The organism is Pseudomonas sp. NPDC089918, assembly GCF_050280605.1.
GTDB lineage: Bacteria > Pseudomonadota > Gammaproteobacteria > Pseudomonadales > Pseudomonadaceae > Aquipseudomonas.
Genome location: NZ_JBNNVP010000006.1, coordinates 173,015 through 218,342, shown reverse-complemented (window position 1 = coordinate 218,342; position 45,328 = coordinate 173,015). Strand labels below are relative to the sequence as shown.

Annotated in this window: 38 protein-coding genes and 1 pseudogene (1 of these 39 only partly in view); 32 read left to right on the top strand and 7 right to left on the bottom strand. The window is 58.3% G+C overall.

Annotation, left to right across the window (positions count from 1 at the left end; translation table 11 throughout):
- Positions 1 to 281: 281 nt before the first annotated feature.
- The gene (locus ACQKPC_RS07100; protein WP_427623836.1) at positions 282 to 1,355 is read right to left on the bottom strand and encodes a diguanylate cyclase; all 1,074 of its coding nucleotides are present in this window, start codon (positions 1,353 to 1,355) and stop codon (positions 282 to 284) included.
- Positions 1,356 to 1,669: 314 nt separating this feature from the next.
- Between ACQKPC_RS07100 and ACQKPC_RS07095 the strand changes: the two genes are divergently transcribed.
- From ACQKPC_RS07095 to hglS, 5 genes are all read left to right on the top strand, one after another.
- Positions 1,670 to 2,596 (top strand): alpha/beta fold hydrolase, encoded by a 927-nt coding sequence (locus ACQKPC_RS07095; RefSeq protein WP_123499695.1) that lies wholly within the window; start codon positions 1,670 to 1,672, stop codon positions 2,594 to 2,596.
- A gap of 52 nt (positions 2,597 to 2,648) precedes the next feature.
- Entirely contained in the window at positions 2,649 to 4,148 is a 1,500-nt protein-coding gene (glcD, locus tag ACQKPC_RS07090; RefSeq protein WP_218396706.1) for a glycolate oxidase subunit GlcD, read from the top strand.
- A complete protein-coding gene (glcE, locus tag ACQKPC_RS07085) occupies positions 4,148 to 5,197 on the top strand; it encodes a glycolate oxidase subunit GlcE (RefSeq protein WP_427623834.1) in 1,050 nt (349 codons plus the stop codon). The genes glcD and glcE overlap by 1 nt, the downstream gene beginning before the upstream one ends.
- Before the next feature lies 1 nt (position 5,198).
- Positions 5,199 to 6,416, top strand: a complete 1,218-nt coding sequence (gene glcF, locus ACQKPC_RS07080; protein ID WP_427623833.1) for a glycolate oxidase subunit GlcF — start codon at positions 5,199 to 5,201, stop codon at positions 6,414 to 6,416.
- A gap of 129 nt (positions 6,417 to 6,545) precedes the next feature.
- Complete coding sequence (gene hglS, locus ACQKPC_RS07075; protein WP_427623832.1) at positions 6,546 to 7,937, top strand: 2-oxoadipate dioxygenase/decarboxylase HglS; 1,392 nt, start codon at positions 6,546 to 6,548, stop codon at positions 7,935 to 7,937.
- Positions 7,938 to 8,096: 159 nt separating this feature from the next.
- On the opposite strand, the gene ACQKPC_RS07070 is transcribed toward hglS, so the two are convergent.
- Positions 8,097 to 8,774 (bottom strand): type 1 glutamine amidotransferase domain-containing protein, encoded by a 678-nt coding sequence (locus ACQKPC_RS07070; RefSeq protein WP_427623830.1) that lies wholly within the window; start codon positions 8,772 to 8,774, stop codon positions 8,097 to 8,099.
- A gap of 101 nt (positions 8,775 to 8,875) precedes the next feature.
- Between ACQKPC_RS07070 and ACQKPC_RS07065 the strand changes: the two genes are divergently transcribed.
- The 14 genes from ACQKPC_RS07065 (at position 8,876) to ACQKPC_RS07000 (ending at position 23,456) form a co-directional block, all read left to right on the top strand.
- Positions 8,876 to 9,070, top strand: a complete 195-nt coding sequence (locus tag ACQKPC_RS07065) for a hypothetical protein (protein WP_427623829.1) — start codon at positions 8,876 to 8,878, stop codon at positions 9,068 to 9,070.
- Between the two features lie 105 nt (positions 9,071 to 9,175).
- The gene (locus ACQKPC_RS07060) at positions 9,176 to 9,691 is read left to right on the top strand and encodes an Hcp family type VI secretion system effector (protein WP_007900657.1); all 516 of its coding nucleotides are present in this window, start codon (positions 9,176 to 9,178) and stop codon (positions 9,689 to 9,691) included.
- A gap of 131 nt (positions 9,692 to 9,822) precedes the next feature.
- Complete coding sequence (tssI, locus tag ACQKPC_RS07055; RefSeq protein ID WP_427623828.1) at positions 9,823 to 11,865, top strand: type VI secretion system tip protein TssI/VgrG; 2,043 nt, start codon at positions 9,823 to 9,825, stop codon at positions 11,863 to 11,865.
- A gap of 4 nt (positions 11,866 to 11,869) precedes the next feature.
- Complete coding sequence (locus ACQKPC_RS07050) at positions 11,870 to 12,598, top strand: DUF4123 domain-containing protein (protein ID WP_427623826.1); 729 nt, start codon at positions 11,870 to 11,872, stop codon at positions 12,596 to 12,598.
- Positions 12,595 to 17,370: an RHS repeat-associated core domain-containing protein gene (locus tag ACQKPC_RS07045; protein WP_427623825.1), complete on the top strand. Its 4,776-nt coding sequence runs from the start codon at positions 12,595 to 12,597 to the stop codon at positions 17,368 to 17,370. The genes ACQKPC_RS07050 and ACQKPC_RS07045 overlap by 4 nt, the downstream gene beginning before the upstream one ends.
- Positions 17,367 to 17,780 (top strand): hypothetical protein, encoded by a 414-nt coding sequence (locus tag ACQKPC_RS07040; protein ID WP_007900671.1) that lies wholly within the window; start codon positions 17,367 to 17,369, stop codon positions 17,778 to 17,780. The genes ACQKPC_RS07045 and ACQKPC_RS07040 overlap by 4 nt, the downstream gene beginning before the upstream one ends.
- A 56-nt stretch (positions 17,781 to 17,836) precedes the next feature.
- Complete coding sequence (locus ACQKPC_RS07035) at positions 17,837 to 18,415, top strand: DUF6896 domain-containing protein (protein WP_427623824.1); 579 nt, start codon at positions 17,837 to 17,839, stop codon at positions 18,413 to 18,415.
- Between the two features lie 55 nt (positions 18,416 to 18,470).
- A complete protein-coding gene (locus ACQKPC_RS07030) occupies positions 18,471 to 18,638 on the top strand; it encodes an HNH/endonuclease VII fold putative polymorphic toxin (protein ID WP_427623823.1) in 168 nt (55 codons plus the stop codon).
- On the top strand, positions 18,635 to 19,276 hold the full coding sequence (locus ACQKPC_RS07025; protein WP_427623821.1) for a hypothetical protein: 642 nt from the start codon (positions 18,635 to 18,637) through the stop codon (positions 19,274 to 19,276). The genes ACQKPC_RS07030 and ACQKPC_RS07025 overlap by 4 nt, the downstream gene beginning before the upstream one ends.
- 299 nt (positions 19,277 to 19,575) lie before the next feature.
- A complete protein-coding gene (locus tag ACQKPC_RS07020; protein WP_427623819.1) occupies positions 19,576 to 19,971 on the top strand; it encodes a hypothetical protein in 396 nt (131 codons plus the stop codon).
- Positions 19,972 to 20,086: 115 nt separating this feature from the next.
- A complete protein-coding gene (locus ACQKPC_RS07015; RefSeq protein ID WP_427623817.1) occupies positions 20,087 to 20,491 on the top strand; it encodes an Imm50 family immunity protein in 405 nt (134 codons plus the stop codon).
- 217 nt (positions 20,492 to 20,708) lie between these two features.
- Positions 20,709 to 21,056: a DUF6124 family protein gene (locus tag ACQKPC_RS07010; RefSeq protein WP_427623816.1), complete on the top strand. Its 348-nt coding sequence runs from the start codon at positions 20,709 to 20,711 to the stop codon at positions 21,054 to 21,056.
- Positions 21,053 to 21,319: a hypothetical protein gene (locus tag ACQKPC_RS07005; protein ID WP_427623814.1), complete on the top strand. Its 267-nt coding sequence runs from the start codon at positions 21,053 to 21,055 to the stop codon at positions 21,317 to 21,319. The genes ACQKPC_RS07010 and ACQKPC_RS07005 overlap by 4 nt, the downstream gene beginning before the upstream one ends.
- A gap of 268 nt (positions 21,320 to 21,587) precedes the next feature.
- Positions 21,588 to 23,456 (top strand): ATP-binding protein, encoded by a 1,869-nt coding sequence (locus ACQKPC_RS07000; protein ID WP_427623812.1) that lies wholly within the window; start codon positions 21,588 to 21,590, stop codon positions 23,454 to 23,456.
- A gap of 396 nt (positions 23,457 to 23,852) precedes the next feature.
- Here ACQKPC_RS07000 and ACQKPC_RS06995 read toward each other — a convergent pair.
- From ACQKPC_RS06995 to ACQKPC_RS06975, 5 genes and pseudogenes are all read right to left on the bottom strand, one after another.
- A pseudogene (locus tag ACQKPC_RS06995) lies at positions 23,853 to 24,038 on the bottom strand (hypothetical protein); the annotation flags it as partial.
- 199 nt (positions 24,039 to 24,237) lie between these two features.
- Positions 24,238 to 25,311, bottom strand: a complete 1,074-nt coding sequence (locus ACQKPC_RS06990) for a lipocalin-like domain-containing protein (RefSeq protein ID WP_427623811.1) — start codon at positions 25,309 to 25,311, stop codon at positions 24,238 to 24,240.
- Positions 25,301 to 27,772, bottom strand: a complete 2,472-nt coding sequence (locus tag ACQKPC_RS06985) for an ABC transporter permease (RefSeq protein WP_427623842.1) — start codon at positions 27,770 to 27,772, stop codon at positions 25,301 to 25,303. The genes ACQKPC_RS06990 and ACQKPC_RS06985 overlap by 11 nt, the downstream gene beginning before the upstream one ends.
- Before the next feature lies 1 nt (position 27,773).
- On the bottom strand, positions 27,774 to 28,442 hold the full coding sequence (locus tag ACQKPC_RS06980; protein ID WP_008013141.1) for an ABC transporter ATP-binding protein: 669 nt from the start codon (positions 28,440 to 28,442) through the stop codon (positions 27,774 to 27,776).
- A 183-nt stretch (positions 28,443 to 28,625) separates the two neighbouring features.
- Entirely contained in the window at positions 28,626 to 30,323 is a 1,698-nt protein-coding gene (locus tag ACQKPC_RS06975) for a sulfatase-like hydrolase/transferase (protein WP_427623809.1), read from the bottom strand.
- A 380-nt stretch (positions 30,324 to 30,703) separates the two neighbouring features.
- On the opposite strand from ACQKPC_RS06975, the gene ACQKPC_RS06970 reads away from it, so the two are divergent.
- The 13 genes in view from ACQKPC_RS06970 to ACQKPC_RS06910 are tightly spaced (at most 32 nt apart) and all read left to right on the top strand, a layout consistent with a single transcriptional unit that may run on beyond the window.
- Complete coding sequence (locus tag ACQKPC_RS06970) at positions 30,704 to 32,056, top strand: UDP-glucose dehydrogenase family protein (protein ID WP_427623808.1); 1,353 nt, start codon at positions 30,704 to 30,706, stop codon at positions 32,054 to 32,056.
- On the top strand, positions 32,053 to 33,111 hold the full coding sequence (locus ACQKPC_RS06965; RefSeq protein ID WP_427623807.1) for an NAD-dependent epimerase: 1,059 nt from the start codon (positions 32,053 to 32,055) through the stop codon (positions 33,109 to 33,111). The genes ACQKPC_RS06970 and ACQKPC_RS06965 overlap by 4 nt, the downstream gene beginning before the upstream one ends.
- A complete protein-coding gene (locus ACQKPC_RS06960) occupies positions 33,108 to 33,854 on the top strand; it encodes a sugar transferase (protein WP_427623806.1) in 747 nt (248 codons plus the stop codon). The genes ACQKPC_RS06965 and ACQKPC_RS06960 overlap by 4 nt, the downstream gene beginning before the upstream one ends.
- Positions 33,855 to 34,499 carry a CpsD/CapB family tyrosine-protein kinase gene (locus ACQKPC_RS06955; protein ID WP_427623805.1) on the top strand — a complete coding sequence of 215 codons (645 nt, stop codon included), beginning with the start codon at positions 33,855 to 33,857 and terminating at the stop codon, positions 34,497 to 34,499.
- Between the two features lie 24 nt (positions 34,500 to 34,523).
- Complete coding sequence (locus tag ACQKPC_RS06950; protein WP_427623804.1) at positions 34,524 to 35,546, top strand: polysaccharide biosynthesis/export family protein; 1,023 nt, start codon at positions 34,524 to 34,526, stop codon at positions 35,544 to 35,546.
- 17 nt (positions 35,547 to 35,563) lie between these two features.
- Positions 35,564 to 37,159, top strand: a complete 1,596-nt coding sequence (locus ACQKPC_RS06945; RefSeq protein ID WP_427623803.1) for a GumC family protein — start codon at positions 35,564 to 35,566, stop codon at positions 37,157 to 37,159.
- Between the two features lie 32 nt (positions 37,160 to 37,191).
- Positions 37,192 to 38,247, top strand: coding sequence for a glycosyltransferase family 4 protein (locus ACQKPC_RS06940; protein WP_404943047.1), 1,056 nt, complete (start codon positions 37,192 to 37,194; stop codon positions 38,245 to 38,247).
- The gene (locus ACQKPC_RS06935; RefSeq protein WP_427623801.1) at positions 38,244 to 39,611 is read left to right on the top strand and encodes an O-antigen ligase family protein; all 1,368 of its coding nucleotides are present in this window, start codon (positions 38,244 to 38,246) and stop codon (positions 39,609 to 39,611) included. Before ACQKPC_RS06940 ends, ACQKPC_RS06935 begins: the two co-directional genes overlap by 4 nt.
- Complete coding sequence (locus tag ACQKPC_RS06930) at positions 39,608 to 40,576, top strand: glycosyltransferase (RefSeq protein ID WP_427623799.1); 969 nt, start codon at positions 39,608 to 39,610, stop codon at positions 40,574 to 40,576. Before ACQKPC_RS06935 ends, ACQKPC_RS06930 begins: the two co-directional genes overlap by 4 nt.
- Complete coding sequence (locus tag ACQKPC_RS06925; RefSeq protein WP_427623797.1) at positions 40,569 to 41,705, top strand: glycosyltransferase; 1,137 nt, start codon at positions 40,569 to 40,571, stop codon at positions 41,703 to 41,705. The genes ACQKPC_RS06930 and ACQKPC_RS06925 overlap by 8 nt, the downstream gene beginning before the upstream one ends.
- Positions 41,706 to 41,717: 12 nt before the next feature.
- Complete coding sequence (locus ACQKPC_RS06920) at positions 41,718 to 42,719, top strand: polysaccharide deacetylase family protein (protein WP_427623795.1); 1,002 nt, start codon at positions 41,718 to 41,720, stop codon at positions 42,717 to 42,719.
- Positions 42,716 to 44,020 (top strand): lipopolysaccharide biosynthesis protein, encoded by a 1,305-nt coding sequence (locus tag ACQKPC_RS06915; RefSeq protein WP_427623793.1) that lies wholly within the window; start codon positions 42,716 to 42,718, stop codon positions 44,018 to 44,020. The genes ACQKPC_RS06920 and ACQKPC_RS06915 overlap by 4 nt, the downstream gene beginning before the upstream one ends.
- Positions 44,017 to 45,328, top strand: the 5' portion of a protein-coding gene (locus ACQKPC_RS06910) for a hypothetical protein (RefSeq protein WP_427623791.1). 608 nt of this gene lie beyond the right edge of the window; 1,312 of the gene's 1,920 nt are visible here — the first part of the coding sequence; its start codon is at positions 44,017 to 44,019; its stop codon lies off the right edge, out of view. The genes ACQKPC_RS06915 and ACQKPC_RS06910 overlap by 4 nt, the downstream gene beginning before the upstream one ends.

Here is a 45,328-nt window from a genome sequence, read left to right as displayed (position 1 = left end):
GCTTGGGTGAAAGGAGGAGGGGCGAAATCTCCCACGGATCTGTACTGCGTCAACAGTCAGAATCGGGCTTTGTCCCTCCTCCTCCCTTCAAGTCCTACCATACAAGCGGGCTTATGTGGCGAGGGGGCTTGCCCCCGTTCGACTGCGAAGCAGTCGTAAAACCAGTCACCGCTGTCTAATTCAAGATCGCGGTGACTGGTTTTAGGGGTGCTTCGCGCCCCAACGGGGGCAAGCCCCCTCGCCACATAAGCCCGCCTTCGAAGGAGATGTGCGGTGGTTTGCTAGACCGAATCGAGCAATGCCTTATGCGGTTTACCGTCACTGTGGCAAATGACGCGGTTGCGGCCGGTGGTCTTGGCTTCGTAGAGCGCCTGGTCGGCGTCGTTGAGCCATAGGGTCGCGTCGTCGTGGGCCGGGTTGAAGGCTGCCAGGCCGATACTCAAACTGACTTTCAACGCCGGGTTCTGCTCGTAACCCAACGTGGCGAAACGATCACGCAGCGCATCCATCGCCACGGCAGCGCGGTCCAGCGGCAGGTCCGGCAGCAGCACACAGAATTCGTCGCCGCCATAACGCCCGGCGACATCCGCTGCGCGCAGGTTCTGCTTGAGCATTTTGCTCAGCTGACGCAGGACGATGTCCCCTGCCACATGGCCGTAGGTATCGTTGATGGTTTTGAAATGGTCGATGTCGATCAGCGCAATCGCCCCGCCCTGCTGCTGGCGTTGGCAACGCTGAAACTCGATTTCCAGCTGATCTTTCCAGGCACCGTGATTCAGCAGGCCGGTCAGGCTGTCGGTGCGGCTCAGGGCCAGCAGTTCGCGCTTGTGCCGGCCGAGGGTGTCGGCCTGACGAAAGCAGATCCAGCCAAAGGACAGCGGATAAATCGACAGCAAAGGCAAGCAGGCGTACAGCTGAAACGGGCTGGTTTGCGGGACAAACGCCGGCATGAACACCAACAGCCCGAGGCCTATCCCAAGCACCTGCGCGACGACGCCCATCAACAGAAAACGCAAACCGCCAATGGCCACGTTGTGCATCGCCATCATCGAAAGGGTCGCCGCGCTGGGCAGCGGATTGAACTGCATGGCGGCCACCCAGAAACCGCCGAGAAACGCGTCCACCAGGATATTGCGGTGTTCGGCACGAAAAGGAATTTCCGCCCGGCGCGCCCATTGATAGGCCAAATGCGGCCAGAGCAGCCCGTTGAACAGCATTACCCCCCAGACCCATGGCGCCGGGTCGAGTGGGTACATCCCTGCGCCGACGCACAATAATCCAAGGGCCAGCCCCAGGATTCGCGACCCGTAAAGCCTCCTGGCCACTGAAAGTCCCTTTCCTCCCTTTTTTTCCATAGAGGCCTCTGTACCGCTGAACGGAGCCTGACAACACACGGGATTGAAAGTGTGTTTGAAGTCTATCAGGGCAACGGCAAATAGCCATCACCGGTTGGCGGTCTGAATAGCATCACCTCCCATGAGCTGAATACCCAATGTTTGGTCTATACATGAAGGGAGGGATCGATAACAACGATAAAGAGGACGCCTTTGTAGCAGCGGAAATGGCTTGATTGGGGTTTCTGGATTTCAGTTTCAGTTATCACCCATTGACCCGAGCGCTCAAACCCGCCGACCACACGCTGTCCTGATCACTGCAAAGGAATAGCCTGATGCTTTTGTTGGTTGTCACTATCGCCGTCTTCGTGGCCTGGAGCTGGTTGAGCTATCCGGCCATCGGTTACTGGCTCTATGACTTGAACATGGCGCTGGAGGCCCGACTGTACCGGTTACACAAGATCGTCGTGCCAATCCCCGAAATGACCGTTTCGACCTGGCAAGGCGGGCCTTACGAAGCCGCCAGCAGTGTGCTGATGCTGCACGGCTACAGCGCCGACAAGAACATCTGGCTGCGCTTCGCCCGGCATTTTGTCGACGACTACCGGGTGATTATTCCTGACCTCGCGGGGCACGGCGAAACCGGCTTCAAGGCCGGCGGTGGCTATGACATTCCGGTCCAGGCCAAACGGTTGATCCAGTTGCTCGATATCTGTGGGGTCGAAAAGGTACACGTGATCGGCAACTCCATGGGCGGCTACATCGCGGCATGGCTGGCGGCCAACTATCCGGAGCGCATTATCTCGCTGGCGCTGCTCGACCCGGCCGGCGTCACCGCCCCGGAGCCCAGCGACATGGAGCGACACCTGGCCCGCGGGCATAATCCGTTTTTGATTCATTCCCGTGAAGAGTTCCAGCATTTTTATGCCATGACCATGGTCTCACCGCCATGGGTGCCGGGGATCGTGCTGGACGCTGTCGCCCAGCGTTATGAACAGCAGCGCGACGAGCTGGAAGAAATCTTCAGGGACTTCCACGCCAGCCCGCCGATGGAGCCAAAACTGCCCGACATCAAATGTCCGGCGCTGCTTCTGTGGGGGCGCAAGGACCGCTTGATCGACGTCAGCAGCGTACCGGTCTGGAGCAAGGGCATCGCCGATCTGCAAGTGGAAATCTGGGACGGTGTCGGCCATATGCCGATGGTTGAGCAACCCGCCAAGACAGCGCGGCTGTATCGGGAGTTTTTGGGAAGGAAAACCTGATGAGATCCCTTGTGACAAAGGGGGCAAGCCCCTTTGCTCTAGGTGGTGAACGATGAACATTCTTTACGACGAACGCATCGACGGTGTTCTGCCCAATGTCGACAAGGCTGCGTTACTCAAGGCCTTGCAGCAGGAGGTGCCGGACCTGGACATTCTCTGGCGCGAAGAAGAACTCAAACCCTACGAATGCGACGGCCTCTCGGCCTATCGCACCACGCCGATGCTGGTCGCCCTGCCCCGGCAGCTGGAACAGGTGCAAGCGCTGCTCCGGCTCTGTCATGCCCGCAACGTGCCGGTGGTGGCGCGCGGAGCCGGCACCGGGTTGTCCGGCGGTGCACTGCCGTTGGACAAAGGCGTGCTGCTGGTGATGGTACGGTTCAACAACATTCTGCACATCGACCCTGCCGCCCGCACCGCACGAGTCCAGCCGGGAGTGCGTAACCTGGCGATATCCCAGGCAGCGGCGCCCTTCGGTTTGTATTACGCGCCGGACCCGTCCTCGCAAATCGCCTGCTCCATCGGCGGCAACGTCGCAGAAAACGCCGGCGGCGTGCATTGCCTCAAATACGGCCTGACCGTGCACAACCTGCTGAAACTCGAGGTGCTGACCCTTGAAGGCGAACACCTGACCCTCGGCGCCGATTCGCTGGACGCGCCGGGCTTCGACTTGCTGGCCCTGTTCACCGGCTCCGAAGGCTTGCTGGGGATCATCACCGAAGTCACGGTCAAACTGCTGCCCAAACCCCAGGTCGCCAAAGTCCTGCTGGCCAGTTTCGATTCCGTGGAAAAGGCCGGCCGCGCGGTGGCCGAGATCATCGCGGCCGGGATCATCCCGGGAGGCCTGGAGATGATGGACAACCTGGCGATCCGTGCCGCCGAGGATTTCATCCATGCCGGCTACCCGGTGGACGCCGAAGCGATCCTGCTCTGCGAACTGGACGGCGTCGAAGCGGATGTCCATGACGATTGCGAGCGGGTCCGCGAGGTGCTGCAACAGGCCGGTGCCAGCGACGTGCGCCAGGCTCGGGACGAAGCCGAACGTGTGCGGTTCTGGGCCGGACGCAAAAACGCCTTCCCGGCGATCGGCCGTCTCTCGCCGGATTACTACTGCATGGACGGCACCATCCCCCGCCGCGAACTGCCCGGTGTGCTCAAGGGCATCGCCAGCCTGGCGCAAGAGTACGGTTTGCGCGTGGCCAACGTTTTCCATGCCGGTGACGGCAATATGCACCCGCTGATCCTGTTCGACGCCAACCAGCCCGGTGAACTGGAACGGGCCGAAGCCCTCGGCGGCAAGATCCTCGAACTCTGCGTGAAAGTCGGCGGCAGCATCACCGGCGAGCATGGCGTCGGCCGGGAGAAAATCAATCAGATGTGCGCGCAGTTCAACAGTGATGAATTGACCCTGTTTCACGCCGTGAAAGCCGCGTTCGACCCAAAGGGCCTGCTCAATCCCGGCAAGAACATCCCGACCCTGCACCGCTGCGCGGAATTCGGCGCGATGCACATCCACGCCGGGCAACTGCCGTTCCCTGAGCTGGAGCGTTTCTGATGCCGGACTTCGATGCCAGTGAAGCCCTGCTGGAGCAGGTCAAACAGGCGCGGGAGAACGCCACGCCGCTGCGCATTCAGGGCGGTAACACCAAGGCGTTTCTCGGCCGTGAAGTGGCCGGAGAAATACTCGACACCCGCGCCCATTGCGGCATCGTCAGCTACGACCCGACGGAGCTGGTGATCAGCGTTCGCGCCGGCACGCCGCTGAGCGAACTGTTTGCCGCACTGGATGCAAAGGGGCAAATGCTGCCCTGCGAGCCACCATCGTTCGGCGAAGGCGCCACTGTCGGCGGGATGATCGCCGCGGGTCTGTCCGGGCCGCGGCGCCCATGGTCCGGTTCGGTGCGCGATTTTGTCCTCGGTACGCGGGTGATCAGTGGCCTCGGCACCCACCTGCGCTTCGGCGGCGAAGTGATGAAAAACGTCGCCGGCTACGACCTCTCGCGCCTGATGGTCGGCAGTTACGGCTGCCTCGGCGTGCTGACCGAAGTCTCGCTCAAAGTGCTGCCCAAACCCCGACAATGCTTGAGCATCAGCCTGGACATCGACTGCGTCCGCGCCTTGGAAAATCTGGCGCAATGGGGCCAGCAGCCACTGCCCATCAGCGCCGCCTGCCACGACGGTCAGCGTCTGTATCTGCGGCTGGAAGGCGGCGAAGGTTCGGTGATGGCCGCCCATCAACGGCTCGGCGGCGAACCGTTGGACTCCGGCTATTGGGCTGACCTGAACGAACAACGACTAGACTTTTTCAATGAGGGCCTGCCGCTGTGGCGCTTGTCATTGCCCAACAACCTCGGGCCTCTGGACTTGCCCGGTGAGCAACTGATCGACTGGGGCGGCGCGCAACGCTGGTTGAAGTCCGGCGCCGACAACATTCAGTCGCGAGCCCGTGAACTCGGCGGTCACGCCACCTGTTTCAGTCATGGCGTCAGCGAGACGCCATTCCAGCCGCTGGCCCCGGCGCTGCTGCGCTATCACCGGCAACTCAAGGCGCAACTGGACCCGCAAGGGCTGTTCAACCCTGGGCGGATGTACGCGGACCTTTAGCATGCAAACCAACCTCAGCGAACAGTCCAAACTACTGCCCCGCGCCGAAGAAGCGGACAAGATTCTGCGCACTTGCGTGCATTGCGGGTTCTGCAACGCCACGTGCCCGACGTATCAACTGCTGGGCGACGAACTGGACGGGCCGCGCGGGCGCATCTACCTGATCAAGCAAGTCCTCGAAGGCGCCCCCGCCACGGCCAAAGCCCAGTTGCACCTGGATCGCTGCCTGACCTGCCGCAACTGCGAAACCACCTGCCCGTCCGGGGTGGATTATCACAACCTGCTGGACATCGGCCGCGCCGTGATCGATCAAGCGGTGCCGCGCCCGGCCAGTCAGCGGTTGTTGCGTCAGGGGTTGCGGGCGCTGGCGCCGAACCCGAATCTGTTCAAGACTTTGCTGCAAATCGGCGCCACATTCAGGCCATTGCTGCCACGGGGCATAGAGGCAAAATTGCCCCACGACCTCCCCGCCGCAGGCGAGCGCCCTGTCCCTCGGCATGCGCGTCGGGTACTGATGCTCGAAGGCTGCGTGCAGCCCGGTCTGTCACCGAACACCAATGCCGCGACGGCGCGGGTGCTGGATCGGCTGGGGATCAGCGTGATCCCGGCGCCAGACGCCGGCTGTTGCGGCGCGCTGGACTATCACCTCGACGCCCAAGCCATGGGCCTGGACCGCGCCCGACGCAACATCGACGCTTGGTGGCCGCACCTGGAAAACGGCGCCGAAGCCATCGTGCAAACCGCCAGCGGCTGCGGCGCCTTCATCAAGGATTACGGGCATCTGCTGGAGCGCGACCCGGTCTATGCGGCCAAAGCCCAGCGGGTCAGCGAACTGGCCCTGGACCTGGTGCAAGTGTTAACCAATGAACCGTTGGAACGGGTCTGTGCTGCCACTGACCAGCGGATCGCCTTCCACTGCCCTTGTACCTTGCAGCACGCCCAAAAACTCGGCGGTGCGGTAGAAGCCGTGCTGACCCGATTGGGCTTCAATCTCACGGCGGTGCCCGACAGTCATTTATGTTGTGGCTCGGCCGGCACCTACTCGATCACCCAACCGGAACTGGCCCGACAACTGAGAGACAACAAACTCAACGCTCTGGAAAGCGGCCACCCCGAGGTCATCGCCACCGCTAACATCGGCTGTCAGAGCCACCTCAACAGCGCCGGACGAACGCCGGTCAGGCACTGGATCGAATTGGTGGACCAAGTGCTGCGATAACCGAACACTCCTGCGTTGCAAGAACAGTCCTTGGCAGAATGAAGTTCGTCAGAAACTTCGTTTGTCGGCGCCGCCGAAGGCTGCGATCTTTTCCGGCATCCGTTACGTCACTGCGCCAGGAAACTTTTCATGAGCCATCCGAACTTCGTCAGCCCTGACCTGATCCGCCAACGCTTCTCCAAAGCGATGTCCGACATGTACCGCGAAGAAGTGCCGCTGTACGGCGCGCTGATGGAACTGGTGGAACAGACCAACCGCCACGTGCTGGACAGCGACCCGCAAATCGCCCGACAGCTGCACAGCACCGGCGAAATCCAGCGCCTGGACCTGGAACGCCACGGCGCGATCCGGGTCGGCACTGCCGCTGAACTGTCGACCCTCGCCCGTCTGTTTGCGGTGATGGGCATGCAACCGGTGGGCTATTACGACCTGACCCCGGCCGGCGTGCCGGTGCATTCCACTGCGTTCCGTGCCGTGCATGAGGCGGCGTTGCAGGTCAGCCCGTTCCGGGTGTTCACCTCGCTGCTGCGCCTGGAACTGATCGAAGACACCGAACTGCGGGCCTTTGCCCAGTCGGTGCTGGACACGCGCTCGATCTTCACCCCGGCGGCATTGGCCCTCATTGAACGCGCTGAAACCCGGGGCGGCCTGACTGAATACGAGGCGCAGGACTTCGTCGCACAAGCCCTGGAAACCTTCCGCTGGCACCACAGCGCCACCGTCACGGCCGAACAATATCAACAACTCAGCGCCCAGCATCGACTGATCGCCGACGTGGTGGCGTTCAAAGGCCCACACATTAACCATCTGACGCCACGCACCCTGGACATCGACATTGTGCAGGCGCAAATGCCCGCCCATGGCATCACCCCCAAAGCAGTGATCGAAGGCCCGCCCCGCCGCCAATGCCCGATCCTGCTGCGCCAAACCAGCTTCAAGGCGCTGGACGAGCCCATCACCTTCACCGATCAAGCCCAGACCCGCGGCAGCCATAGCGCCCGTTTCGGTGAAATCGAGCAACGCGGTGCGGCGCTCACCCCCAAAGGCCGGGCGCTTTACGACCGCTTGCTCAACGCTGCCCGGGATGAACTCAAGGATTTCCCCAACGAAGCCAATGCTGCACGCTACAACGCACTAATGACGCAGCACTTCGGCGAATTCCCTGACACCGTCGAGGATATGCGCCGACAGGAACTGGCGTATTTTCGCTACTTCGTGACGGAAAAAGGCTTGGCGGCGAAGGGGCTGAATGGTTTGTCGCTGGAGGATTTGCTTCGCGACGGCTATGTACGGGTTGAACCGCTGGTGTACGAAGACTTTTTGCCGGTCAGCGCGGCGGGGATTTTTCAGTCGAACCTGGGGGATGCGGCGCAAACCCACTATGGCGTGCATTCAAACCAGCAAGCGTTCGAAAAGGCTCTGGGAAGGTCGACGATTGACGAGCTGGGGCTGTATGCCGAGACGCAGCGGCGGTCGGTTGATGAGTGCTGCAAGACATTGGGATTGCCGAATCTGACTTGACCAGTCAAACACACTTTGTGGCGAGGGAGCTTGCTCCCGCTTGAGTGCGTAGCACTCACAAAATCTCCGCTTGTACGCAGAGTTTTGGGGCCGCTGCGCAGCCCAGCGCGAGCAAGCTCGCTCGCCACATAAAAAGTGTCGACCCGCAGGCTTCATCGCTTAACCCAGCTTCGCCAACAACGCCTTGGCGGTCGCTTCCGAAGACGCCGGGTTCTGACCGGTCAGCAACAGACCATCCGCGATCACGTAACTCGCCCAGTCATCGGCCTTGGAGTAAAGGCCACCGTTGGCCTTGAGCATGTCCTCCACCAAAAACGGCACGACATCCGTCAGCTGCACAGCGGCCTCTTCGGAGTTGGTGAAGCCTGTCACCCGCTTGCCTTTAACCAAAGGCTGACCATCCTCATCCTTGACGTGGCGCAACACCCCCGGCGCATGACAGACCGCCGCCACTGGTTTGCCCGCGTTGTAGAACGCCTCGATCAGCGCAATTGAAAAGGTGTCTTCAGCCAGATCCCATAACGGGCCATGCCCGCCTGGATAGAAAACAGCGTCGTAGTCTTCGGCCCTCACGGTGCTTAGCACCCCGGTAGACGCTAATGCGGACTGGGCAGCGGAATCCTTGCTGAAGCGATCGGTGGCCGCTGTCTGCGCGTCTGGCTCATCACTTTTGGGGTCCAGCGGTGGCTGGCCGCCCTTGGGTGAGACCAGGGTCAGCTGCGCGCCAGCATCCTTGAAGGTGTAATACGGTGCGGCGAATTCTTCGAGCCAGAAGCCGGTTTTCTTACCGGTGTTACCCAATTGATCGTGGGACGTTAAAACCATCAGGATTTTCATGTCGTTCTCCAGTCGATGTCAGGGTTATTCAGTGATCTTGGCGCTGGATTTGACCTGCGGGCAGCGCTGTTCGTTGCGCCCATAGTCGGGGGGGACGGCCCATGGCCTTGATGCGCAAGAAGTTGCGCAACTGTGTCGGTGAAAAGTCCTCTAGCGAGGCTGGACATCAGGTTTATCAAGCCCTCCAGCCAAGTGCGCAAGAAGTTGCGCAGTGGTGCGCAACTTCTTGCGCACTTTTTCAGCGGATCCTTGCCAAAAACCTCTCCGGTGTTGAAAAAACCATCTCAACCAACTGATTTATATAGTATTAATCATTTCTGGCACGCTCCTTGATAACAGTCAGGCACCCACCGGGCGATACCGCCTCCCGGGCACCCTAACTTTTAGCAAGGAGCACATCCATGGCTACACCAGCGTACATGTCCGTTACCGGCGAGAAACAAGGCCTGATCACTGCCGGCGCGTTCACCGCCGACTCCGTTGGCAACACCTACCAGGAAGGTCACGAAGACCAGGTCATGGTTCAGGCTTTCAGCCACGACGTGATCATCCCGCGTGACCCGCAGTCGGGCCAACCGACCGGTCAGCGTGTACACAAGCCAGTCGTGATCACCAAGGTATACGACAAGTCCTCGCCACTGCTGCAAGCGGCGTTGACCTCCGGCGAGCGCATGAGCGAAATCGTTATCCAGTGGTACCGCACCTCGGCTCAAGGTACCCAAGAGCACTACTACACCACCAAACTGGAAGACGCGATCATCGTCGCCATCAACAACAAAATGCACAACTGCCAGGATCCGTCGAACTCGCACTTCACGCACCTGGAAGAAGTGCAATTCACCTACCGCAAAATCACCTGGACCCACGAAGTATCCGGTACTTCGGGTTCCGATGACTGGCGTGTTCCAGTCGCTTAATCGCGGCTGACGGTTCCAAACATCGGCCAGCTCTGCTGGTCGATGTCATTTGCGCCTTCCAGGAATTTTCGCGTCCGCAAGCGCCCGTTTGGGTGCCGGCGTGCGCCGCAGCACTGCACGAGGAACAAGGGATGTTCGCGCCGGCCAATCAGACTCACTTTGCCCTGACTATCGAAGGTCTGGAAAACGACCTCCAGGTCCTTGCCCTGCAAGGTCGGGAAGCCATCAGCCAGCCTTTTGTGTTTGAGGTGGAGCTGGTCAGTGAACAGCCGTCCCTGGACCTCGAGACCCTGCTGCACAAACCGGCCTTTTTGCAGCTCTCGCCTGACGGCAGCGGCATTCATGGCCAGATCTACCGCGCCGCCCAAGGCGATTCCGGCAAACGCCTGACCCGCTACGCCGTGACCCTGCGTCCGCAGCTGTCCTACCTGGCGCACCGCATCAACCAACGCATCTTCCAGAACCTCAGCGTGCCGAAAATCATCGGCATGGTCCTCGAAGAGCACGGTATCCAGAGCAACGCCTACCAATTCAAAGTCGGGGCGATTTATCCCGAGCGCATTTACTGCGTTCAGTACGATGAATCGGACCTGCAGTTCATCCAGCGTCTGTGCGAGGAAGAAGGTATTCATTACCACTTCCAGCACAGCGCCACGGCCCACAAGCTGGTGTTCGGCGATGACCAGACGGTGTTCCCGAAACTCGCGCCCGTGGCCTACCAGCAAGACTCCGGTATGGTCGCCAACGACCCGGTGATCAAGCGCTTCGACCTGCGCCTGGAAACCCGCACCAGCCGCACCACCCGCCGCGACTACGACTTCGAAAAACCGCGCCTGACCCTGGAAAGCGAACACCGTGGCGACGCCCTGCCCGACCTTGAAGACTACGACTACCCCGGTCGCTTCATCGACCGCGAACGCGGCAAGCACCTGGCCAAGCGCGCCCTCGAGCGTCACCGTAGCGACTTCCAGCTCGTCGAAGGCAAAAGCGATCAGCCGTTGCTGGTCAGCGGCCACTTCCTGGCCCTGACCGAACACCCTAAGCCTAAGTGGAACGACCTGTGGCTGCTGACCGAAATCCTCCACGAAGGCAAACAGCCGCAAGTGCTGGAAGAGTCGGTCACCAGCAGCACGACGAACCTCAAGGACGATTTCCACCAGGGCTACCGCAACCGCTTCCAGGCCACCCCTTGGGACGTGCCGAACCGCCCGCCGCTGAACCACCCCAAGCCACGGATCCTCGGCAACCAGAGCGCCGTGGTCACCGGGCCCAAAGGTGAAGAGATCCACTGTGACCAGTACGGCCGCGTCAAAGTGCAATTCCACTGGGACCGCGAAGGTCAGGCCGACGACAAAACCAGCTGTTGGCTGCGCGTCTCCTCCGCCTGGGCCGGCGCCCATTACGGTGGCATCGCCATCCCGCGGATCGGCATGGAAGTGCTGGTCAGCTTCCTCGAAGGCGACCCCGACCAACCGCTGATCAGCGGCTGCCTGTACCACAAGGAAAACGTCGTCCCGTACGCCCTGCCGGCGAACAAAACCCGCAGCACCTTCAAAACCCTGAGCTCTCCGGGTGGCGGCGGTTACAACGAACTGCGCATCGAAGACAAGAAAGGCCAGGAACAAATCTTCCTGCACGCCCAGCGCGACTGGGACGAAAACGTCGAACACGACCAGAAAATCCGCGTCGGCAACGAACGCCACGACACCGTGGAGAAGAACAGCTACAGCGAATTCAAGGCCGAAGAACACCACACCGTCTACGCCGACCGCAAAGTCGAAACCCGCGCCAACGACCACCTCACCGTGGGCGTGAACCAGCACATCAAGATCGGCACCGGCCAGTTCATCGAAGCCGGCCAGGAAATCCACCTGAGCAGCGGCATGAAAGTCGTGCTCGAAGCCGGCAGCGAACTGACCCTCAAGGGCGGCGGCAGCTTCATCAAGATCGACGCCAGCGGCGTGACGCTGAGCGGGCCGGTGATCAACATGAACTCCGGGGGTGGGCCGGGAAGTGGGACGGGGGCAGCGCCGTTGTTGCCGGGGGTGTTGAAGCAGGCGGATGCGGATAAGGCGGGTGCGGTGCTGAGCCCGGCGCAGATCAATACGCTGAAACGTAATGCGCCGTTCTGTGAAGAGTGCGAGAAGTGTAAGGCAGGTGTTTGTGCGATCTGATCCGATGACTCCACAGGCTTGGCTGGCTGAACGGCCGTTGCAGACGGGCGAACGTTTGTACCTGATCGTCAGCGCCGCCAGCGATGCCGAAGCGCTCAAGACGCTTTACCAAAATGAACCCACAACCCAGGCGATCCCGATCTGGGGCGGTACACCCTACGCGGCTTGGCAGCCAGTGATGCCCTACCTCACCGAGTTGAAACCCAACTCAAGCTTCCTGTCATGGATTGCCGAAACGGACACCCTCGATTGGGGGTGGCTGGCCATTTCCCGCAGCGAACCGAACGTGGTGTTCGAGCATCTGCGTAGCCTCACTCAGGTGAGGATGCCGGACGGGACTGAAGTGTTTTTCCGGTTCTGGGATGGGCGGCATATCTACCCGATTCTGGAAGGTCTCGGCGATGCCGCTGGGGAAGTGTTGCCGGTGTTTGATCGGTACCTGATTAATGGCAAAAGCCTGGAGGTTGGACCGAGGGTGGTGCCGCCGGCGAAGGATTGGCCTTGGTGGGAGGTTCCGAAGGCGTTGCTGGATGGCCTGACCAAGCAAAACCCATCGACCGTAGTCGGCAACATGATGCAGTGGTTGAAGGAGGATCACGCCGACCTGTACTTCTCGTTTCCCGAACCCAACCTGCGAACAAAAGTGGCGCGCTTCGTAAAACGCACGCCATTCACGGAAGAAAACTTCACCGGGCTGTTGAAGGCCCATCTGGAAAATGAGGTGGCTGTATGAGCATTTTGATGGGTTCGATCGTTGGGAACCTGACAGCGAAACAACCTGATGCTCAGGCCATCATCAGTGACTTCAAAAAGTGTCTGAAGGATTACCGTGAGCATGCCGAGGCCTGGTACGGCGGAGTCCTGGACGCGGAACAGCAATTCAGGGTCGGTGATGAGGTCCACACTCAGGACAAGGACAGCAAAAAGGAAAACACCCTTTATGCCAACTGCCCGGCAAACGGCAAACTCACGCTTGTGCATAGCTTCGAGTCTGCGCGATTTGTTCCGATCGGCAATACGCCGGTCCGTCTGGTGCCTGTGGTGGATGGCCGGTTCATTGGCAAGAACGAAGCCGGACCGGAGATCAACAAGACAATCGACTCGACCGGGATTCTGGAAGTCACCGGCCTCACGCCTAATCAGCAATACAAAATCACGTTCTTCCCGAACCCTACACGCGCGCAGATCGACAGCCTGTTCAACTCCTATCAGGGCGTGATCGGCGATTTGAGCGGCTGGTTGCAGACTGAATGGAGCACCAGTTTCCTACCGCTTTGGCAGGCACATACCGATGCCTCGATGGGTGGCCGTGCCCTGCAGGAACTGGAGGCCGCATGGGAAGGCTTTCTGAAAGCGATCATGGGTTTGTGGGGTGATATCAAAAGTCTCTACAACCTGATTGCGCATCCTCGTGAGAACTACGAGAAGCTGAAAAACTTCTTCACCGAAGAGCAAATCAAGAAGATTTATGACGCCTCCGCTGAGGCCATTCACACCGCCTTGTTGATCGCCAGCGATGAACCACTAATGTGGATCTACGTTGCCGCCATCATGGCCTGGGTGAAGATGCTGCCACCGCAGACATGCACAGAAGTGCTGGCTCAGCTGACCACAGAGTTCCTGCTGAACATTCTGGTTGGTGTGGTCCTGACCGGTGGTCTCGGCCTGGCCGTGCGTATTGGCACGAAGGTAGTTAAAGCCACGCAAAACAGCGCCAAAGTTGTGAAACTGATTGAAGATTTTACCGGCATGCTGATGAAAGTCAGCAAAACAAGCGCCACACCGCATACCGAGGCTGCTCGGCCTTTATTGCTTAATGGCAATTCGGCATTCAACCCGGCGCGTAAAGCCAACGTTGAGATCGCCCCGCCCAAACCCGCCGAAACAGCAATGGCGCCGAAGAAAAAGCCACCTGTCGCCGGTGGAAAAGTGGAAACGGATGCGCAGATCCAGGCGCGCGGCAAAACTGAAAGCGCCACACGCGTCGAGCAAAAAGAGGTGGTCGACAACGCGCCAAACCAATCGAAAAACCCGGCTGACCAACCCACCGAGTGTGCCAACAAAACCTGCCTCAAAGACGACCCGATTTCGATGGTGACCGGCGAGGAACTGCTGACCCTCTCCGACGGCGAGTTGGGTGGGTTGTTGCCTCTGGAATGGACGCGCCTTTACCGAAGCAGTGCGGTCGAAATCGACAGCCGTCTTGGCCATGGTTGGAGCCATTCCTTGTCTCATCGTTTGCAACTGGACGATGAAGGTGTGCTGTGGACGGACAACGAAAACCGCCAGATCCGCTTCCCGATACCAACCGAACAACGTCCGGCTATCACCAACAGCCTGGCGCAGGCGGCGATTTATTTGGGCGATGCACCCGGTGAGTTAATCCTTACCCAGGCGGGACCAAAAGCACGCTTCTATCACTTCCGTGCCGGGCGATTGATCACCATCAGCGATGCCTATGACAATCGGGTGCATATCAGTTATGACTTTGTCGACCGCATTCAACGCATCGACAACGGTGCAGGCCGCGCCTTGCTGTTGCGTTACGACGACCGTCATATCGCCGCAGTGGATCATCAGCAACAACGCTCCGAGTATAACGACCGCGGTGAACGCCAGGATCCATGGCTAACCATTCAGACCTTGGTCTCCTACCGCTACAACACGCGCAATCAGCTCGTATCCTCGACCAATGCAGCAGGTGAAACCGAGCATTACCACTACAACGACCAGCACGTCATTCTGGAACGGCAACTGGCCGGTGGTGCCAGTTTTTTCTGGGAATGGGAGCGTGAAGGCAAGCTTTCCCGTTGCGTCCGCCACTGGGCTAACTACTCGCAGCTGGAAGCGCGTTACGAGTGGGATGACAAAGGTTCAGTGACTGCTTACAACTCCGACGGCAGCGAGCATGTGTACGTGCATGACAAGAATGCGCGTTTGATCAGCGAGACCGCTCCCGATGGTGGGGAAACGCAGAAAGCCTATGACGATCAGGGACGTCTGGTCGCAGTAAAAGACCCGATGGGCGCCATCACCGAATATCAATACAGCGATGCCGGGCGCTTGATGGCCGTGATCCCGCCAGAAGACGAACCGACCCGTTACAACTACTTCAATGGTCAACTCATTGATGTCCAACGAGGTAAAGCGCGCTGGAAGTACGAGCGCAACCGTCAAGGCGATATCACCCAGCAAACAGACCCTCACGGCGCCGAAACCCACTACAACTACGACCGTCAAGGCCGCTTGCTGGAAATCCGCCATCCCGATGGCAGTCGTCATCAACTGGGTTGGAACAACCTCGGTCAACTGTTGGAAGAACGCCTGCCCGACGGCAGCCAACGCAAGTACCGTTATGACGCGCTAGGTCGACAAATCACACGTCAGGATGAAACCGGCGCCATCACCCATTACCAATGGGATGCCGTTGATCGCCTGACACAAATCACCTTCCAGGGCGGCGCCACCCGCGCCTTCACCTATAACCCGTATGGTCGCGTCACCGCCGAACGGGATGAACTCGGGCGCATCACCCGCTACGAATACGCAGACAACCTGCACCTCGTGAGCCGCCGCATCAATCCGGACGGCAGCCATCTGCGCTACCGTTACGACAACTCGCGCCTGCTGCTCACCGAGATCGAAAACGAACGTGGCGAGCACTACCACCTCGACTATTACCCGAACGGCCAGATCCAGCAGGAAACCGGTTTCGACGGTCGCCGTACCGCCTATGAATACGACCTTAACGGTCGGTTGCTGAAGAAAACCGAATTCGGCGACGATGGCAGCGAGCTGATAACCGAGTACCAGCGCGACGCTGCTGGCCGTCTGCTGGTGAAAACCCTGGCTGACGGTGAAGAAATTCACTACAACTATGACGCCCTCGGGCGCCTTGTCAACGTCGACGACAGCCACTGGCCCCTCGCCTACGAATACGATCTGCAAGATCGCCTGATCACCGAACACCAGGGCTGGGGCACTCTGCGCTACGAGTACGACAGCGTCGGCCAACTGAAACACTGCCGCCTGCCGGACGGCAGCAAGCTCGATTACCGCCACCAGCCTGGCGGCCAGCTGAGCAGCATCGACCTCAATGGTTCGCGCCTGACCAGCCACCAGTTCAACGCCGGCCGCGAACAGCAGCGTCAACAAGGGCTGCTGCTCAGCCAATACCAGTACGACGAACAGGGTCGGTTGCAAGCACACAGCGTCAGCCAGCGCGAAAAGAATCTGTTCCAGCGCCGCTACACCTACGACGCCAATGGCAACCTCGCCGGCATCGACGACAGCCGCAAAGGCCACCGCAGCTATCACTATGATCCGCTTGACCGCCTGATCAACGTACGCGGCGCTACGCCTGAAAGCTTCGCCCACGACCCGGCGGGCAACCTCCTCGGCCAAAACAACGAGCCGACCGCGAACCTGGCCAACGTCAAGGGCAACCGCCTGCTGATGCAGGGCGACCGTCATTACGACTACGACGCCTACGGCAACCTGATCCGCGAACGCCGAGGCGCCGGGCAGAAACTCGTTACCGAGTACCGTTACGACTGCCAACATCGCCTGATCGGCGTCAGCCTGCCGGGTGGCAGCGTCGCATCCTACAAATACGACGCCTTCGGCCGACGCATCGAAAAGACCGTCGACGGCCACACCACCGAGTTCCTGTGGCAAGGCGAACGCCTCATCGCCGAGAGCGGCGACAACCGCTATCGCAGCTACATCTACGAACCCGGCAGCTTCCGCCCGCTGGTGATGCTCGATGGCGAAGGCCCGCTAAAGGCCGCGCCGTTCTACTACCAACTCGACCACCTCGGCACCCCGCAGGAACTCACCGACTACAGCGGCGAAATCATGTGGTCGGCCAAGTACCGCGCCTATGGCAACCTCGCTGCGCTGGACGTCGCCGAAATCGACAACCCGCTGCGCTTTCAGGGCCAGTATTTCGATGCCGAGACAGGCTTACATTACAACCGGCATCGCTACTACAATCCGGGGACTGGACGGTTTCTGACGCCGGATCCGATTAAGCTGGCGGGTGGGTTGAACAACTACCAATACGTGCCTAACCCTACGGGGTGGGTGGATCCGATGGGGTTGACAAGCTGTCCTGGAGCGGGTGGTAGCAAGCCGGAAATCAGACTGGAAGATCCACCAGTTAAAGCGACCGTAAATGAAGGATCTCCTCCCCCTCCAGCCCCTCCAAAACCGGACAAGTGGAGTCGGGAACCTAAAAGCATTCAAGACCAGATGACATTACAGGCAGCTAAAGAAGGTCGAGGCGTCGTTATTATCGAAAACCTCAATGATCCTGCCTTTAAAGGAATGGATAAAATTGAGCTCAAGATAAAATCGAAGAACGGAAATGACTCCGTAGTACATTATGTACGCAATCCGCAGACCGGAGAGCTCATGGATTTCAAATTCAAAAAACACAGCACCGATGATATAAAACCTTGGGGTAATGACCCATCAGTGCCACCCGGAGCCATCGACAAATGAAAGTCGTATGCAAAATCAACAATCTGAATGACATATCAGCACCAGAAACCGTCATGCGTTTAAAGCGTTACATATTCATGCCTGACGGCGAGCTAGACTTGCAACTGGGAATGGAATACACGGTTTACGGCATCGAGTTTCGAGACAACTGCCCTTGGTTCTATATATGCGCAGAAGAAGATGATGAGTATCCAAAACCATATGCAGCTGATGTCTTTGATATTATTGATGAGCGACTTTCCTCTCATTGGAAACTTAGCTTTCGAACCCAAGAAAACAACAAATACAAAAGCTCGCTTATATTCCAAGAATGGGCCACAAACATTAGCTTTTATGAAAACTTAATTGATGGCGACGAGCAAGCTATCACTACATTTGCGAAATACAAAACACTTATGGACTCAGAGTAACTTAGCAACCAAAAAAAAATAACAAGAAAGGCGACAGATCTATTTTCTACGCACTCATGAAAATAAATCTGTTCCTTTTGGCTGCTCCCCTTTTGGCTGAGAAGATGATTAACAAAAATCTGAAATTATTAATTTTTGATTTTTTAGGCGCTGTAGAAACCTCACTACAGTTGCTTGAAGACAAATTCGGCTCGAGATCACTACACCAATTATGGCATGACAATAAAATAGCTCAAAGAGGAGAGATTTTTAAGGGTGTAAGCTATCAATTACATGGGAACGGATGCATGATCGAATACCCGGAGTACTGTGTGGATTTCGATTTCGGGCCAAATGGAAGAACCGATGGATTCGACGCATGGCGCTTGTATAACTATGCATGCGAATTCCCAGAAAAACATGCAAAATACACAAACCTCACTACAGTTGAATCAGAGTTAAACCAATACATTCAAGAAAATATGGTTAAAAAAATAGACAATTCCACCTCCAACTTATATTTTTTACGCAACCAAAAAAGACCAATTAATCTCACATTTAAATTTTCGCCCCTTAAAATTCAGAGTTTTTTAAATTTTATTGGGGCGCTGACAACCTCACTTAGAATTCACGGACTAGCACGCCGCCAACATTGAAAGAAAAGGAGACAGATTTATTTTCTATGCGAATTAAAATAAATCTGTCCCCTTTTTGGTCAAGGATGGGCGAACTGTGACAATACGCGAACACTCCCTTGGCCACGTGAAAGGTAATGAAGGCCCACACTTCAATACAGAAGTCACTGGGACCACAGGTACAAAAGCAGCCCTAAAAGAGGGAGACAACTCACACACCTACTTCAAGAAAGAAAAACCATGAGCACATTTTATACTTGTGAACCAGTAATAAAGCTATGGGAGCAACCAACCTATACTACTGCTCCCGGATTCATAACTTTTTCATTTCTTGGTCCGTCCATTTTGGAAGTATGGGGCACTTGGAGCAAAGTCACTAATTCTTTGGCACCCGAATGGTCAATCGTGATGAAATGGCGAACAGTTGGCTACTCCTTGGAGCAACATAAAATTCAAGAGGTACGTCTACGCAAAGAAATTGAAAAAACCTTAACCGACGAAGATTTAATAAAAAAAAATGAAACATCAAAAATATATTCATATATTCAATCCAGCAATAGCCTAGACAACAAGTTCGAACCAAACGAGTTAACACAGCATCGAAATACAATTCTAATCTTCAAAAAGTCCACCCCTAACCTCAACCTTATATGGGAACAGCTTAGTAAAGCAGACAAAGGCATCACCTCGCAAAACATCTTTGACCTTTTAACAAATAGTCGAGAAACCCTCGTAGGCCGCTTCATAGAAAGCGATACTCATTCAGCCGCACAACTTATCGCCCCAATAGAGTATAGCGATAAAATAAAATCCTTAATTGAAATGTTAGACACCATAAAAACAACCAAAACTGAAATACCAAACATCATTCAAAGCTTTTAAAACAAAACCCAACATAAATGGCAAGTGACCGCAAGAAAGCGGTGCAGTGATTTCATCTTATCCAACAGGGGTCACCCCATGAAAGGTTATGAAAAAAAACGAGACTTATGAAAAGCTTCACTCATGGATCGGCGATTCGGAGGAGTCAAACTGGACTGAGTACGGTACAGAGCTTGTTGCAAAGTCAGTCCTTATAAAGAAAAGGTGACAGATTTATTTTTCTAGTCACCTTTCTCTAAGCGTTCATAAAAATAAATCTGTCACTTTTTCGATTGACCAAATCAATTTCAAGGTCAAAAATGAGCAATCCAAAAATAATCCCAAGAAAAGTCTGGTGGGGTCTGGAAGCGAAATCGTATACAGAAATCGCGCAAGAACTCCCTACAAACGACGACTCCTTACGCAGATGGATTGCTATATACGCGGTATACCATTTGAATTTTACAAACAGATATCCAGGAGAGCTCTATTATAAGTTCTTGGAAGACGCAAAATATTCAAAATATGTAGCAATAGACTTCACAATACCTAAGTCAATAATTGAAACAAGAGATAGCATTGGAAGCAGAGACGCTACCATTATCAAGTGTCAAACGTTAGAAACCGAAGAAGAGATAAATGACTACCTTCAAGAGAACAACATCAATCCAGAGCTATTCACTCCACCTTGGACATGTGACTATCCGCTAGACTGAAAGGCGAATCGAAAAAAAGAAGAGAAGGAACAGGACAAGGAACAGGGGACAGATTTATTTTCTACTCGTTCATAAAAACAAATCTACCCACTAAGTTTGGCCACAAGGAGCAAAAATGAAGTTCTGGAACGATATCGATGGCAGCATTTTTTTCAATCAGATTTTCAAAAGCCCCGTACCAATCGGCTTCATTGAACTTTCCACAGTAAATATCGACAACAACAGACCAACGATAATACTGGAATTTGACATCGAAGAGCTCCCTGACGCCCCTCCCGCAAAATGGAAAAAGGCTGAATTCAATACATGTTGCATCGGTTTAAACTGCAGCGAAATCAGCAACCTGACGATCAAAAATATACCTACAAAAGAAAAACTTAGCATAAGAATCACTCAGAGCGAAAATCTCTTCACGATTCACGCTTCGAACAACAGCTCGATAATTGAATTCACAACGAAATATCCACTACTTTGTGGACCCTCAGTTTACATGAGCGATAAAAAACCCGAGTTCACTTAAAACCAAATCTGACTCAATTTTTCTGCCCCTCGGGACGGCTGACAAAAGCATCGGACATTTCCCACAAAACCCGTCGCTCCCAATGAACTTGTACACCCCTTCTTCCCCAGATAACCTCCCCCAGCCGCTGCAACCTCAGCGACCGGTTTTGACAGGCCGAACACGATCAAGGCATGCAAATGCCGCTTTGCGGCTCCATTGTTTCAGGAGCTTCACGATGAAAAAATTTCCACCCGAATCCCTCGACCCCAATCAACTCAGCCAAGCAACCCAACGCACCATCAGCGCCCGTCTCCGCGACCCACAAAATCCCGACCCCATCAGCCACGTTTTCACCCTCCTCCCCAACATTGACACCGAAACCCTGCTAAGCCACGCCTACGAAACCCTCGCCTCGCTCAACGTGCTGACCACTGACTTTGCCCGCGAACTCGAAGGCTCGCACCGCAGTCTGGCGCTATCGATTCAGCAATTGGCCGTACTGGGCGAGTTATTGGTAAACCGGGCGCTGGACAACCTCGATCCACCCGGTGGGGCGTCCGACGCTGAGGAGGTTCAACCATGACTCGATACATGCCGATTACCGGCATCGACTGCACGATCCCTTCCCTGCTGATCGACACCGAAGCGCCTGTCGACGTGTTGCACGACACGGCGGCGTATCGCATTCGCAGCGTCACTCAACTATTGGAAACGCTTTCCCTGGGCGAAGCGATTGGTGGTGATGCTGCGCTGTTGCAAGAGTTTGCGCGGGTGTTGGCACTCCCGTTGCGCGATGGTTGCGATTTGCTGGATGTGGTCGGGCGGCGGCTACAGGCGCAGCTTTAAATTTCCCAATAAAAATGGGCGACTTCAAGGTCGCCCATTTTTATGTCCGACACATTTAAACATCGCCGCCCAGACTTATACACGCTGCACTTCACAAGAGTTTGTTAAAAACTGTCTTTAAATTTCTGATCAATCCAAAAAATCGGCGAGTAAAAAAACTGGCTATTCGGTCAAGTAACGCCTCACCTGAAAATAGCAAAAAACAAAACAATGGTTTTCAGCTCGCCTTCAAATTATGCTTGGGCCTACAGTATGGAGGCTGTGATTTATGTTCAAACTCAAGCGGAAAACGTGGATTTTTCTCTTGGTCTACATAGTAGGTGTCAGTGGCTATATCTACTACCTCTACGTCGAGACTCAAGGGATCCTCACTGACAATATTAATAACAAGCTGCTGCATGCCGCGTTGGGCGCTTCGGCCATCCTTGGCGATCGCTACCATGACAATCTGATCGACAAACAGTCCAAATCCGAGGCGGAGGACTGGAATGCCATTCAACGGCTCTCCAGCTTCAACGATTCCATGGGGACTGCTTTTGTCTACAGTGTGGTCAAACGCTCGGGCGAGGCTTATCTAGTCAGCTCCAGCGCATCGAAAAAAGAGATCTTGGAGAAGAATTTCGTACGCTTTTTCGATCCCTACCCGGATGCCAGTCAGGCTTTGCTCGACAGTTTTGAGCGCACCGAACCCACCTGGATCGACTACTCGGATCACTGGGGAGATTTTCGCGCCGTCTTCGTCCCGATGAGATCGCAGGACGGTACGATTTATATTGCGGGTGCGGAGATGACGTTGGCGGATTACTACCAGCAACTTAATCAAGACTCCCTGCAGCATATCATCCTGGCCATTCTGGTATTTCTCGTCTTCAGCCTTATACGCATGCGCGCTCATCTCCAGCAATTGCAAATAAACGAAGAGGTATTGAATCAGGCAAAAAATGCCGCCGAGGACGCTGATCGTTCAAAAACCAGATTTTTGGCCACCATGAGTCATGAAATTCGCACGCCCATGTACGGTGTTATCGGCGCGACGGAGTTGCTGGCGAGGTCCGCCCTGAACCGCGAGCAAAGCAGTCTGCTACAAACGATTAATACAAGCGGGCGAGCCCTGCTGTCTCTTATCGACAACATTCTCGACCTTGCAAAAATCGAAGCGGGAAAACTTGAATTGACGCCTCGTGTCTTCGAAATCAGAGCTCTGGTTTCATCCAGTATTGAAATGATCCGGCAAAACATTCAGGACAAGCCAATTGTACTTGAGGCCCTGGTCTCACCAGACGTACCTCCCTTGGTCAAAACCGATACCAATTGCCTGCGCCAGATATTGATCAACTTGCTGGGCAATGCGGTTAAATTCACCGAAGCCGGAAAAGTATCGCTCATGGTCACGACTAGCGGTTACGGCACTCGGGCCCGACTCGAATTCTCCATACGCGATACCGGCATAGGTATCCCAATGGAACGGCAAGACAGCCTGTTCAAGCCCTTTGCTCAGTTTAAAGGACCGGCCAGTCAACGCTTTACCGGGAGTGGGCTCGGTCTTTCCATCTGCAAAAATCTGGTCGAGGCGCAGCAGGGGACTTTATCCTTTACCAGTCAGCCTGGCGTCGGATCGACGTTCTCCTTCTCACTCCCCATGGAGCTTTTTTCAGTCTCGGAACTACCCATCCGGGATGATCATGCATCGGTTGATTTCGACTCATCCTTTGCCGAGGATTACCCGCTCGATATTCTGCTGGTGGAAAACCATCCCGTGAGTCAGAAAGTTGCAATGGCGATGTTACAAGAGTTGGGCTATGCACCCGGTCTTGCGTCAAATGGCTTGGAGGCGGTCAATCAGTGCATGACTTCGACCCCAGATATCATTTTTATGGATATCAACATGCCTGTCATGGATGGGCTAACGGCCATCCGTAAAATCCGCAAACGACCACTGGGCGATACTTGCTACATCGTTGCTTTCACCGCGAGTGCTTTTTCGGGCGAGATAGAACGTTTCCGGGCCGCCGGTGCCAATGACATTTTAACCAAACCGGCGACCTTTCAGGCCTTGACCCGCGTGCTACAGCGTGCAACCAACTACCGGCAGCAGCTCCAGGCCAGCACGCCGATAATGGATACAATTTCGGGTTGAAATGGACTCAGGCTACAAACGCCATTACAGCCCCCCGGTAGGGTGTCCGGCGCCACAGCTTTAACCCAGCCAATAAAAATGGGCGACTTCAAGGTCGCCCATTTTTTATATCCGAAACTTTTAAACATTGCGTTCCAGAGGAGGTGTTCGCCCAGTGTAATGGCCTGGCAATCCATGCACCGGTAAAGAGCCCTGACACCGGGCGAACGGGAAGGATTTTAATAGAATTTGGCCGATATGTCCTCGGTATAAACATGAAATTTATGCACGTGATATTTCGTAAGCCTTTGCTAAAACTTCAGATACAAACTTCTTAAACTCACCAGTTCGACCATTAAAAATGATTGTTCTTATACAATTATTTGTACAAGAACAATCAATACGTACAAGTAATGATCAGCTTGGGTGTTGGCTGGTTACTTTCAGCACATCGGTATAGGTCACCATAACGCTCTGCCCAACTTTCAGATCTTTCAGTTTCGCCTGGACTTCAGGCCTTTCGACGTTGACGGTTTTGGATTGGCCGGCCGGGTTTTGGAAGGTCAGCTGGTTTTTCTTCAGGTCGATGTGGGTGGTGTTCAGGCTTCGGGATCGTCGACTTCGTGGGCAACGTTCACGGCGGGCTCCTGCCGGTATTATTACGGTAGAGAGATGGAGGCCTCTGGGAGTTCCTGTGGATTGGACGCATTGAGCAGGATCAAAAAATCGCAGCCTTCGGCAGCTCCTACACCGACCGAGTACACCCGCGACATTGCGGCATAGGCATAACCCTCTTTTGATCTTAATACCCGGTCATCTCCAGATACCCCTGCCCGCCATGGCTGCCGCTCAGCCGCACCGGTCCTTCCCAATAGGGAATGCGCAAGTCCATCCAGGCCTTGGGGTTGAGGGCACCGATTGTGATATCGAGGTGCTTGGCGGGTATCTTGATCGACCAGCTCACAGGCATCGAACGGCCAGCGACATTGGCCTTCTCCTGTGGGGTGAGGCTGATGTCGTCGGCATGCAATAACTGCGTTTGCCCTTGGGCATCGATCCAGGTGCCGGTGAGGTACGGCGCGCCGTCCTTTTGCCGCATGCGATAGAGCATGACCTGTTCGCCGCTGTCCAGATGCAGGGAGAACCAGTCCCAACCGGTCTGGTTGGCGGTCAGGGGTTGGCTGCTCCACTCGCGGTCGAGCCAGGCCGGGCCGCTGACCGTGTAGGTTTTGCCGTCGATTTCCAGGGTTCCGCTGGCCTGGAAAAACGGCTGGCTGTAGTAGTACGACGCCTGGCCTTGTTCGGATTTCTGGCTGAAGCCTTTGTCGCCCTGAAGCACCAGTGGACGTGTGGAGGTCAGTCGCAATTGGTAGCTGAAAGCCTTGTCGCGGGCGCTGAGTTGCAGGTCCGCCAGCGGATTTTCATTGCTGGCCTGACTACTGAAATGCCAATCGTCGATCCATGCCTTGAACGGCGCCAGGCTCACGCCGGCCTGGCCGACGCCGCCTCGGGCGTAGCGTTCGGCGGCGTGATGTACCGTGGCGGAAGTCACGGCCGCGTGGCCCAGCCAGATGGTCTGATTGCCCCAGCCGGGTTGCTCGGGGGTCGCTTTCAAGGCGCTGCGAAACAGTGTCCATTGCGCGCCGAATTCCTGGCCCTGATCGTCCTTGAGGTTGGCGGTGACGTACCACCATTCGATGCGAAAGCCATCGTGGGGGCCGTGATCCGCCGGGAAGCTGAATACCCGGCCGGGCACCACTGGGGTAAATGCGGCGGCCTGATGGCCGAGGCCGGCGAAGCCTTTTTCCGGTGCAGGGGTGTTGTCGCAGCCGTTCAGCAGCGCGGCCAGTAACAACACACCGACCTTAATCTTCATGAGCAAACGTCCTCAGCAGATCCGCCGGTTGCGTGCGATACAGCGAGTACAACGGCCACGCCGACGCGAGCAAGGTCGCGAGCAAGGCCAGGCCCATCAACTGCAACAGTTGCAACGGAAACACCCGCAACGGCAAGCGCCAACCGAAGGCCTGAACGTTGATCACCGTGTCCAGGCACCACGCCAACGCGATGCCCAAGGGCAACGCCAGCACCAGCGTCAGTACCGCCAGCAACCAGGTTTGCCCGAGGTTCAGCAGCATCAATTGGCGCCGAGTCACGCCCAGCGCCCACAGTGGCGCGAGTTGCCCAAGGCGGCTTTGGCTCTGGGTCAGCAGGCTGATGAACAGTGCCACGCCCGCGACGCACAGCGTCAGGCTGTTGAGCGCGGCGGTGGCGGCGAAGGTGCGTTCGAACACTTGCGTGGACCAGCCCTTGAGCCGGACCTGATCGACGATACGGCTGTCGTCCAGGGCGAAGCGTGCTTGCAGCGCGGTCAGGAACCCGGGGATCGATGCCGGGTCGATGCGCAGGTTGAAACGGTTGGGCGTCAACTGCGGCCAGCCGCGCAGCAGATGATTAATGTTGACCAGCAGATGCCCCTTGGGATTGCCGTAGTCGGCGTAGATCCCGACGATCCGCGGCGACCATGGGCCATTCGGCGTGGGGATCGTCAGGTGATCACCGAGCCGTACCTTCAACCGCCGGGCCAATTGTTCGCTGAGCATCAGCGCGTCGTCCTTGGCCAGTCGCTCCCAAGGGTTGTCGCCCAAGGCTTCCAGCAGCGGCCAGTGCTGACGATAAGTCGGGTGGTCGATCACGCCAAAGACGTCCGCCGGCCAGCCCTGCAACTGGATCGATACCTGCCAGTTCGGTAGCACCGCGCTGACGTGGGGTTGTTGTTTGAGCCAGGTGTGCAGTTCTCGAGCCTGGGCGGGATTTTGCGGATTGAGGTACAGCTCGGCGGTCAACCGTTGTTCGAGCCAGTTGCTGAAGGTCTGACGGAAACCGGCGGTCATGCTGCCGGCGCCGATGTTTGCCGCCAGCGCCAACAACAGCGCCATCAAGGCAAGGCTCAGGGCCGGCAGTTGCTGGCGGCAGTCGGCGAGAAACCATTGGCCGAGCACCGAACGACTGCGCCCAAGCACCCAGTTGAGCACACTGTTCAACACCACCGGCAAGGCCAGTGCGGCGCCAATCAACAACGCGCCCATCAACACGAAGCCGCTGCTCAGGCTGTCGCCGAAGATCAACGCCAATAACGCGATCATCGTCGCCATCGCCGCGACCCACCCCTGGCGCCGCAACCAGCGCGCGTGGGCCAGGTGCCAGGCTTGCGGATTGGCCAGCGCCAGCAACGGCAAACGCGCCGCCCGCAGCAAACTGTTGGCACCGGCCAGCAAGGCACCGAACAGGCTCAGGCCGATACCGCTGAACCACCACAGCGGACTGAGGTTCAACTGCCCCGGCACTTCGGCGCCGTACAAGCCGCGCAGGCTGGCGGCGACGTCCGGCAACAGCACGCCGGCCAGCAGGTAGCCGCTGACGACGCCGGCGATACCACCGATCAGCGCCAGAGCACCCAGCTCGACGGCAAGGCAGGCAATCAACATGCGGGCACTGACCCCGCAGGCGCGCAGGGTTCTGAGCAAGCTTCGGCGTTGCTCCAGCGCCAGGCCGATCGCCGCGTGAACGATGAACAGACCGACCACGAACGACAGGAAGCCCAAGGCATCGAGGTTCAGGTGGAAGCTCTCGGTCAGGCGCGCGAGGTTGTTTTCTTCGCCGCTGCTTTTGAACTGGAGTTGGCCCTTGAGCTCATCAGGCAGGGTCGCGGTGAAATCCTTGGGCAGCAGCAGGCGTGACAATTGATCGGGTAATTGCAGAATCTGTTGGGCGAAGCCGATGTCCACCAGCAACACACCGGGCGCCATGTCGGTCTGGGCACGCAGCGGCGGCAAGGTGACTCCACTCCGGGCTACCGGGGTTTCACCTTCGCGCAAGCCCAACGCCTGTAAAGTCTGCGGTGAAATCCAGGTGCTGCCAGGCGAGGTGAAAAACTCGACGATCAGCTCGATCGGCAACGACCGCCCGGCCACTGCGGAACCAGCCGGCAGCGACACCGGCTCAATCCCCATTAACTGCAAGCGCTGCTCTTCATGACCCTTGAGCGTCAACCGGCCTTGCAACACGGGCGATACCGGCCAACCCGCACGACGCAGATCGACAAACACTTGCTGGGAAAACACCCCACCGCCGAGTGCCGTGAGACTGGCTTGCGGTTCGCCGCCGATCAGCTGACTGGCTCGGGCGTAGCTTTCTCGCGCCTGGCTGTTCAGCGCTTGCACGCCGGTCAGCAGGCTGGTGGCGAGCCAGAGCCCGGTCAGCACACTGAAAAATTGCACCGGGTGCTGTCGCCAATGGCTGAGCAGCGCCCGCAGCGTCTCACGAAAAACCCGCACTTCAGCGCTCGTCCGCGCCAGCCAGACGGCCACCGTGCAGCACCACTTTGTCTGCCAGCCGCGCGGCGACCCGTGGGCTGTGAGTGACCATCAACAAAGTTGTCGGGCTGTCGTCGAGCAGTTCCAGCAACAACTTCAACACCTCATCGCTGGTGGCTTCATCGAGGCTGCCGGTGGGCTCGTCGGCCAGCAGCAGTTTGGGTTGCGATGCCAGGGCGCGACCTAAGGCGACCCGCTGCTGTTGCCCACCAGACAGTTGCTCCGGATAGCGCCGCAGCAAATCTCCCAACCCAAGACGTTGCACCAGATGCGCCTGCCAACGTGGATCGTGGCGCCCGGCCAGACGTGCCTGAAACGCCAGATTGTCTTCAACGCGCAAACTGCCAATCAGGTTGAACTGCTGGAACACCAGACCGATTTCGGTCCGCCGCCAGTTCGCCAATTGGCTTTCGTTCATCTGCTCCAGCCGATGCTCGCCGCTGCGGATGCTGCCGCGATCGACCTTGTCCAGCCCGGCGATCAGGTGCAGCAAGGTGCTCTTGCCACTGCCCGATTCACCCATCAGCGCCAGGCTGCTGCCGGGTTTCAACGTGAGGTCGACGCCTTGCAATACCGGCAGCGGGCCTTGGGGGGTGGCGTAGCTTTTGAAGACGCCCTGGACCGAAAGCATGAGGGGAGACTCGTTGAAGGCAGTGGGCCTAGGATAGCGGACGGCAGCGGGACCGCGTTATCGTTCTTCGCGAGCAAGCCCGCTCCCACAGGGATCGCCGGTGTACACAAAATCTGTGTTCACACCCATCAAATGTGGGAGCGGGCTTGCTCGCGAAGGGGCCGGCTTAGCCAACAAACAACCTCACTGCCCCACCGCCACACTCGGCACCACCCGCCCCGGCGTCACAATGCTGTTCAGGTCAATGTGCTTCCACTCTGGCTTGGCCCCCAACCGTGCATTGAAACGATAGTTAAAGGTGAAATCGTCCCCCGTCGGCACACTCAAGGGTTTGCCATACACCGCCTCAATCCCCGCTAGGTCATAACCCATCACCTGCAGCAACGTCGGGAAGATGTTGTAGTGGCTGGAGCGATCCTTGTTGGCCGGCAATTGCGCCTGCCAGTCCAGGGTCTGCAAATCGCTGCCGGAAATCACCACCAACGGCACCAACCCTTCCTCCTCCACCGGATCATCACCGCAGTGCGTATTGAGCCCCGGGTTACCGCGCTCGTGCAGATCCTGCCCGTGATCAGAGGTGTAGATCAGCAGCGCATGGCTCAGATCCGCCTGAGCAAACACCCGTGCGAAGAACTCGCCGACATTCCACAGCACGGTATTTTTATAGGCGTTGCGGTACAGCAACCAATCATCCGGCTGACCGTTGAAACCATCGCGTGTGCCCGTGTCCGCCACTTCGACGAACTGCCCGCGGGGCAATGTCGGGCGGTAAGCCATAAAGGCGTCCGGGTACTTGTCGTGTACCGGAAAATGCGCACCGACCTTGTTGATCACTACCAGCTCCGGCTTACCGTCGTTGAGCAACTCAATCAGCTTGGCCGCCGCTGCCATGTCGCGGTCACGCACGCTGGTGCGGTCGAATTGCACGAACTCGTCGATGTCCTTTTGCTCGGCAGCGTTCATCAGGTTCTGCAAGTTGCCGCCCGTGCGCTGGGAGTCGATGTAAACGGTGCGCAGCCCGGCTTTTTTTGCGTACTGCCAGATCGACGGCAATGTGCTGTTGATCCGCATGTAGTCGGCGCGGGTGCCACCGTAGCGCAGGGTGACATTGGTGTCGGCGCTGCAATTGGCGATGGACGCCGCGTAGCCATAATTGAAGATGTCCACGCCCGGGCGCGGTTCCTTGAGATTGCTGTGCACACCGAACGGCGTGTTGATGTCCAGGTAGTTGCCGGAAATGCTCTCGTCGATGATCAGCACAATGTCGTGCCCCACCGGCTGATCGACGCGCGACAGGCTCACTGGCTCACGCGGCCCGACGGTGTTGTGCAGCGCTTCATAGGTGAACAGATTCAGATAGGCCAACGGTGTGTACATGATCGGCAAGCCACGGGCGCCCTCGCCGGCCCGCACGAACAGCACGGTGCTGAGCATCAGTACCCCGAACACTGGCGCCGCCACCAACAGTGCACCCGGTAATGGCGCCCGTCGCCGCGGCTTGAGCCCGATACCGAACAGCAGCAACAAACCACTGACCATCGCGCTGATGATTGCATCGCGGTACTGGTACACGGCCTCTTGAATGAAGCCACCGGAATACACCAGCGACACAAAACTGCTGTAGGTCATGTAACCGGCAGTCACTTGCGTATAGACGTCGAAGAACACCGCCGAGCCAGACATCACCAACGCGAACAGATGACGGATCAGCGTCTGGCGGATGTACGCGGTCATGAACAACGCCACTGTCAGCACGACGAACATTGCGCCATACAGCAGCACAGGAAAACCGATGCCCAGCGCGTCAAGACGATCGAGGTAGTAGTCGTAACTCTTGAGTAAATACAGAACCAGTAACAGTTCCTTGAGGTAACGGATCATGGTGATTACAGCACCTCCGTGGCCAATGGATTGTCGGCCATTTTCTGACACTAGCACCGAGCCCTCGAAGCGCAAGAAATGCCGGTTTTTTCCCCAAAGCGTCAAAAAAACGTTGCCTCGAATCTGACACACTCAAGTGTCTGTAACCCTTGTGTTTCAAGCCCTACGACCGTTTATCGTTTTCTTAAAACCCTCACAAACCCCTCAAAATCGCGGCAAATCCAGCAGCGGCAAGCACTTGATGGCAAAAAGCCCGTCAAACCGGGGTTTTCCCGGTCGCGCTACCCGTCATTTTGCTGACTCGCTTTCCCACGGCTGGGCTATACCCCTTTTGACAGTCTCATTTCAGTTACATCCACCGTTTTACGAGGCACGCCAGTATGGACGTGAGCGTATTTGGTACGGGTTACGTCGGTCTTATACAAGCCGCGGCATTGGCCGATGTGGGACATCGCGTGCTGTGCGTCGACATTGACCTCAACAAGATCAAGCAACTGCAACAAGCCGTGCCCCCGATCAGCGAACCGGGACTGTCCAGCACCCTGGAAGACAACATCAAGGCCGGTCGCCTGCTCTTCTCCACCCAGGCCAGTGACGCGGTCGAACACGCGGAGCTGATTTTCATCGCGGTGGGCACTCCCGCCGATGAAGACGGTTCCGCCGACCTCAGCCATGTGCTGAATGTCGCTCGGCAAATCGCCAGTTTCATGGAGTCCGATCGCACCCTGATCATCAAGTCCACCGTGCCGGTGGGCACTGCGGACCAAGTGGCGATCGCTGCCAACGAAGAACTGCAACGCCGTGGCAAAAAAGCGTTGAACGTGCGGGTGGTGTCCAACCCGGAGTTTCTCAAGGAAGGCAGCGCCCTGGCCGATTGCATGCGCCCGGACCGGATCATTGTCGGCACCAATGACGATGAAGCGCGCAACCAGTTGAGCGAACTCTATGCACCGTTCTGCCGCAACCGCGAAAAGCTCATGTTCATGGACAACCGCAGCGCCGAGCTGACCAAGTACGCCGCTAACGCAATGCTCGCCACCCGCATCAGTTTCATGAACGAACTGGCCAACCTCACCGAGTTGCTGGGAGCCGACATTGAAGCGGTGCGCAAAGGCATCGGCTCGGACCCGCGCATCGGTTACCACTTCATCTACCCCGGCTGCGGTTTCGGCGGCTCGTGCTTTCCTAAAGACCTGCGGGCTCTGCTGCACACCGCCGAACATCACGGCATGTCATTGCGCCTGCTGCGTAGCGTCACCGATGTGAATGACAGCCAACGGCACATCCTCTTCAGCAAACTGCAGGCGCTGTTTCCCGATGGCCTGGTCGGCAAGTCCATCGCGATTTGGGGCCTGGCCTTCAAGCCCAATACCGATGACATGCGCGAAGCGCCCAGCCGTTATCTGATGGAGGCGCTGTGGGCCGAAGGTGCGAGCGTGCAGGCTTACGACCCGGAAGCCATGTCCGAGTGCCGGCGCATTTACGGCTACCGCAATGACCTGCACCTGTGCGCCACCCGCGACGACACCCTGGAAGATGCCGACGCGCTGGTGATCTGCACCGAGTGGAAGAACTTCCGCGTGGTCGACTTCGATCTGCTGGCGAGTAAATTGCGCGCGCGGGTGATTGTCGACGGGCGCAATCTTTACAACCCGGAGCACGTGGCGGCGGCCGGTTTGCACTACAGCGGTATCGGGCTTCGGCACATCGTTCCCGAGGCGCCACGGCCATGAAAATACTCGTCACCGGAGCGGCCGGTTTCATTGGCGCCCATTGCCTGTTGCGGCTGTTGCGCGACGGGCATGAGGTATGCGGCCTGGATAATTTCAACGACTTCTACGACCCGCAACTCAAACACGACCGCGTGGATTGGGTGCGCAAGCAAGTCGGCGATTTCCAGCTCGCGAAAGTCGATGTGGCCGACGCCACGGCCCTCGACGCACTGTTTGTCGCTGAACAACCGCAGGTGGTGATTCACCTCGCGGCCCAGGCCGGGGTGCGTTACTCCCTGGAAAATCCCCGGGCCTACGTCGACAGCAATCTGAGCGGGTTCCTGAACATTCTCGAAAGCTGCCGCCACCACCCGGTCAAGCACTTGATCTATGCCTCGTCCAGTTCAGTGTATGGCGCCAACCAGCACACGCCTTACTCGGTCAAGGACGGCGTCGATCACCCGTTGTCGCTGTACGCCGCGACCAAAAAAGCCAACGAACTGATGGCTCACAGTTACAGCCATCTGTTCGGCATTCCCTGCACCGGTTTGCGTTTTTTCACGGTGTACGGGCCTTGGGGCCGGCCAGACATGTCGCCGATCCAGTTCGCCCGGGCGATTGCCGAAGGGCAGCCGCTGAAGCTGTTCAACTACGGCCAGCACCAGCGTGATTTCACCTACATCGACGACATCATCGAGAGCATCGCCCGCCTGATCGAGCGCGCCCCCCAACCAGCACCGCAGTGGAACCGCGAACAACCTGACCCGGCCAGCAGCATGGCGCCATGGCGCATTTACAACATTGGCGGACAACAGCCAGTGGAGCTCAAGGACTACCTGGCGCTGCTGGAAAAACACCTCGGACAAAAAGCCCTCGTCGAGTTGCTGCCCCTGCAGCCGGGCGACGTGCTCAACACCTGCGCCGATGCCAGCGATCTGGCCCAGGCCACCGGTTTCCAGCCACGGATCGAGCTGGATGAAGGACTCGGACGATTCATCGCCTGGTTCCGTGACTACTACCCACTGCGCAACGCCCACTCGCCACTCGCGCAAGGGCTTCAGCGGAGGACTCTATGACTGGACATGAAAAAGGCGTGTTGCTCAATCACATGCTGCGTGACAAACGCCTGGACCCCGAACACCGAATGCGCCTGGACACGGCGATCCACATGCAGGGCCGCGGCTGGATGACCGGCCGTGACGGTGGTCGGCCCTGGACGCTGTCGCGAACCAACCGAGTGGTTGCAAGCCTTGGCGCGCTGGTGATTCTGCTGCTGCTGTCCCCTGTGCTGCTGGGCCTGGCGCTGGTGATCAAGTTCAGCAGCCCGGGGCCGGTGATGTTCGTGCAGAAGCGCACCGGTTACCGCGGCCGCCTGTTCGGCATGTACAAGTTCCGCACCATGGTGACCAACGCCGAAGAGCTCAAGGAATCCTTGCGGCATCTGAACAAGCACGGCGCCGATGCCATCGATTTCAAGATCGACAACGACCCGCGGATTACCCCTATCGGTAGCTTCCTGCGGCGCAGCAGCCTTGATGAGTTGCCCAACCTGATCAATGTGGTCAGCGGCGACATGCGTTTGGTTGGTCCCCGACCGACCTCGTTCAACGCTTATCGCTACAAGGACAGCCACCTTGCACGCCTGAGCATCTACCCCGGCATGACCGGCCTGTGGCAGATATCCGGGCGCAGCAATATCGACTTCGACCAGCGCGTTGAGTTGGACCTCAGCTATATCGCCGAGCAGAGCCTCTTGCTTGATCTGAAGATCCTGTTGAAAACCCCCTTCAAAGTATTCAGCGGCCACGGAGCGAGTTAAATGGACGGTTCATCGAACAAAAGCCTGACCATCGCCAGCCCGAGCGAGTCCAACCTGACCTCGACCGTGCTCGACCTGGATCTGCGGATCCTCTTCCTGACCGCTGCCAATCCAGGCGCCGGCACCACCACCAGCGCCCTGGCGCTGGCCAGCCAACTGGCGTCAATGAGCAGCGGCCAAGTGCTGCTGGTCGACGCCAGCCAGTCGGAGGGCAACCTCACGCAACAGCTGGGGCTGACCAAAGAGCGCGGCTTTCGAGACCTGCTGTTCAACGACTCACCGCCGCTGCTGCAGGACTGCCTGGTGAATGTTTCCAGCCTGCCCTTCCACATCCTGCCGAACGGGCGGCACATCCGCGGCGCCGAGCACCTGACGACCGAACAACTGGCCCCGTTGCTCAACCAGTTGGGCGATCGCTATCGCTTCGTGGTGATCGACGGCGACGCGGTGTATTCGGCCACCGACACGTTGGTCATCAGCACCTTGGTGGACGGCGTGATCATGGTGGTGCGCGCCGAAGACACACGCTGGGAGGTGGCCCAGGCCGCAGCCCAGCGCCTGACTCAGGCTGGCGCAAAACTGGTGGGCAGCGTCTTCAACCGGCGCAAGTACTACATGCCCAAATGGCTCTACAAAAACCTGTAAGCAACCGCAGAAAAGGATGACGCTATGAACGCCAAAATGCTTCTCCTGCTGTTGCTGCCGCTTGCAGGTTGCTCCAGCACCAGTGAAACCCAGCAGATGCCGGTGCAGATCCTCACGGCCGAGCCGGCCAATGCCCAGGCCACCGACATGCCCAAGGTCGAACAGACCCTGCGGCCCAAGGACGTGCTGGATGTGATCTTTCACGTCAGCACCAGTAGCTCGGGCGCTTACCGCATTCAGTCCGGTGACCAGGTCGCCCTGAACTTCACCGCGGCCAGCCAGCTCAACGGCACCCAACGGGTGCTGCCCGACGGCACCATCGAACTGCCGGGGGCCAATACCTCGGTGAAAATCGCCGGGCTGACAGCTGTCGAGGCACGGCAGGAGATCCAGCGTGCCTATGAGCGCAAATCTCTTTTTCAGCCTAATCGCAATCAGGTGACGGTGCTGGTGACCAGCCCGCTGAGCGACGAGCAAAACCTCAAGAGCAACCTGAACCACCCCGCTACCGGTATGAGCCGGGAGATCGTTGTGGGCAACGACGGCTATGCAAGTTTCCCGGAAATCGGCTCCGTGCCGCTGCAAGGCATGACGGTCAACCAACTGGAAACGTTCCTCAATCAACGCTACGCGCAATTGCCGGGGCGGATGAAGGTCGACGTCATGCTCAAATCCACGTCGGGTAACGAAATCTATGTGCTGGGTGAAGTCGCGCAACCGGGCTCCTATCCGATTCGCCGGCCGGTCTCGGTACTCGAAGCCTTGACCCTGGCCCGTGGCACTAACGTCAAGGCGCGGCTCGATTCGGTAGTGATCATGCGCCGCACCGGCAACCATGTGCAGGCCGTGCATTACGACGTTGAAAAAGCCTTGTCCGGTGATGCGTCGCAGATTGCTTACCTGCAACCGGACGACATGCTTTACGTGCCCAAGACCAAACTGGCCAGCGCCGGTGAGCTCGCGCGGCAACTGGCGGACGTGGTGTTGTTCCAGGGGGTGGGCTTCGGATTCGCCTACCGCGTCGACAACAAAGACAGCGACAACTAACGCTCAGGTGACCGACCATGAACCCAAAGGAAAACTACCTGCATGAGTTCTTCAGGATTTTCTTCGCCAACAAGCAGTTGGTGAAACGAGTCTTCCTGATCTTTGCAGTGATCGCCCTGATCTTGCCGCTGATGCTCAAGCAGAGCTTCGACATCACCGCGCAGGTGATCGTGCAATCCAAAAAACTCTCCCAGGGAGACGCCACCACGTCCCTGACCCAAGGTGATGCCTCGTTCATTCCGCCGTCACTGGCAGACATGGAAACCGAGAGCAATATCCTGCGTTCGCCGGCCCTGATCCGTCAGACCATCAGCGACCTGCGGGCCAAAGGCGAGTACGCGCCCAACCCCGGGATCTTCAGCAAACTGGTGACCGAACCGATCAAGCGTTTTGTGACCACCCCCTTGCGTGAATACGTGGTCAATCCGGTGCGCGATGCATTCGGGCTTGAGACCGATCCGGTTCGGGACACCGCCCTGGATACCTACACCCAAGAGGCCGTCGATAACCTGAAAATCGAAACCCTGCCGGGTTCTAACGTGATCTCCATTGTCTACAGCTTTGGCGATCCCGCCCAGGGCACCCGGTTTGTCGCGGCGCTGCTGCAAAACTACCTGGCCAGCCGTCAGGAACTGCAATCGATCGACCTGCCGCAGAGCTTCTACGAAACCAAGAAGAAGCAGTATCAGGTGCGTCTCGATGGCCTGGAAGGCACGCGGCTGGCGTTGCTCGAAGGCGTGGCTTCATCCGATCCGAAGGAAGAAATCACCTTCCGCCTCAATGCCATCAACACCGAGGAACAGGCCCTGAACCTGTATCAGGATCGCCTGTTGCAAAGCCAGCGCTGGCTCGACTACCTGAAAACCGCCCTGACGTCTGCTACCAATACGTCCCGGCTCAGCGAGTACACCTTCCCCTTCACCTTCACCACCACGGTGGACAACATTGCGTTCGAAGACCGGGAGATCAGACAGCTCGGTGAGCAACTGACCACTCTGGTCAGCCGCTACATGAACGACCTGGCGGTCTTCCAGCCGGGCAGTGAACCCATGCTGTTGACCCGCGAGCAGATTTCCCGCACCCGTCAGCAGTTCCTGAAAATCGTCAGCAACCGGATTCAGGAGCGCACCAACGACCTGGCGATTGTCACCTCGGTGATCAAGCAGAAAACCGCGCGCATCGCCGACTTCAAGGAGCGCATCCATCAGTTGCAAGTGGCTCAGAGCAAGTTGCAGCAGATGGACACCGAGATCAATGCCTTGCACGCGGCGTTCTCCACCTACGCCCAGCGCTTTGCCGAAAGCAGCTCCGCCGGTTTGCTGGACAACGATATGTCCAACGCCCGGGTACTCAGCCCGCCGTATGAACCGACCGATGCAGCGTTCCCCAAACCGCTGCTGATCATTCCGTTCGGGATGCTGACCGGTCTACTGCTGGCGATTGCCTTCGTCTACGTGCGTGAGTTCTTCGATCACCGCTTCAAACACCCAGCGCAAATCACCCATGAACTGGGCTTGCCGGTGCTGTTGGTGATTAACGAGCAAGACGTCGTGCCGAACAATCCGCACAAAAACTGGACCGTGGATAGCTTCGTGCATTGGGTGCGCCATTGAACGGGCCGCTCAGCGCCAGCGCTCTGCCGATCATGCATTTGATCAGCAGCGGCGGCTTCTATGGGGCTGAGCGGATGCTGCTGGACCATTGCCTGGCGACGCCGGGGCGGCATCAAGTGCTGTTTCTCGATGCGCCACCAGCGCTGATCGCGCGATTTCGCGGGGCTGGGGTCGACTGCCGCAGCTTCACGGGCTTGAGGGAATTGCTGCGTCATTTACGTCAGCGGCGGGCTGAACAGCCGCTGATCAACACGCACAATTTCAAGGGTCTGTTATTTGGCTGGGTGGCCGCCACGTTGTTGGACTTGCCGTTGGTGATTACCCAACACGGTTTCACCCCGCGCAGTCGCAAACAACGCGTTTATGGCTGGCTGAGTTTGCAATTGTGCCGCACGGCGTCGGTGCACCGCGTGGTTTGCGTGGCCGAAAGCATCGCCGTGCTGCACCGCAAGGCCTGTGTCCGGACGGAGAAACTGCAAGTGATTCCCAATGGTCTGCCAAAGGCCAGCGGCCTGCTACCTCACACTGCCACACACCCGCGCTGGCTCGCGGGCTACGTCGGTCGGCTGAGCAATGAAAAAGGCCCGGACCTGTTTCTCGATGCCCTGATCCCGCTCTGTCAGCAACACCCGCAACTGGACGCCGTGATGCTCGGCGACGGCCCGGAACAGAAAACCTTGCTGGCGCGGATTGCCGCTGCCGGTTTGCACAAACGCATCACCTTGCCGGGTTATCAAACCGACATGAACCGGTGGTGGCAGCAACTCGATGCGCTGGTGATCAGTTCGCGTACCGAGGGCACGCCGATGATTTTGCTGGAGGCCATGCAGGCCGGAGTGCCGGTGGTGGCGTTCAGCGTCGGCGGGATTCCCGATGTGCTGGAGGACCGGCACAACGGCCTGCTGGCGACACCCACCGACACCACCGCTCTCGCCCGGCAGATCGATATGCTGCTCAATGAGCCGGCCCTGGCTCGCGAATTGATCGACAACGCAAGACGTACGCAATTGGACCGTTACGACCTGAAGGCCTTGGCCGAACGCTGGTCGCAGCTTTATATCCGTACTGCACGGGAGGCACGCGCGTGATCTTTCCGCTCTCGATCGTCAGTCTGCTCGCCCTGGTCTGCCTTGGTTTGCTGGCCAGCCCTTATCCGTATCTGGCGCCAGGCGCAGTACTGGGCCTGGTGGCTGTCGCGGTGCTGTACCGAAAACCTGCCTGGGGTTTGTTGGGCATCGCGGCGTTGGTGCCGTTCGAAGGTTTCTTCAAGGGCAGCGCGCTATCGGGCACCAAATTCATCGGTGCGTCTCTGGCGCTGATCGTGATGTTGCAACTGGCTATCCACCAGATTCCGTCCGAGCGCCTGCGCAGCAACATCTGGCGCTTCCTGATCTGGTTCATGGTGTTGTACCTGTTGAGCATGATCAATACCGATAACCTGGACATGTCCCAGAGTCATCTGCGGGATATGAGCGTCGGCCTGGTTCTGTTTGTGATCACCTTGCTGATCGGCCGTGAGTTGAACCTCGATATGTTCGCCCGGCTGGTGACCCTCAGCGTCAGCGCGACCAGCGCGCTGGCCATGTTCTCCACCAAGTATCAGGACCAGGGCCGCGCTGCAGGACTGCTGGAAGACCCGAACTCGTTTGCCCTGCTGATTGCCTTCGCCGTGCCATTGGCGCTGCTGCTGGTGATCCGCGGCCCGAACCTGTTGCACCGATTGTTCTGGGGCGGCTGCTGCATTTTGCTGCTGGGCGGCATGACCAAGACCGATTCCCGTTCCGGGCTGGTGGTGCTTTTTCTCAGCTTGATGATCGGTGCCTGGCACTACCGCGCGCAGTTGCCACGCATCCGTCCGCGCCACTTGGGTTTTGCCATGCTTGGCCTTGCGATCGTGATCCCGCTGGCCATTTATTCAATGCCGGCCGGTTACATCGCGCGCATCCAGTCCTTGAGCATCTTGAAAGCCGGGGCCAAGAGCCAGGACGAATCCCTGGGCCGTCGCGCGTCGTACATCCTGGTCGGCAACCAGATCATCCAAGAGCACCCGTTACTCGGTTCCGGCCCCGGCACCTTCCCGCTGCACTACGCCACCACCGGTTACGCCAAAGTGTTTTCCGCCAACCGCAAGCCCGGCGACCTGTACCGCCGCGCGCACAATACTTACCTGGAAATCTTCAGCGAAGTGGGGATTCCCGCCGGCCTGTTGTTCGTCGGCATGCTGGGCCTGGGGATGTACAACCTGGTCCGCGCCCGTCACGCCTGGATGCTGCGACGAAATTGGGAACAGGCCGACCTGATCACGCACCTGAGCATGAGCTATGTGTCGTTGCTGCTGTTTTTGATGTTCCTCAGCGCACCGAATCACAAATACCTGTGGATCATGCTCGCGCTGACGTTCGTGTTGCGCCTCAAGGCTGAAGAACGTCCGCCGACGGAGGCTAGCGCATGAGCCGCATCAGCCTCGTCATCCCGATGTACAACGAAGCCCGACACATCGGCCGTACGTTGCTCGCCGCGAAAAAAGCCGTCGAGGCTGCCAGGCTGGAATGCGAGTTGATCGTGGCCGACAACGGTTCCAAGGATCAAGGGCCGCACATTGCGCGGCAAATGGGTGCGCAGGTGCTGGTTCTGCCGGGCCTGCTGATAGGTGCGCTGCGCAATCGCGGCGCCGCCGTTGCCACAGGCGAATGGCTGGCCTTCATTGATGCCGACATCGAAGTGCCCGAGGACTGGCTCACGCTGTTGTTGAGCATCCAACCCGCAGTTCAGGTCGACGTCCTGGGACTGGACCTGCACACCCCGGCCGAAGCCCCGTGGTATGCCAATGCCTGGCAACGCCGCACGTTGCGCCCGAACGATGAAACGTTGAAAACAGTGCGATGGCTGCCCAGTTCCAACCTGTTGATGCGTCGTCCATGGTTCGACAAGGTCCGCGGCTTCAACGAAAACCTGCGCACCGGCGAAGACAAAGATTTCACCATGCGCCTTTCCCACTCTGGCGCACGCCTGCTGTCCGTCAACCAGAGCGTTGCCCTGCATTGGGGTTACGAAAGCAGTTGGCGCGAATGGATGGGCAAGGAGTTCTGGCGTCAGGGAAGTCACCTGCAATTACTGCGCAGCCACGGCATGAATATGCGTTTACTGCGTTTCCCGATGCTGTCAATCATCGCTTGGGTGTTGGATTTCATTGCGCTATCCGCCCTCCTCAACGGTTCTCCCCTGCTGGCGGTATTCACGCTGTTCATCACCAGCCTGCCAGCGCTCGCCCAGAGCCTGCGCCAAAGCCTGAAACACCATGACATAGGCCTGATGCTGCAACTGTGGGGCCTGCACTGGGTGCGCCTGCACCTGGCCGGTGCCGCGCTCATTTTGAGCCTGTGTCATTGGAATGCCAGGAGGCCGGACCGTGGCTGAATTCATTTTCTGGTTGTGCCTGTTATTGCCGGTGTATGCCTGGCTTGGCTATCCGCTGCTGCTGACACTGATCGCGCCGTTGTTCCGCGCGCGGCGTCATGCGCCAGCCCCCCCCATGAATGTCAGCATCATCATCGCCGCGCACAACGAAGCCCGGCATATCGAAGAGAAATTGCGCATCCTGCTCGCCCAGGATTATCAGGCGCGCTCGCTACACATCATTTTGGCCAGCGACGGCTCCACCGACGACACCGTGGCCTGCGCCCACAAGGTCATTGACCCGCGCATCAGCGTGCTCGACCTGCCTCGTCAGGGTAAGGCAGCCACCTTGAATGCCGGCGTGGCCCTGAGCATGGGCGAGATTCTGGTGTTCACCGATGCCGACAATCAATGGTCGACCGACACCCTCGGCCAGTTGCTCGCGCCCCTGGCCGATCCACAGGTCGGGGCCTGTGCCGGGCACATGCTGATCCCGGTGCCGGGCAAGGGCCTGAGCCTGGGCGACAGCCTTTATCGGCATTACGAAGGCTGGTTGCGCAAGGTGGAAAATCGCACCGGCTGCATGGTCTCCGCCGACGGCGCCCTGCTCGCCCTGCGCCGCGAGTTGTTCCAGTACGTGCCGGCGGAGGTCAACGATGACTTCTTTATCAGTACCTGCGCACCGGTGGCGTTCAAACGCATCGTCTATGTGCCCCAAGCACAAGTGAGCGACCAGGGCGTCGACGAAATCGCCAAGCAATGGCGCCGCCGCCAGCGCGTCACCGTCGGCGGTCTGCAAAGCCTGGCCCAGCGCCGGGAGCTGCTGAACCCTTGGCGGTATGGCCTGTATGCGATTGCACTGATCAGCCACAAGCTGATTCGACGCTTGGCACCGGTCCTGTTGGTGCCGTTGCTGCTGAGCAATTTCTGGCTGTGGAATGTACATGGCTTCTATCGCCTGAGCCTGATCGCACAACTGCTCGGTTACGCGATGGCCATCGTCGGCCTGCTGGATGTGCAACACCATTTACCCAAACCCTTTCGCCTCGCCGCGTTTGTTCTGGTGACCCTTGCCGGGATGAGTATCGGTCTGTGGCAGTTCTTGCGCGGCCAGCGGTACGCGCAATGGAACCCCGAGCAAAATCGTTGAAAGGACCGCGCCATGGCGATCAAACAATTATTAAAACGCACCAGTGGCTGGCTTTATCTCAACTCGCCCGTAGGCCGTCACCAATTGCACGGTGCCGGGGTGATCCTGATGCTGCATCGGGTGCTGGCCAATGACCGCGCCGCCGACCTGCCCCATCGCAATGAACTGTGCGTCGGGCCGAAGGCATTCGAACATCTGCTCGCCTGGTTGAAAAAGAACTTCGACTGCGTGCCACTGATGGAGATCTTGCAACCGGGCGCCATCAGGACCGGACGACCAAAAATCGCGCTGACCTTCGACGACGGCTGGCGCGACAACGCGCTGAATGCCTTCCCGTTGCTGAAAAAGTATCAGGTGCCGGCGAGCATTTTTCTCTCCACCGACTTCATCGGCAGCCGACAACGCTTCTGGTGGGAAAGCCTGGGAGAAACCCTGTGGCACAGCCACGGTGAAAAAGCCCGGACGCATTTGATTGAATGCCTGCAACAGATCGGGCGACCGTTACCGGTGCTGCTCGATGATCTGGATGTGCAGCGCCGAAGCCTGGCGCTTTTGCACTTTTTGCACAGCCTGAAAAACTTGCCATCGGGCGAACTGGATCGGCTCAGCGATCAATGCCCTGAAGAGTCGTTGCCCCAGGCCCTGGACTGGCATCAAGTACGCGCGCTGGAAGCCAGCGGGTTGATCCGCTTCGGTCCCCATGGCGCCAGTCACGCGATTCTCACCGGCCTGGACGATCAACGTCTGGATGAGGAACTGAGCCGCAGCCGCAATGCCCTGCTCAACGGTTGCAACCGGCCGCTGCCGGTCTACTGCTACCCCAATGGCAACCATGATGCGCGGGTGCGCGAACACGTGGCGGACCACGACTTCCCGTTTGCCCTGGGCACCGACGTCGGGATTTATCGTGGTATCAGCGATCCATTGGCCTTGCCGCGAATCGGCATCAGCCATCGCACGGCGCGCAATCCGGAGTTGCTGTCCTGGCGCATCTACCGCGGAGCCAGGCCATGAGTCGCAGTCATTACCTCAAACACCTGGCCCTGAGCATGGGCACCAAACTGGCGATGATCGGCCTGAGGCTGCTGCGCAATGTATTACTGGCGCGGATTCTGGGGCCCAGCGAGCGCGGTCTGTTTGCGTTGCTCAGTACCCTGCCCGATTTGATCAGCGCCGCCACCAGCGGCGGGCTGAATTCGGCGGTGGGGTATCAGGCGGCCAAGCAACGGCCCATGGGATTGTTGTTGAGCCAGGTGCTGGTGTTTGGTTGCCTGCTGGCGGGTTTGCTGACGTTGCTGGTGGTGGCGCTGGTGCGGGAGTTCGGTGGTGAACTCGACATCACCACGCAACTGGGATTGCTCGCCTGGCTGTTGCTGTTGGCGGTGCCGCTGACCGTCCTCAAGAGCGGCCTGCTGACCTTGCACAATGCGTCGGGCGGTGTGGTGGCGTTCAATGCCTTGCGGCTGGTGGAATCCCTGGCGCCACTGCTGTTGTTTCTGGCCTTGTTCTGGATGTGGAAAGACGCAGCCCTGGAAGCGGCGCTGATCAGTTGGCTGGCCGGCCTCAGCCTGGTGGTGCTGGCCGGGTGGTTCTGGCTCAAGCGCGCTCAGCCCTTGAAGTTGCAGTGGGACCGTGCCAGCCAGAATGAACTGCTGCGCTACAGCGCTCGCAGCCATCCGGACCTGTTGTTCCAGCAAGTGATTCTGCGCTCCGATTACCTGTTCATCGGCGCCCTGCTCGGCAGCACCGCGTTGGGGCATTACGCCATGGCCAGCGCCGCCGCCGAGTTGCTGCTGATCGTCCCGGAAGCGGTGACCACGCCGCTGATGAAACGCCTGCTGCAACAGGACGAAGGCATGGATCGCCTGACGCCGTTGGCGCTGCGCCTGACCGCCACGGTGATGCTCGGCGCCTGCCTGACCATGGCGGTGATCGGTGAATGGCTGATCGTCACGCTGTTCGGCATTGCCTATCAGCCAGCCTACCCGGCGTTGCTGGCGCTGCTGCCGGGGCTGCTCGGCCTTTGTTATGCGAGCATCTTGCGCCTGGACTTGCTGGGCAAAAATCGCCCCGGCACGATTTCGCTGTTGATGGGCCTCGGCGCGTTGCTGAACCTGGCCCTGAACCTGTTGCTGATCCCGATTTACGGCATCGTCGGCGCTGCGACGGCATCGTCCATCGCCTACCTGGCGGTAACCCTCGCGCTGCTGGTGATGTATTGCCGGTTGAGTGGCGTACCGGCCTGGCAAACCCTGATCATCCTGCCCAGCGATGTGGCTCCGATGCTTCAGATGCTGCAACGGAAATCGGCATGAAACGCCTGATGCTGCTGTTGAGCCTGGGCCTGGGTTTGAGCGCCCAGGCGGCGCCCATGCGCTGGGCTGATATTCGCGACGGCAGCCTGTACCTGCAAACGGATCGCCCCGACACGCTGACTGTTCGCTGGGCTCCGGCGTGGCAGGCCGATGCCAACGAAGAACGCCTGTACCTGCTCGACGGTAACGGCAACCTCAAGGGCGAGCGCCTGATCGCCGCCAGTGAAACCCGAGGCAAGCAGAGTTGGCCACTGGCGCCGAGTGCCGCCAGTTATCGACTGGAAATTCCGGGCTACAGTTTCCGCCGCTACACGATCGAACACGATGAACGCACGGTGGCGCTGTTCGCCCCGGCCAAGGTGCATTTCAGTGCCGAAACCCGCGGCGGCGATGAGCTGTATTTCAAGGTCGCACCCGGGGAACACGCCGTACTGGCCGGCAAGTTTCACGGTGGGATCAACGCCCTGCAGGCCCAGCGCGTGGGCGACAACAAACAGTTATCCCTGGCGCTGAAACCCTATCGTGCCTATTGGCAGTTCGATCAGGTGGCATTGCCCGTCACTCAGGACGAACAGGTCTGGCGCCTGCGCCTGCAAGGCAGCGGCAAGGTCGCGTTCTGGCTCGATGGCACGGCGAATCTGTTTGCCCAGAAACCGCAGCAGCTCAAACCGCTGCGCGAGGACGATGGCCAGACCCGCTTGACCCTGCACAAAGAGATGCTCGGCCCCACCCCGAACCTGGGCATTTATTTGCCCTACGTGCTGCCCCCTCAATCCAGTTTCGCAGCGCTCGACGCCCTCAAGCCTCAGGCGGGCACCTATTACAGTTTCGTTGACGTCACCGCGCAAAATCCGCACCACGAAGATGCGTTCCGCCAGCTCTATCAGAACCGCTTCGGCATCACGCAGGACCTCACGCTGTTGGCCGGCAGCCAGCGTCAGGCGGATTTGCGCGCCGACACTCAAAGCAACGCCGGCCTCGGTGCCTGGCTCGCCGCCACTCGCGCCCTCGGCGGCACCGGTACGCACTACATCGCGTTCGCCGACGAGCCGAACCTCAACTACCCGAGCTACGCCGACTACCAGTCGATTTTCAACAGCATGGCCCGGCAGGTGCGCAGCGATCCGGCCAACGCCAAGGCGGGTGTGCGCATCGCCATGCCCGCCACTTCACGCTTCGTCAACGGCCCGTTCGCCGACAACGCCGCCGACAAGCGCGGTATCGATTGGGCAAGGCGCCTGTTGGCCGAATCCGGTGAGCAGATCGACGCCCTCGCCTGGCACGAATGGATGATTCGCGACCTGCTGG

Bases quoted from the DNA above. Each gene is read 5' to 3' on its own strand.
- ACQKPC_RS07005 (WP_427623814.1), top strand. From the start codon at position 21,053: ATGACTCGATACATGCCGATTACCGGCATCGACTGCACGATCCCTTCC.
- ACQKPC_RS07040 (WP_007900671.1), top strand. From the start codon at position 17,367: ATGAAAGTCGTATGCAAAATCAACAATCTGAATGACATATCAGCACCA.
- ACQKPC_RS06955 (WP_427623805.1), top strand. From the start codon at position 33,855: ATGGACGGTTCATCGAACAAAAGCCTGACCATCGCCAGCCCGAGCGAG.
- ACQKPC_RS06965 (WP_427623807.1), top strand. From the start codon at position 32,053: ATGAAAATACTCGTCACCGGAGCGGCCGGTTTCATTGGCGCCCATTGC.
- tssI (WP_427623828.1), top strand. From the start codon at position 9,823: ATGTTCGCGCCGGCCAATCAGACTCACTTTGCCCTGACTATCGAAGGT.
- ACQKPC_RS06975 (WP_427623809.1), bottom strand. From the start codon at position 30,323: ATGATCCGTTACCTCAAGGAACTGTTACTGGTTCTGTATTTACTCAAG.
- ACQKPC_RS06980 (WP_008013141.1), bottom strand. From the start codon at position 28,442: ATGCTTTCGGTCCAGGGCGTCTTCAAAAGCTACGCCACCCCCCAAGGC.
- ACQKPC_RS07095 (WP_123499695.1), top strand. From the start codon at position 1,670: ATGCTTTTGTTGGTTGTCACTATCGCCGTCTTCGTGGCCTGGAGCTGG.
- ACQKPC_RS06940 (WP_404943047.1), top strand. From the start codon at position 37,192: ATGCATTTGATCAGCAGCGGCGGCTTCTATGGGGCTGAGCGGATGCTG.
- ACQKPC_RS06945 (WP_427623803.1), top strand. From the start codon at position 35,564: ATGAACCCAAAGGAAAACTACCTGCATGAGTTCTTCAGGATTTTCTTC.
- ACQKPC_RS07060 (WP_007900657.1), top strand. From the start codon at position 9,176: ATGGCTACACCAGCGTACATGTCCGTTACCGGCGAGAAACAAGGCCTG.
- ACQKPC_RS06950 (WP_427623804.1), top strand. From the start codon at position 34,524: ATGAACGCCAAAATGCTTCTCCTGCTGTTGCTGCCGCTTGCAGGTTGC.
- ACQKPC_RS06970 (WP_427623808.1), top strand. From the start codon at position 30,704: ATGGACGTGAGCGTATTTGGTACGGGTTACGTCGGTCTTATACAAGCC.
- ACQKPC_RS06960 (WP_427623806.1), top strand. From the start codon at position 33,108: ATGACTGGACATGAAAAAGGCGTGTTGCTCAATCACATGCTGCGTGAC.
- ACQKPC_RS07065 (WP_427623829.1), top strand. From the start codon at position 8,876: ATGGCCTTGATGCGCAAGAAGTTGCGCAACTGTGTCGGTGAAAAGTCC.
- ACQKPC_RS07070 (WP_427623830.1), bottom strand. From the start codon at position 8,774: ATGAAAATCCTGATGGTTTTAACGTCCCACGATCAATTGGGTAACACC.
- ACQKPC_RS07035 (WP_427623824.1), top strand. From the start codon at position 17,837: ATGAAAATAAATCTGTTCCTTTTGGCTGCTCCCCTTTTGGCTGAGAAG.
- ACQKPC_RS07025 (WP_427623821.1), top strand. From the start codon at position 18,635: ATGAGCACATTTTATACTTGTGAACCAGTAATAAAGCTATGGGAGCAA.
- ACQKPC_RS06930 (WP_427623799.1), top strand. From the start codon at position 39,608: ATGAGCCGCATCAGCCTCGTCATCCCGATGTACAACGAAGCCCGACAC.
- ACQKPC_RS07020 (WP_427623819.1), top strand. From the start codon at position 19,576: ATGAGCAATCCAAAAATAATCCCAAGAAAAGTCTGGTGGGGTCTGGAA.
- glcF (WP_427623833.1), top strand. From the start codon at position 5,199: ATGCAAACCAACCTCAGCGAACAGTCCAAACTACTGCCCCGCGCCGAA.
- glcE (WP_427623834.1), top strand. From the start codon at position 4,148: ATGCCGGACTTCGATGCCAGTGAAGCCCTGCTGGAGCAGGTCAAACAG.
- ACQKPC_RS07100 (WP_427623836.1), bottom strand. From the start codon at position 1,355: ATGGAAAAAAAGGGAGGAAAGGGACTTTCAGTGGCCAGGAGGCTTTAC.
- ACQKPC_RS06920 (WP_427623795.1), top strand. From the start codon at position 41,718: ATGGCGATCAAACAATTATTAAAACGCACCAGTGGCTGGCTTTATCTC.
- ACQKPC_RS07045 (WP_427623825.1), top strand. From the start codon at position 12,595: ATGAGCATTTTGATGGGTTCGATCGTTGGGAACCTGACAGCGAAACAA.
- hglS (WP_427623832.1), top strand. From the start codon at position 6,546: ATGAGCCATCCGAACTTCGTCAGCCCTGACCTGATCCGCCAACGCTTC.
- ACQKPC_RS07015 (WP_427623817.1), top strand. From the start codon at position 20,087: ATGAAGTTCTGGAACGATATCGATGGCAGCATTTTTTTCAATCAGATT.
- ACQKPC_RS07050 (WP_427623826.1), top strand. From the start codon at position 11,870: ATGACTCCACAGGCTTGGCTGGCTGAACGGCCGTTGCAGACGGGCGAA.
- glcD (WP_218396706.1), top strand. From the start codon at position 2,649: ATGAACATTCTTTACGACGAACGCATCGACGGTGTTCTGCCCAATGTC.
- ACQKPC_RS06990 (WP_427623811.1), bottom strand. From the start codon at position 25,311: ATGAAGATTAAGGTCGGTGTGTTGTTACTGGCCGCGCTGCTGAACGGC.
- ACQKPC_RS06915 (WP_427623793.1), top strand. From the start codon at position 42,716: ATGAGTCGCAGTCATTACCTCAAACACCTGGCCCTGAGCATGGGCACC.
- ACQKPC_RS07000 (WP_427623812.1), top strand. From the start codon at position 21,588: ATGTTCAAACTCAAGCGGAAAACGTGGATTTTTCTCTTGGTCTACATA.
- ACQKPC_RS07010 (WP_427623816.1), top strand. From the start codon at position 20,709: ATGAAAAAATTTCCACCCGAATCCCTCGACCCCAATCAACTCAGCCAA.